Origin of the sequence: Kitasatospora sp. NPDC058243, assembly GCF_042882025.1 — a bacterium.
In the GTDB taxonomy this organism is placed as follows: Bacteria; Actinomycetota; Actinomycetes; order Streptomycetales; family Streptomycetaceae; genus Kitasatospora.
The window spans coordinates 71,706-129,376 of sequence record NZ_JBHVWW010000001.1; the positions used below are offsets into that span (position 1 = coordinate 71,706).

Sequence of the window (57,671 nt, forward strand, 5' to 3'; positions counted from 1 at the left end):
GGACTGGCCCGGGTGAAGGAAGGCCGCAAGCCCGAGCCGACCGCCTCGGTGATCGACACCCAGAGTGTGAAGACCTCCACCAATGTGCCCGTGACCAGCCAGGGAACCGACGCCGCGAAGAAGATCGTCGGTCGGAAGCGGGGGATCCTCACTGACACGATCGGCCTGATCCTCGCCGTGGTCGTCACCGCCGCGAGCCTGTCCGAGAACGCCGTGGGAATACAGCTCCTTGATCAGGCCAAGAAGACCTATCCGAGCATCTCCAAGAGTTGGGTCGACACCGGCTTCAAGAACGCCATGGTCGAGCATGGAGCCGGCCTCGGAATCGACGTCGAAGTCGTCCACCGGAAGTCCGACATCCCTGGATTCCATGTTGTGAAAAGGCGGTGGATGGTCGAACGGAGTCTCGGGTGGATCATGCTGCGGCGCCGCCTCGCCCGCGGCTACGAGACCCTCCCGGCCAGCTCCGAGGCCATGATCCACGTCGCCTCGATCGACAACCTCACCAAGCGCATAGCGGACGAAAGCACACCAACCTGGTGAGGAACCTATTAGGGTATAAGGGGCAATTAGCCCACACTAAACGCCCTCTGAGCGACGTTCGCTGGTCCGGAGGTCCGCGCCGGGTGTTGCCTTTCGGCCTTCGACTCAGCCTTCGACTGCACCATATGCCTGTAGGCAGCCTCCCTGCGGCACACGTTTGTCACGGGTACTCCTGGTGCTGTGACCGAGAACGCGCTTGCCGGTCCGTGGTTCGGACGCACGGATGCACCGATGCACGGATGCGCGCGGGGCGAGCGCTCACGCCGGCGAGGCCGTGATGTGCTGGTCCCACGTGTCCACGTGCGAGCCGGTCCAGTAGCCGACGAGGTCCGCGTAGCGCGGTGAGGCGGCGAGCAGTTGCGGATGGGTGCCGCTCAGCGTCCGGTCGCCGTCCATCAGCAGGATACGGTCGGCGCGCAGGGCCGAGCTCATCCGGTGCGCGATGACGACCACGGTGCCGCCGCGCCGCGCGAAGGCCAGCTCCGCCCGCGTCTCCGCACCCGGGTCGAGGTGGCAGGTCGCCTCGTCGAGCAGCACCACGCGGGCGTCCGAGACGTAGGCCCGGACCAGCGCCAGCAGCTGCCGCTCGCCGGCCGACAGAACAGCCCCGCCCACGCCGAGCCGGGTGTCCAGGCCGCCGAGCCGGCCGATCAGGCGGTCGGCACCGACGGCGGTCGCGGCCCGGGCGAGCTCGCTGTCCGCGGCCTCGGGGCGCAGGTAGCAGAGATTCTCCCGGAGCGTCCCGGTGAAGATGTACGCCTCCTGGGGGATCAGCACGACGTGGCGGCGCAGCCAGTCCTCGCCGAGCCGGTCCATGGGGAAGCCGCCGATCCGGATCTGCCCGGCGCCGGGCGTCGCCAACCCGGCGAGCAGGTCGGCCAGGGTCGACTTGCCGATGCCGCTGGGGCCCACCACGACCAGCACGGTGCCGGCGGGCACGGCGAGCGTGAGGTCGCGGATGACCGGCTCGGCGTGCGGGCCGTAACCGAAGGTCAGGCAGTCGATGACCAGGTCGGCGCCGGCCGAGGAGGCCTCGGCCGGGCCGGCGTCGGCGGACGGGTGGGCAGGGTGGCGCGCGGCCGGTTCGGACGGGACATCGGCTTCGCCCAACCGCTGTAGCACCGTGTGGAGTTGAATTCCCCAGGAGCCGATGACATCGACCATCGAGCGCAGCGTGGGCTCGATGGTGGTCAGCAGGTAGCCGACTGCGCCGACCAGCGCGCCGACCGTCAGCCCGTGTCCGGCCAGCAGCCACGGGCTCATCACGAACACGGCCAGCACCGGCAGCTTTCCGCCCGCCGAGACGAGCAGCGCACTGACCGCGCCGGTCCGCGCGACGGCCCGCGATGCCGCTTCCCACTCGCCGATCAGGACGTCCAGCCGCTCCCGAGCCCGACCGCGCGCGCCGGCGGCCACCAGGTCACGCAGGCCCGCCAGGGTCTGACCGGCCTCGGCGGCCAGTCGCTCGTCCGCGATCAGCAAGGCCCGTCGACGCCGGCTCAGGGCACGCAGCAGCGGCATGTACGCCGCCAGCGTGAGGACCACCGACACCCCGGCGATGGCCGCCACCGGCAGAGCGAGGGCCGCCAACCCCACCAGGGCCATCACCAGTGACACGCCGACCTGCCGGACCGAGCGCAGCAGTGCGGAGACCAGCGCCCGTACGGTCTCCACCTGTCCGGTGAGCCGGGCCACGCTCGCCCCGTCGGAGCGGGCCGTGCCGGCGACCCCGCGCCGGAGCGTGGCGGAGACCACCGAACTCACCAGTGCGTCCCGCAAGGGCTCGACCAGCACCCCCAGCCTGGGCAGGAGTTGGCGGGTCACAGCAGCCCGGAGCACCATGGCGACGCCCAGCACTGCCAGCCAGGCCAGGCCCACCAGCGGGCGCCCGGCCAGGAATCCCCGGTCCAGGGCCCGCGCTATCAGGAGCCCGGACAGCAGGGCCGGCAACGCCTCCAGCACGGACAGCGCCAGCACCGCGGCGACGACGCCGCCGCGGCTGCGCAGATGGCGCCCCAGCATCCGCCAGCCGGGGCGCGTGGTCACGGGATCGGACACGTCTCCTCCTCCACACTCTCCGAAGCGGCGGCGAACTGCGCCTGGTACTCCTGGTCGTTCCACAGCTCCGCATGCGTTGCCACGGCTCTGATCCGGCCATCCGCCAGCCAGGCGACCAGATCCGCACGGGCCGCCGTGGAAGCGCGGTGCGCGACCATGATCCTGGTCCGCCCGGTGAAGGCGCTGTGCAACGCCTGCGTCACCCTCGCCTCGGTCACCGTGTCCAGGCTGGACGTCGCGTCGTCGAGCACGACCACCCGGCTGTCCTGGGCGAACGCCCTCGCCAGTCCGAGCCGTTGTACCTCGCCGCCGGACAGCGGAGCACCCGCCAGGCGGGTGTCGTATCCGTCGGGAAGCCGTCGGATGAAGTCATCGGCGCCGGCGGCCCGCGCAGCGGCCTCGATCACGGACTGCGTCGCCTCCGGACGAGCGAGCGCGATCGTGGCGCGGATGGTGTCGTCGAACAGCGCAGGCCGTTCGAAGGCGTACGCCACGCGGCGGGAGAGTTCATCCGCCGTGAACTCCGTCACGGGTACGCCATCGAGCAGCACCGTGCCCTGGTCCGGATCGTGGAGCCGCCCGACCAGCGCGGCGAGGCTGCTCTTTCCCCCGCCTGACGCCCCGACCACGGCCAGCGCCGTGCCGGCCGGGATCTCCAGGTCGATTCCGTCGAGCACCACCCGGTCCCCGGCGAGCAGGCGGACCCCGCGGAAGGAGACCGCACATCCGGCGGTGGATCCGTCCGGTCCCCGCTCCCCCGCCGGGGTCACTGGCTGGCCCACGGCCTCGGCGACCCGGCGGCCCGCCGCGACCGAGTGGGCCAACTCACCCACGGCGTCGATCTGTTGGAGTAGTCCGAGCGCGATCGCGACGTACCCCGTGACGGCGACGAGCTCCCCCGGGGAGATCCGCCCGGCGACCACCCCGTATCCGCTCACGGCGAGGACCAGGATCTCGATCACCGGCAGCAACAGCCCCATCTGCCAAGCGGTGGCGCGTTGCAGATGCCACGTCAGCAGGCCGGTCCTCGACAGCTCGGGCAGCGGCTCCAGCACACGTGTCGTCTCCGCTGCCACGGTGCCGCTCGCCCGGATCGTCCGGACGCCGCCCAAGGCCTCGATCAACCGGTCCGCGATCTGTCCCTGCAACTCCTGATAGCGCATGAGCGCCGACGAACTCCGGCGGAAGAACAGCCGCAGGACGACGTACACCGGCGGCAGGCCGAGCAGGAAGGTCACCGCGGGTCGCCAGTCGATCAGCCACAGGGACACCACGCCCACGATCGACGTGGCCACCGACATGACCGTGTCGAGCACGGTGAGACCGGCGTGCCCCGACTCGGCGCAGCTCCCGACCAGCCGGCCCGTGACATCCCCCGCACCGTACCGGCGCTGCCCGGCGAGTCCCGCGCCCAGCACCCGGTGGACGAGGCCGCGGCGCAACCAGCCGGTGGCCGCCGCCCCACTCGTTCCCCCGGCCACCACATGCACCACCGCGACCCCCGTCGCCACCGCGAACGCCGCCGCCAGGGCCGAGACCGGCCCGGTCAGCGGACGGTGGGCCAGGGCGTCGTCGAGTGCCCGGGCCAGCAGGGCGGGGGTCGCCAGCGTCACCGCCGCATCCGTGATCGACGCCAGTACGGCGAGGGCGAACCAGCCCCGGGCCTCCAGGGCTGCCGCCGCCAGCAGGCGGGGGACCGATCTTGTCGACGTCGTCATCCTCTCCTCCAGGAGGGCAATCGGGACTGGTGGCCGGGGCCCATCAGGGCCCCGGCCACACATCGGTCACTGGCCGGTGTAGGTACAGGTCCAGCTACAGGTGTTCTGGCAAGGACGCAGGCCAACGGCCTCCTCCTCCCCGTCCAGCGCCTGCAGCGCATCGACATCAACGGTCATCGTGTTCACCCCCTTTCGGGCAGAAAGCTCAGCATCCGACCGACCCGAGATCACTGGCCGGTGTAGGTACAGGTCCAGCTACAGGTGTTCTGGCAAGGACGCAGACCAGCGGCCTCCTCCTCCCCGTCCAGCGCCTGCAGCGCATCGACGTCAACGGTCATCGTGTTCACCCCCCTTCTTGAAGGTCGTCGCAGGTGACACCGGCCGTACCGGCGTCGCACGGCCCGAATGGCCGTGAGTCTCTGGTCCCGCGGTCCCGAGCGGTCCTCACGCGTTCCCGGGGCGCTGGGAGAGGAACTCCACCAGCTGCTCCCGCAGGTGCGCGCCCGCACGGTCCTCCAGCGGGGAGTGTCCGCCGCCGGGTACTTCGGCGTAGCGGAAGTGGGTGCCCTCGCTGCGGCCGGTGTCGAGCAGCCGTTGCCGCAGTTGCCGGGACTGGTCGACCGGGATCGTCCGGTCGTCCGTGCCGTGGACGATCATCAGTGGGGTGCGGATCCGGTCGGCGAGGGTCCACAGGTCGCGGGGGCCCAGTTCGTCCTCGATCTCGGTCCGGCCGCCGAGCCGGTCGATGAGCGCACGGACCGCGGGCGACGCCTGAGCGTGCAGCCGGGCGGCGGACAGAAAGGGGGCGACGACGGCGCAGCGGGACCACAGCTGCGGGTCCGCGGCAGCCGCCAGCAAGGCGAGATGGGCGCCGTAGCTGACCCCGTACAGCATGGGTGGTGGCGCCGGTCCGGGCCGCCCTGTGGCGAGGGCTCTGACCAGGCCGCGGATGTCGGCGAGGTCGGGTCCGCCCCAGGCGCCGTGCAGGGCCTGGGCGTGCGCGGCCCCGTAGCCGGTGCTGCCGCGCTGGTTCGGGGCGACGATGGCGATGCCGGCGGTGGCGAGCCGGTGCAGCACGGGCTCGTATCCGAGGTCCCAGGCTGCCTCGGGCCCGCCGTGCAGGGCGACCAGTACGGCGTCGGCGCTGCGCCAGTCGCCTTGGCAGACGGCCTCGAACTGCCCTGCGGGGCCGGAGAACCGCTCGACTCGCGAGCGTCCCGCCGCCTGGCTTCCGGCTGGGGCCCACTCCGTCGTGGCCTCGGGCGGGAGCACCGCGATCTCGGCCGGGCGGTCCGCCGTGGAAACGGGCACCAGCAGGCCGCTGCGCCCCCAGCCGGCCGCCTGCTGGACCGCCCCCGCTGCCAGCGGCACCTCCGTGATCCGGTCCTGGCGCAGGTCGTGGACCAGCAGCCGGGCCCGGGCTCCGCGGAGCACTCGCAGGGCCACCCGCTCACCGACCGGGTCGAAGGCCAGTGGCAGGACGGCGCCGTCGATGGTGTTGAGCCGCTCGGGAACGCGCAGTCCGGCCGGCTCGGCCAGGGATCTCCACGCCAGCCGGCGTCCCTGTGGCGTGTCGGTCGCCATCAGCAGCAGACCGGAGGACGGGCTTGCCAGCAGGAGGGCGTCGCCTTCCCGGCCGGGCGCGCAGGGCAGGTCGTGGTGGCTGCCGTCGGTGAGATCGACGAGTACGGTCCGGGGGCGGCTCTCGTGTCGTAGGGCCACGCCGAGCAGCCGTCCGCCGTGGTCCAACCCGCAGATGCGGCCGACCGTGCCGGGCAGGGCCGCGACCGGCTCCAACCGCAACGGACTGTCGAGCACCCGGTACAGCACCGACCGGCCCGGGCTGTCGGAGCGGACCGCCAGCGCCAGGGTGCCCGGTTCGGCGGAGGCGACCAGACGCAGCGCGCGGCACTCGACGGTGAGGTGCTCACCGGCCCGCCCCGTCTGCGGGTCGGCCAGGACGAGTTCGTGCCGGCCGGCCGCACCGCGCAGCAGCAGGAGTCTCCCGTCCTCGGTCGGCAGCGGCTGGGTCCGCAGGGACTCCTCCAGCGCGAGCGTCCGGCGCCGGGGCGACGGCCCGTCGAACGACCAGTGCTCGGGCACCAGGCCGCCCTGCGCGCCTGTCGTCAGGCAGGCGGCATGCTCGGCCGTCGCGGAGAAGGCGAAACTCGTCCGGGTGGCCGGCAGTGCGGGCGCCACGGGCAACTCGGGCGCGCGGCTCGGAGCCGGGGTCCAGGTCACCATGCGCCGGCCTCGATCCCGACCGGCTCGTCCGTCGGCACGGAGAGTGCGAGGGAGTCGGGCAGCCAGAGCCGGGTGCCGCCGTGCCGTAGCCGGACCAGTGCGGCCAGCATGCCGGCGGTCCCACCGCTGTAACCGGCCGTCACCTCGGTGTTCGACTCGTCGGGCAGGAGCAGGAGACCATCGCGCAGCGTGTGGCGCGCGTGGGCACAGGCGACGAGTTCCGCCGCCCGCTGCCGGTAGCCCGGGTTGTCCAGGGCGGCGGCCAGGTCCAGCAGGAACTCCGCGTTGCCCGCCAGTCCGTGGCAGGCCGCCGGAGAGAGCTGCCACCTCCTGCGGTACACCTCTTCTGCGGCCTGTTCGGCCAGGTTCCGGTAGCGCTGGTCGGCAGTGGCGGTCCAGAGCCTCACCAGGAAGGTCCCCACTCCCGAGGATCCGCTGCACCAGTAGGGCAGCCGGAAGGGGGCGTTCTCGTCGTGGTCGCCCTCGGGCCACCAGGCCGCACCGTCGCCGGTCCGCGCTGCCGCCACCAGGGTGTCACCGGCACTTTGCGCGAGTGCCAGGAAGTCGTCCCGTCCGGTGGCCTGGCCGGCCAGCAGGAGAAAGGTGCCGATTCCGGCGACGCCATGGGCGAATCCCAGGTGCTTGGCTCCCGCCATCGCGGAGTCGAAGTCCTTCGGAACAGGCCAGAGCGTTCCGGACCGGCCCGGTTCGGCGGCGGCCAGCAGCCCCTCGGCGGCCTCGACCGCCCGGGCCCGGAAGTCCGGCTCGCCGGTGGCCTGCCAGAAGTGCAGCTGTGTCAGACCCGCACCGGCCGCGCCGTGGCAGACGTCGGGGTTCGGCCAGCGCACCGGCACCGCCCGGGCCAGGCGTGCCGCGGTGTCGGCCAGTTTGTCGTCGTCCAGCAGCCGGGCTGCGTCCAGCAGTGCCCAGGCGGTGCCGGAGCGGCCGAAGTACAGGCCGGGGAGCTGCGGTTCGTCCAGCCGCAGACGGCCCGCCATCCAGTCGGCCGCCTCGGCGACCCCGGACCTGAGCCGGGGGTCCGTCCGCGCGACGTCGGCCGCGGTGAGCACCGCCAGGACCCCGGCGGCGCCGTGCTGCACGTTGAGCGGGTCGTTGAGGGCGGCGAACCCGTCGGCGGGCCACAGCCGCGGCTGCCCGGCCGGGGTCATGGTGTCCAGCAGGTGGGTCAGCCCGTCGGCCAGCACCCGCTCCTCGACATCCGCCGCAAGGACCGGGCGTGCCGCTTCCCCGGGAAGCTCCGGCCGGCCGGACCGCAGTTCGGCCAGGAGCTCGCGCAGCCGCTCCAGGCTCCACCGCTGATCGACGGACTCCGCCGTCAGCCCGAGGATCGCGGGGACGAACGGCCGCGCGGCCGGGTTGTCGGCAAGGGTCCGGGACACCAGAAGGGCCAGCCGCTCGCCGTTCGTGCGGGTCGTCGGGCGGTCCGCGGCGAGCACCGTCTCGGCGCCACTCGCCAGGTGGAACAGGACCGCGCCGAGACTGAACAGGTCCGAGGTGAAGTCCGGCGCCGGGCCGCTGCGTTCCGCAGCCACCACCTCGGGCGCGGCATACCCCGGGGTGTAGGCGCGCTGGACTTGGTCGCCCGGTCGAACGACCATCTCCAGGTCGATCAGCCGCAGCGCCCCGTCCCGGGTGAGCATGAGGTTGTTCGGGTTCAGGTCCCGCAGCACATGGCCGGCGGCGTGCACACGCTCGACGATCGTCACCAGCTGCTCGACCAGGTCCAGCAGGACGGCGCCGACCGGCGCGGGATTCGCCACTACCCAGTCCCGCAGGTTCTCTCCGTCCACGCGTTCCTGGACGAGGTAGAGATTGCCCCCCTGGGTGAACACGCCGAACGCCTGCGGGCACACGCCCAGGGGTGCCAGCACCGCGTGCATCCGCGCCTCGTGCTGCAACAGGTCGCCGGCGTCCGTGCCGGCGACGGTCGACCCGACGTGGCGTCGGGCCTCCTTGATGACGACCTGCCGATCGGTCTCCCGCTCCGTGCCGTAGTACACCCCGCCCTTGTAGGTGTGCCGGATGGCCGAGCGCACCACGTAGCGGCCGTCGAGAAGGACGGCGGCCGGCCGGCTCGCCGCCTGCGGCTGCGAACCGGCCTGCGGCTGCGAACCGGGCTCCGGCGGCTGCTGCGGCAACGGCGACCGCGCCCAGGCCGGTGGCTTGAACCGCGCCAGGCGGAGGTCCCTGACCAGAGCGCCGTCGGGGGTGCGCAGCAGGGACTCGACGGTGCCGTCGTTGCCGAGCTGCGTCGTGCCGGTGAAGACGCCGTAGCGGTAGTGCACCAGGCTGCCGGGGCGGTACGGCCGGTCGGAGAGGATGCCGGGGCCGGGCAGCCCGCGGGTGGCGTGGTGGAGCTCCTCGGCGAGTGCGCGGAAGTGCTCGTCGTCATCCGGATAGACGGTGATGAACTTGCCACCGCCACCCCGGTCGTAGCTCGCGGAGACCAGTTCGGTCACCCGGTCGAGGGTGCCGGCGAACTTGAACGAGGCCCGCCCGGCGACCAGGACCTCTGCTGCCTTGAGGAGGACGATGGGCGCGGACAGCGGAGTCGCCGAGAGGTGAAGCTTCCACCCCTGCGCCGGGATGGTGCGGCCTTCCGGAGTGACATGGCACCAGAACTCCCGCGAACCGACCGTCCAGCCGCGCGCATCCCGCCGGTGCAGGACCGACGCCACGAGGCCCGGGAGCAGGTCGGAGTCCTCGTCGCGGACCGCGCTCGGCGTCGCGCTCGTACCTGTCATCAGCGGGCCTCCTACGGCGGTGGGGAGCGGCGGTGCGGAGCGGCGGCGGACCGCTCTGCTCCGTTTGCATCACCGATCCTTCCGGCGATCCGCCGGCCCGGCATCGGGGCGGCCCACGTAGGTTCCGGCCGGCGACCGGGCGAATCCGGCCTGCGGGCACGTAGGTTCCCGGACCGGGCCGTTCATCGCCCGGTACCCGCAGGCCGGTCACAGGGTCAGGCACGGGGTCAGGCACGGGGGGAGACCTCGATGGCCAACCGGCAGAGCGCCGCACGGTCGGGACTGCCGGTCTTGCTGATCAGCGTGGCCATGTGCTTCTCCACCGTGCGCGGCGAGATGGACAGCCGCCGGGCGATGTCCTGGTTGCCGGGCCGCTCCACGAGCAGTGCGAGGATCTCGTACTCGCGAGCGGTGAGGCCCTGCGCGCGCAGCTGGGCCGGGATCCGGTCCCACCCGCTGCGGCGCTGGGCGACCGTCGCGCCGCTGCGACGCAACAGGGCCCGACAGGCGCTCGCCACCGAGGGGACGTCGTGGTCGTGGAAGTACTCCTCGGAGCTGCGCAGCCATGCCACCGGCTCGCCCCAGCCGTCGGCGATCGCCGCCTCGGCGACCAGCCGCAGTCCGAGGTGATGGGCCATCGGGAACAGCCCAGCACTCTGCTCGGCCCTACGGACGGCCAGGGCTGCCTCCTCGGCCCGCCCCTCCCGGCCCAGCAGGACCGCGTGGGCCAGCAGCAGGAACTGCCGGTTCCAGACCAGCCCCGCCGCCGGGGCGGCGGCCACGGCTTCGTACTCGGCCCGGCCTGCGGTGCCCGCGAGAACGTCCAGCAGGGGGCCCAGCCCGTACCGCCCGGAGAGGTAGAAGACGTTCGGGTGCCGCTCCTCCCATGCCGCCGCGGCGGCGAGTTCGGTGACCGCCTGGATCCGGTCCTCCTCCAACAGCGCGCAGATCGTGCGACAGAGGCCGAGCATCACCGGGGTCAGGAAGGACTCACCACCGCCGGACTGCCGGAAGGCCAGCAGCTCGTGCTCCATCTCGCGGCGGCGTCCCCCGTGCGCGGCGAGCGTCGCCGAGGTGAGCAGCAGGTAGCGGTGGGTCCCGAGGTCGCTCATCCGCGCGCTGGCGTCCAGGCAGCGGTCGATGGTCTCGCGCGCCTTCGCGCCGTTCCCGGTGAGCACCGCGTTCATCGCGAGCAGTGCCTCCACGCGCTGGGTCAGCATGATGGCGCCCAGCCCTCGCGCGGCGTCCCGCGCCTGTTCGAGCGTGCGGGTGTCACCGGTCCGCATGAAGCTGTTGGCGCCGAGCCGCAGCGCGGCCTCGATGCGCCAGGCCGGCAGGCTGTGGGTCTCGGCGACGGCCAGCATCCGCTTCAGGCACTCGTCCGCGTCGTCGAAGCCCCGCTCCCGGGCCAGCAGCGCGAGCAACTGCCAGGCCTGGCAGGCGACCACCGGAAGCCCCTCGCGCTGCGCCACCGCCGCCGCCTCCAGGGCCGACCGCTCGGCGTCGACCATCCGCTCGCCCTGGCCCGGGAGCAGGGCGAGGTGCCCCTCGACCACGGCCAGCGCGGCGGTCTGTTCGGGACCGGCGCAGCTGTCGAGGAGCGCCCTGGCCGCCGCCACGTGCGCGACGGTGTCGGCGCTCCGTTCCGCGATCACGGCGGCCCAGGCGAGCCGGGTGTGCAGCGCTATCCTGCGGTCGGTGCCGAGAGACCCCGCCCCGACGGACGGCAGGGTGTCCGCCGAGGCGAAGGCGCGGTCGAGTTGACCGGCTTCGGCGAGGGCGGACAGCAGCGCCTCCGTGATGTCGGTCCGGTCCGCCTGGTCGGCGAGGTCGTGAGCGCGCTCCAGCAACCGGACCGCGGACCCCGACGTACCGTCGGCCAGCGCCCGTCGGCCCGCCTCCGCGTACGCCAGCGCCGCTGCGGCCTCGTCCCCGGCGGCGAGACGGAGCCCCGCGACCACCTGGCACCGGCCGTCGGTCAGCTCGGGATCGGCCTCCAGCAGCGACGTGGCGGCCTGGCGGGCGATGGCCGCGCGCTCCGCCCGGGGGAGGTTCGCCAGCAGCGCCTCGGCGGTGAGCGCGTGCCGGAACGCGTACTGGTCCGTACCGGCCCAGTCGGGGACGATCAGGCCTGCCTCGACGCCGGACCTGAGATGGGCGAAGAGGGTCTGTTCGTCGTGCCCGGTGATGAGCCGGAGCGTGCCGATCGAGAAGCGGGCGCCCAGGGTGGCCCCGACCAGCAGGAGTTCCCGCAGCGCGGGGTCCAGCAGATCGATCCGGTGCCCGTAGCTCTGGACGACGCTCTGCGGAACGGTCGCGGAGAGGTCGCGGACCACGCGCCAGCCGCCGTCCTCCAGGCGGAGCGCCCCGGAGCCGACCATGTCCTTCAGCAGTTCCTCGATCAGGTACGGGTTCCCGTCGCCGCCCTCGGCCAACCGGTCGGCCACGGCCACCGGTACCTCGTCGACGGGAACGGCGAGGCAACCGCCGGCGATCGCGCGGACGTCCGGCGCGGCCAATGGGCGCAGTGGGAGAAGGGAAGCCGTCCGGCGCCGTTCGGCCGCGCGGGCCAGGTCGAAGGCGGCCCCGGGTTCGGGGCGCAGCGTGGCCAGCAGCAGCACCGGCAGTCCGGCGATGTTGTCGACGAGGTACTCGACGACGGCGATCGTCTCGGTGTCCGCGTCGTGCAGGTCCTCCAGCGCCAGCACCATGCCCGTCCCCCGCCCGAGGACGGCGAGCAGGCGCAGCAGCGCCTCGGCGAGTTCGACCACGCTCTCGGGGTAGCCGGGGACGGCGGTGTGCCGCCATTCCGGAACGACCCGGGCCAGGGCCGGACGGTAGGGTTCGAGCTCCGCGTCCTCGGGCGGCCCGCTGGTCCGGAAACGGGACGACAGCGCCTCGACGAGCGGGCGGAAGGGCGTTCCCGCGCTCGTCGGGCTGCCCCGGCCGCGCAGGACCGGCAGGCCCAGGTCGGCGGCCTGGCCGCAGCAGTCGCCGAGCAGCCGGGACTTGCCGATCCCGGCATCTCCCAGCAGGAACACGGCACGACCCTCCCCCTCTCGGAGCGCCGTCAAGGCGCCGCTGAGCTGGGACAGTTCGGCTTTCCGGCCGATGGTGACCGACGAGGTTGTACGCATACCGCGCAGGTTACTGGAGGGTTGTGACGGTCCGGCAGGAGTGGATCAAGGGGGGTTTCTCACACCCGGCAGCCGGTACGGCCCTGTCGGAGGCACCGGCTGCCGGTCGGCGGATGCCGACTACCGGCTCACCTCGGGGCCGCCGGTGAAGGTCATCGTCGGGAACTGGTGGGAGAACCGCACGCCGTCGTGCGCGGCGAGCAGAGCGGTGCGACGGGCGAGCCCGCCGGCCGCCTGGAGCCTGATCTCACCGGCGGGGTGATCCACGGCTTCGCCCTGCCGCATGCCGGGCTGCTTCCACTGGCGGACCAGATCGGGGGTGTTCATGGTGTTCGGCCGTTCCTTTCCTGAGGCCACGGCGTCCACGATGACGACCGGGGCGTGATCGGCGGCTGCAGCAGCAGCGCCGAAGCTGTTCGTTCGGGGGCGGCGAGCCGCAGCAGACCGTGTCCGATACCGGCGAGCCCGGTCAGCAGGCCGGGTGTGCTGAGCCCTCCAGGAGTGCCGCAGCGCGGTCCGCTCCGGTCGAGCGTCTCCAGCAGCGCGCCCGCGCGCCGGTTGTGCACGGTGTGCTCAACGGAGTGCTCAGCCGTACCGGTGAGCAGTTCGAGGGCGCCGAGTTCGCCGTGGCAGAGACTGTGGTTGGGCAGTGGGTCACCAAGCGCGAGCACCCTGACCGCGCTGTCGACGATCTCCGTCGGCCCGGCTGCGCTGTCGGAGGCCGCCAACGCGATGCCCGGCAGGCCCGTGCACCAGGAGTGGTCCAGGTCCTGTCCGACTGCCGCCCGCAGGGCGGCCAGCCCCGCCTGCTCGTACCTGGCACCGCCGCCTACCGCCGCGAACCTGAGCAGAGCCCAGCCGATGCCCGCCGATCCGGTACCGAAGCCGGGGGCGGCGGGGAGGGGACGATCGGCGAGGCGGGCCGCGCACAGCTGCGCACCCTGCCAGGCTTCGGCGGAGCCGGTGGCCTCGTGCACCGAGAGCAGGGCCACCAGGCCGCCGGCGGTGCCGTCGAAGACACCGGACGCGTCCTCGGCCCGGGCCGCAGCGGTGGTGAGGTCCACCGCCGGTCCGATCCAGCCACGGATCTCGGCGTCGTCCACAATGGTGGACACCTGGGTGAGGCCGTAGGCGATACCGCCCAGACCGGCGAAGGCCCCGGACCCGACGACACCGAGCTCCTCCGGGTGCTCCGCAAGCCGCTCCAGCAGGCGGGGCAGCGGCCGCAGAGCACGGCGGGCCACCTCCGCGTAGCGCGCCTCGCCGGTGAGGCCGGCGAGTTGCGCCAGGAAGAGCGCCACCCCCGGGTAACCGGCGCCCAGGTCGGCACCGGACGGTCCGAGGCGCCAGTACCGGTCCGCGAGGAGTTCGAGCCCGAGCCAGTTGACGCGCGTCCCGCTCTGCTTCGCCCTGTCCACCAGCTGGTCGCCGATGCCCCGGGCGGCGGCAAGCAGCCGTGCCGGATCCAGGGCAGATCCGCGGGCGGGCCGGGGAGGAAGCCGGGGCGGGGCGCCGACGCCGTGGGCGGAGGCGGTGGACCTGCCGGCCATCGCCGCCCGGACTATCCACTCCTGCTCGTCGCGGTCCGTGCGGCCCATCGCCCGGATCTTGTCCGACACCCGGTCCAGGCCCGGCCGGTCGAGTACGCCGGGCAGCCGGCGGCCCGTGCCGCTCCAAAGGTCCGACGAACCCGGCCGCGTGGTGAACAACGGGATGTCGCCGTCCCACAGTTCGGCGATCTCCTCATCGAGCAGCCCGGGCCAACCGGAGGCTTCGAGCGCGTCCGTCCCCAAGAGGCTCAGGATCTCGTCCCGGTCCACCGCGTCCCGCAGGACATCGGGATGGGTCGACTCATCGAGCAGCGTCGCGTAGACGAGGCTGGCCCGGGCCACCACACGCACCTCGTCCCCCGCGAACCCTCGCAACAGGCCCTGTGGTCCCACGAGTTCGTCCCGGCCGGCCTCGATCGCGCGGTATCCGGCGCGGAAGCCGGCGACGAGGGCCTCGGTGTACCCGGCCGGGTCCACTTCGGCTCCGTCGAGCAGGGGGCGGTTCCCGGCGCCGGTGATCTCTCCGGCCCGGCGGACCAGTCTCATCTCGTCCGTACCTCCGGCCGCCCAGTCCACCCCCTCCACCGGTGAGCGGCGCCCCGCGTCGCCGCCCAGGCCCGAGACGTCGACCGCCGTCTCGTCGCCGAGCAGCAGACGCGGCAGCAGGCCGCTGCGGTACACCGAGGACTCCAGCGCGCGAGCCGCCGGATCCTCCTGCGGGTCGGCCGGGACGCACGGATGGAAGAGGGTCTCGACGTCGACCAGGACGGGTTCGTCCCCGCAGGCGATCAGGTTCTCGAAGTGCAGGTCGGTGCCGTCCAGTGCGTACAGCAGCGCCAGCCATGCCCCCTGCCGGAGGTAGAACCGCTCCAGCTGCCGCTCCGCCGTGCAGGAGCCGGGCGCGACGAACTCCACCCAGCCGTACCCGTCACGCTCCAGCAGAGCGAGGACCCGCAGCCCCGGTGTACCGGGCCGCGCGTTGAACCAGCCGACCAGCTCGTTGAAGTGTCCGTGCACGCGCAGCGATCTCGGCTTGTACACGACCCGGGTGCCGTCGGCGAACCGCAGCACCGCGACGCTGCGCCCACGGCGGTGCCCGTCGCCCGTGGTCCGTTCGACCGCGACCAACCGCCCGGGGTCGGCGCCGGCCAGCAGGGTGGCGACGACGGCGGCCCGGTCGGCGGCGAACCGGTCGAGCAGTTCCGCCAACGCCGAACCGCCGTGGCGGCAGGCCTGCGCCAGGAGGCGGGCGAGCACCGGGTACTCGCCCAGCAGTGCGGACAGCCCATCCTGACGTCCGACCAGAAGAAGGAAGTTCCGGAAGCGATCCGATGGTGCCGCGCCATCGAGGCGGCCCGTCACCCTCGCGACGTTGAGCTCCAGCACGAGGGTGCGGGCGGCCAGTCGGGCCAGCGCACCGGCGAGCTGTCGGACGAAGTCCGCCCGGATGGCCCGGAGGTCGGCCACGGCGTCCGGCAGGACGGTTGGGAGTCGCGCTCCGGCCAGCTCGGCGAAGGGCGCCAGCACGGCCGCGAAGCCGGTGATGCCCGGCAGCTCCCCAGTCGCCACGCGCGGCGCCGACGCGGCGCGCGCGAGGGCCGATTCGGCGAACTCGGCCCACTCCGGCCGCTGGCCGCAGGGCATTTCGGCCGCGGGTACGCCCCGCAGCCACCAGGCGCCGTCCGTGGTCTCCGCTGCTCCGACGTCCTTGTCGATCACGATTCTGAGCCTCCCAGCCAATGGCAGGCCCACACAAGCCAATTCCGTTGTGTCCACCGGACCATCAGGATCGAGCCCCTGCTCCCGTGTCCGCCGCCCCTGTTCCTGCCTCATCTGCTGACTCCGAGCGGCCGGGATCGGCTGCCGCCCCGAGGGGCCGCGGGAATGGTACGTTCGCCCCATGACACTATCTGGAAGATATAGCGAGGATCCAGGCGCCGCCGACATCGGACTGCCGAAGCTCACGCCCACGGGATGGACGGTGCTCGGCTTCCTGTCGCTCAGCTCCCGCAACGGCTACCAGCTACGACAGGCCGTGCAGCGCTCCGTCGGGCACTTCTGGGGCGTGAGCTACGGCCAGCTCTACCCGCAGCTGAAGCACCTGGAGGCGAGCGGCCTGATCGCCGCGGACGAGCCGGCCGCCGAGCGGGGCAGGCAGACCGTCTGGCAGCTGACCGAGCAGGGCGCGACAGCCCTGGACGGCTGGCTCAGCCTCCCGGCCCAGCCTGCGCAGCGGCGCGACGAGGGCATGGTCAAGCTGTTGTTCAGCGACCACGCCGGTCCACGGGCGATGTTGCGGCTGATCGAGCAGCGCCGCGACGAGGCACACGCCCGCCGCGATCAGGCCACGGCGACCGTGCCCGGCGCCCAATGGCCCGAGCAGACCGAGCGCAGCGCCGACACCGTCCCGGCCACCTGGCTGGTCCGTGCCCACACGATCGCCCTGGCCGACGCGGAACTCGCCTGGTGCGACCAGGCCCAGGCCCTGATCGCCGAACAACTCGGCGCCTCCAGCGAGTCCGACGATGTCCGCTGACCGCGACCTGCCCGGGCGGCGACCACGCGACGTGACCGTGATCCGGATGCTGCTGCTCCTCACGGGCGTCGCCACCGTGCTCAACGGCCTACTGGAACAGAACCCGGCCTACCCGGCCACCACCCGGGGCTTCGGCATGCTGCTGGCCGTCTTCGGCCTCGGCTGCTGGTGGACGGTCTGGCGGCTGCGCCGGCCCGGAACACGGCTGTTCGGCCAGTTACTGGTGCTGCTCGGGCTGCTCGCGGCGATCCGGGCCTACCAGGCCCTCCGGTTCGACAGCGCACTGCCGGCAGCCGGACTCGTCCTGCCACTGCTGGTCTACGGGCGGCTGCGCAAACCTGCGGTCCGCCGCTGGCTGGAGCAGGGCACCGCGGACGGGCCCGCGACACAGCGCACAGCGGCCGGTCGGGCACCGCTGCTGCGCCGATGGGTGGGGGCGTTGGGAGTGCTGGGCGTCACCGTCGCCGCACTGGGCGTGCTGACCGGTGCGGGCGCCGCCGTCGCGCTGATGCCCTGCGCCTTCCCCACGCCCGCGGTGGGCGGATTGCAGCAGGACCAGACCACCGCGGCCACGAACGCCGACCCGACCGGGCGGGTCGCCGCGACCGACGGGGTGCCGCTCGCCTACCACGCGTACCTCCCCGCCAACCCGGTCGCGAGCCTGGTGTTCTACCACGGCTCGGGCGCCAACAGCGCGGCCGGATACCTCCCGCTCGGCCGCGAACTCGCCGACGACCACCACATCGCGACGTACCTGGTGGACATTCGGGGCCACGGCGCCTCCGGCGGCCCGCGCGGTGACGCGCCGACACCGGAACAGGTCTGGCAGGACACCCGGACCATGGTCGACTTCGTGCACCGGCAGCAGCCGAAACTGCCGCTCTTCGTCGGTGGCCACTCGGCCGGCGCCGGCCTGGTACTCAACAGCCTCGACCGGATCGACGACCAGGTAGCCGGCTATGTCCTCCTCGCCCCGGACTTCGGCCTGCACTCCGACACCGAACAGGTGAGCGGCGCCTCGAACTTCGCCACCGTCTGCCAGCGCGCCTTCGTGGTCAACGCGGTCAGCAACCACGTGCTCGACGGACACACCCCGGCACTCGGGTTCGCGTACACGTCCCAGGAGGTCCAGTCAGCGAAGCTGGTCCCGCGCTACACGGTGAACATGGCACTGGCGCAGAACGCCGACAACAGCGCCGCCGTGCTGCGCGGCCTGACCAAGCCGCTCGGCGTGTGGATCGGGGCCCAGGACGAGGTGTTCAACCCGGCCCGGGTGATCGCCTACGCGGCACAAGCCGGCCACCCGGCCAACGACACCTTCCAGACCGTGGCACATGACAACCACCTCGGCATCCTGACGGACGGCGCCGCATCGATCGGCCCGTGGATCGACCATCAGGCCGGCCTCCGCCAACGGTGACCTCTCGACGGCGGGTCAGGGCTCCGGCGGGCCGGCAACAGAGGAACGCTGCCTCGCCACCCGAGAGCTGCGATGACCCGCCGTCAGCCGTCGTGTCGGCCACCGGGTATCTCAGGACAACCCACGGCCTCGGGCCCCGACACCGTCCGAACAGCAGCGCCCCACCACCCGGTTCGCCGCTTGGCCACCGCCGGGCGCTCGGACCGGATCGGCTGCGACGGGACGTCCCGGAAACCTCGAATTCGCACACCTCATCGATCCCGGACGGGCAGAGTGGGAACCCGATCCGCCGAACAGCCGACCTGGAGGCTCCCGTGCTCAACCTCTCCCGCGAGGAACTACCGGAACGGCACCAGGAGTTGCTGGACGTCCTGGTGACACGGCATGACCTGGCCACCGAGCGCCGCCGTAACACCTCGTTCGTACTCCTCGACCACGACGGACGTCGCTTCGCCGTCTGCGAGTACGGAGCGCACTGGTACGAGGAAGGCGTGCCGGTGCACCTGGCAGTCGACCTGACCACGGGCAGCCATGTGTCGATCACCGCCTACCGCGCCTCCGCCATGTGGCCGGGAACGTTCTGGTCGTTCTTCGAACCCGGCCGCGTCCCCTCCGACGACCCGGTGCGGGCCTGGCTGGCGACCCCGGCGGCCGCCCCCGGGCCGCGCCCGAGCGTCGCCGTGGCGTGGCCGGACCAACTCGAACGGTTCTGCGCTGCGGAGCTGGTCCGCACCGACCAACCCGAGCTGCTCGCACAGGCCGAGCTGGTCGCGGACCCGGAACTTCCCGAGGACCAGACCACACTGGTACGACGGCACTCGGCGGCGGCACTGCCGTACGCCGTGCTGTTCCGCCACGAGGACGCGCTGAGCGTCGTCAACAAGCTGATCGGCAGCGGCCGGGGCTGTCCGCTCCCCGAACTCTGAGCCAGCGTTTATCGTCGCAGGTCGAGTGACCTGCGACGATAAACGCCAAGCTCAGAGCGGGTGCGTCACCCAGGGTCTACCAGTCGGTGCCGATGTTGGTGCGGTTACCGAAGGTGTTCTGGCCGGTGCCGGGGTAGAAGTACATGTCGCCGGTGGATCCTTGAGGGGCCTGGACGGCGGCGACGTCCGACTTCCCGTCGGCGTTGAAGTCGCCGCCGATGAGGTCGCGCATGATGTTCCAGCCGGTACCGGCATTGACCGGCGCTGCGAAGGAACCGGCACCATTACCCGGATAGACGTACAGATTCCCGTCAGCGGTGCCGACCGCGGCGATATCCGACTTCCCGTCACCGTTGAAGTCACCGCTGGCGAACTTACCCACGGTGTTCCAGCCGGTGCCGGCGTTGATCGGGGCTGCGAAAGAGCCGGCGCCATTGCCCGGATAGACGTACAGATTCCCGTCAGCGACGCCGACCGCGGCGATATCCGACTTCCCGTCACCGTTGAAGTCACCGCCGATGAGGTGGTCCAGGTTGTTCCAGCCGGTGCCCGCCAACCACGGCGTTCCGAACGCACCGGCGCCATTGCCCGGATAGACGTACAGATTCCCGTTGGCGGTGTTCACCGCGGCGAGATCGATCTTCCCATCGCCGTTGAAGTCACCCGGTGTCACATTGCTCACCGTGTTCCAACCGGTACCGATCAGGCTCCGCTCACCGAACGTACCGACACCGGTACCCGGGTACAGGTACATCTTCCCCGTCGCCGCGTCCACCGCCGCCAGATCGGTCTTCCCGTCACCATTGAAGTCAGCCGACGCAAAACCCGTCATCCCCACCGGAGTCGCCGGCGGAGGCGTGGTGTTGTCCTCAACGACCTTGTTGAGGCGGAGGGCCACGTAGCTGCTTGCCGGGTAGCTGGAGATGTTTCCGGTGTAGACGTTCCCGTTCCCATAGGTCACGTCGGTCCTCGGGTTCGACTGGTGGATGTAGGTGAAGTCCCCGGTCGCCTGGTTGTTCCACCTCACGAAGAGCACGACGTGGTCGCTGATGTTGTCCAGCGCGTCGCCGGGGCGAAGTTCGCTCTTGTTGATGCGCGTGCTCAGCGATCGGCTGTCGAGGGTGTTGGTGGTCGGCGAGCCGAGCCCGGTGGCCGACAGGTGCCAAGCCATCGAGATGAACCCTGAGCAGTCGGTGCGGTAGGTGTGGCCGTCGCCGTCCCCGTACGTCGCGCCCTGGTTGTACTGGACGTTCTGGTCGTCCCAGTACTGGGCGCGCTGCAGGATCTCGGATCGGTTGACGGGGCCTCCGAGGGAGGAGCCGGCCTGGGCGGGCGGCGCGGTCAGGCCCACGGCGGCCATGGCGGCGATTAACGGAACGAGAACGGACGCGCGGCGGAATCGGCTGTTCTTGGGCATGGCTGTCTACCTCGATCTGGTAAATGGTGTGTGTCGACTACTGAGTTGGGGGGCGGGCTACCAGCCGGTGCCGATGCTGGTGCGGTTGCCGAAGGTGTTCTGGCCGGTGCCGGGATAGAAGTACATGTCACCGGTGGATCCTTGCGGAGCCTGGACGGCGGCGATGTCGGCCTTGCCGTCGGCGTTGAAGTCGCCGCCGATGAGGTCGCGCATGATGTTCCAGCCGGTGCCGGCGTTGATCGGCGCCGCGAAGGAACCGGCACCGTTGCCCGGATAGACGTACAGATTCCCGTCAGCAGTACCGACCGCGGCGATATCCGACTTCCCGTCACCGTTGAAGTCACCGCTCGCGAATTTACCCACAGTGTTCCAGCCGGTACCGGCGTTGATCGGCGCTGCAAAGGAACCGGCACCGTTACCCGGATAGACGTACAGATTCCCGTCAGCAGTACCGACCGCGGCGATATCCGACTTCCCGTCACCGTTGAAGTCACCGCCGATGAGATGGTCCAGGTTGTTCCAGCCGGTGCCCGCCAACCACGGCGTGCCGAACGCGCCGGCGCCATTGCCCGGATAGACGTACAGATTCCCGTTGGCGGTGTTCACCGCGGCGAGATCGACCTTCCCATCGCCGTTGAAGTCACCCGGCGTCACATTGCTGACCGTGTCCCAACCGGTACCGATCAGACTCCGCTCACCGAACGTACCGACACCGGTACCCGGGTACAGGTACATCTTCCCCGTCGCCGCATCCACCGCCGCCAGATCGGTCTTCCCGTCACCATTGAAGTCAGCCGACGCAAAACCCGTCATCCCCACCGGAATAGCGGGGCTCTGACCGATGGCGTTGACGATCTTCTGCGCGTCGGCCGCCTGCCCCTGGTAGAGGCTGGGATAGGCCGACTGCTGGACACCTTGGCAGACCTCGCCGATCGACTTGCTCTGCCACGTGTTGTTCGGATACGTCGAGAGCATCGCGCTGATGAACTTGCGGGTCGTCGTCGCCGGGTCGAGCCGCTGCGCGGTGGTGCCCCACGAGGCCCGCTGCTGGAACAGGCCGACACTGTCGTGGTCCTCCATGTTCGGGTTGTTCCGCAGGGTGGATTCCACGATCGCCGTGGTGATCGCGATGACCTCGGCCTGCTGCGGTAAGCCGTTGGCCCGCACGGTGTTGACGATGGCCCGGGCGCAGGACATCCGGTACGCGTTCATCGCGTTCCGCAGGCTGCCGGTGAGCTGTTGGTTCAGTTGGACGGCGGCGGTGGTGTCGGCGGAGGTGACCGTGCCACAGGACACATCGGGCAGCGCCGCGTGCGCGGGGCTCGTCACAACCATCGTCCCGCCGGCCAGGACCCCACTCACCGCGAGAAGTTGCAGGGCGTTGCGCACAGTCCTCTTCATGGTGAAACGTTTCCTTCGTTCGCAGGTCGGATGTGTCGTGGCCAGAGATCTGGGCCACGACAGGTCTCAAGGGCAGTGAGGGAATTCGCCTTCGACCGTGCGCCGGACAGGGCATGGACAAGCCCGGCGCGCAACACGTGAGAGCAGAGTGAGAACGCCCCGGATCGACGACCGCCCCGGTTCGGCGACCGCCCCGGTTCGGCGACCGCCCCGGCCGCGCGGCGCCATCGCGGCGACGGGCGCGGCGCCCGGGCCGGTGACGTGCGGGTGGGCCCGAAGTGGGCTGCTACCGCCGGCCCATGGTGTCGGTGCACACCAGGGGCGGCGCCGGAAGCGGGGTGGCGGTGACGAGCGGGGTGACGAGGGCGGCGACCGCGGCGGCCTTCGCGATGCGGGTGCGGATCATGGCAGGGCTCCTTCGGGACACACGCGCAACAGGGAGTGGTCCGGATCCGGAGCGTCCCGCGGTGACGCTGTCCCGGTTCCTTTCGGCTGCTTGTCGCTGCCGTTGGGTACGATCCTGCCCGCCGACCAGTGGCCCAACTAGGGCTCTGTGCTGGCCTGAACCGGACTTGGCCCAAGCCGTCCACCGTGGTCGGATGCGGACGCCCATCGCCGCGGGCCGACGCATGCGGCTGCAGGGCGATCGATGTTCCGGAATGCGGTCGGTGACGGTTCGGACTGTGGCCTTGAACGAGCGATCGGCAGAATCAGCAGGCTATCTGACTGATCATCATCGCCCGGCGGATGCTCGCGGCCAAGGCCCGGTGAAGGCGTGCCAGGCCCGCGACGCGATATGCCAGTGGGGCTGTCCACGACGCCGGGCCCGGTCACCGCGACGGCGAGCACCGTGCCAGCCCGGCTGTGCGAGGCGGGGCCGGCCGAGGTGAAGGTCGAGTTGGATCGGGCAGCTGGTCGACCGGGCCCGCGTCACCGGCGCTGGAAGGCTCCGGCAGCAGATGACGCAGTAGCTCCTGGAGCCCGCCCTTGAGGGCGAGATGACGGACCACCCCGGCTACGAGAAGCACGACCATGCGGGGGCTGGCAGCGGGAAGTCACGCAACGCGGTCCGGTCGAAGACCGTGCTGACCGAGGTCGGCCCGACCGTGGCCGGGGGCCGACGCTTCGGGACCGTTCAGCGGGCGTCGGTCTCGTCGATCAGGTACTGGAGTTCGTCGAAGATCTGGAGCACGACGACGACCAGGACATGGTCGGCGACCATGAATTCCACCACGACGCCGGGCGCGGCGTAAGCCTTGCGCAGGTGCTCGTCGGGGCCGATCGGTGCCGTCGCCGTCTTGTGGTACGGGTCGCGGGCGAGAACACCCAGTGCACGCTCCAGCAGATCGCGACGTTCGGCGGGCAGGGCGTCGATCGTCGTCCTCGCCTCGACGGTGTACTGCACGCGGTACGTCATACCCGACACGATAGCCGGGACGGCGTCCGAACGGGGAACTGCCCAAGGAGAGGCCGGTGGCCAAGCTGCTGACCGCCCAGCTCTTCCAGGACCGCCCGACGGTTCGGCGCGGCAGGCCGAAGGGCTCGGGCGGGAGGGCGGTTTCTGGTGCTCCGGGTCCCGCCCGAGCCGTTCGGGGTCAACGGCCGGCGGTCTCCGGCTCCAGCACGAAGACGGGGATCACCCGGTCCGTCTTCGTCTGGTACTCGGCGTAGTCCGGCCAGACCTCGACCGCGCGGGCCCACCACAGCTCCCGCTCCGCGCCCTCGACCTCGCGCGCCGTCATGTCCTGGCGCACGGCGCCGTCCTGGAGCTCGACCCGCGGGTGGGCGACCAGGTTGTGGTACCAGGTGGGGTTCTTGGGCGCGCCGCCCTGCGAGGCCACCAGGGCGTACGTCCCCTCGTGTTCCACCCTCATCAGCGGGTTCTTGCGGATCTTGCCGCTCTTGGCCCCCAGGCTGGTGAGGACGACCACCGGCACGCCCCGCAGCGTCGTGCCCTCGGTGCCCCCGGAGCTCTCGTACAACGCGACCTGGTCGCTGACCCACTTCTCCGGGCTCGGCTGGTATTCGCCGCTAAGAGGCATGCTGTTCCCGTCCCACTCGATGAGGACCACCGACGGCCGACCTTGTGTCATCCGCCCCGAGGCCCTCGCTCCGTTCGGCCGCCTCCATGATTCACCACGAGGCCGCCGCCCGATAGGAGGCGACGCAACGGCGGGGCGCGACGGCGGGGCGTGCCGCCGCGGACCGGACCAACGGCGATCGACGGTCAACGGTGCGGCTGCGGCGGCCGGTTCGGGGCACGATCGTGAACTGCCCGGCAGTGGGGGTCCGGACCAGGCCGGACCCTCAGCGGATTTCGGGTCAGGGGCAGGTGACGTTGAAGGTGGCCTCGTGGGTGGCGGCCACGTTGCTGCCCCAGTTGCCGAGGACGTCCTTCATCTGGACGCCGTAGTAGGACCACAGCTTCCAGGTGCCGTTCTGGCAGGGGTAGGTGCTGCCGTTGCTCGCGGCACTGTTCTTGCCGGAGGCACCGGGGAAGAGCGCGTCCTTGGTCTTGGTGCCGTCCGGGAAGGTGATCTCGTAGGAGCTGGGCTCCCAGATGCGGCAGCCGTTCGGCGGGTCCGCCCAGCCGATGATCTTCCACCAGCCGCACTCGGTCCACAGCGTCGGGTAGATCCCCCCGTCCCCGCTGTCGTAGAGGCACAGCCAGCTCTTCATCCGGCGGTCCTCGTTGCCGTTGTAGTCGACCCATTCGCCGCAGTGCGGCTCGGCGACCGTACGCGTGGACGGGGCGGCCTGGCGTGGTGCGGGGGCGGCGGGGGCGGCGGCGGCAGTCGTGGCGGTGAGGGCGAGCGCACCGAGGGCGGCGAGGGCGGCAGTGCCCGCACGCACCCGTCGGGCGGGTCGGGGATGCGAAGTGATCATGGAGGCATGATGTCGCCGTCCGGGCCCTCCGATGCCGGCGGCCGCGGAGGTTTCACCCGAACGAGGTGGGGTGGGACGGGTTTTCGAGGTGCCGCCTTGACCGTTCAGGTGCCGTCATCCGCCGCCGTCGTCGTCGAGGAGGGCCAGGCGGGCGATGACGTCGTCGGCCAGCTTCGCGAGCAGGCGGCCCAGGTCCTCGCGGTCCTGGTCCGGCCAGTGCGCTATCGCGTCCGTGAACCAGCCGATCATGGACGTCGCGTAGGCGTTCGCCGCCCTCGTTCCTTCAGTGGTCGCCTCGATGAGGCTGGCACGCCGGTCGTGCGGGTCGCCGACGCGGTGGACGAGGCCGCGCCGCTCCAGCGCCTGGACCTGTCGCGTGACGTGCGGGCCGACCACCTGCATCCGTTCGGCGATCTCCCCGATGCGCAGCGGCCGGTCCGCCATGTGCAGGGTCATGAGCGCGCTCAGCGCGGGGCGCTCCAGGGCGAGTCCCGCTGCGTCGGCCGCCCGTTCGGCCAGGCGTCCGCGGGTCATGGCGTTGCTCAGCTGGGCCAGCCGGGGCAGGGCCGCCCAGACGGCTGCCGCCTGCTCGTCCGCGCCGGGGTCGTCCGGCGAGTCCGCGGTCATCGGACCACCACCTCCACTTGAATACCTAACTTAGGTATCTATATCCTGGGGCTGCGCCCGCTCTCCGCGGGTGCACTGTGCCGTCCATAAAGATACCTAAGGTACGCATCTTCGGTGTGACCGCCAGGAGGCGACCGCCGGGCTGCGCCGCCAGGAGGAGAGCACACCGTGAACAACCACTCCGCGAACCGCAAGGTCCTCATCTCGGGCGCGAGCATCGCCGGCCCCGCCCTCGCCTACTGGCTCGACCGCTACGGCTTCGACGTCACCGTCGTCGAACGGGCGTCAGCCGTACGGGGCGGCGGGTACGCCATCGACATCCGCGGCGCCGCCCGCGAGGTCGTCGACCGCATGGGGCTGCTCCCGCAACTGCGCGCAGCCCACGTGGACACGCGCAAGCTCTCGTTCGTGGACGCGGACGGGGCGCTCATCGGCTCCGTCGCCCCCGAGGCCGTCACCGGAGGCGCCACAGGCCTGGACCTGGAAGTACGGCGCGGCGACCTGGCGGGCGCCCTCTACGCCCCGCTCCGCGACCGGGTCGAGTTCCTCTTCGGCGACTCCATCGCCACCCTGGACGACCGGGCGGACGGCGTCGACGTCACCTTCGACAGCGGCGCCCACCGCACCTTCGACCTGGTGATCGGCACCGACGGGCTGCACTCCAACACCCGCGGGCTGGTCTTCGGCCCCGAGGACGCGTTCCACCGCTACCTCGGCCACGTCTTCGCCGGTTTCACCCTCGCGAACGACCTGGGCCTCGCCCACGAAGGGATCATCTGGAACACGCCAGGCCGCGCGGCCGTCCTCTACGCCCACGAACCCGCCGACCACATACACGGGTTCCTCCTCCTCAAGCGGGAGGACGCCCCCGTCGACGCCATCCGGGACCCACAGGCGCAGCGCGAACTCATCGCCGCCGCCTTCCCCGAGCGCAGCTGGCACCTCCCGCGCCTGGTGGACGCGCTGCGCGAGGCCGACGACCTGTTCTTCGACGTCGTCAGCCAGATCCACATGCCCACCTGGTCCCGTGGCCGCGTCGCCCTCGCCGGTGACGCGGCCCACGCGACCTCGTTCCTGTCCGGCCAGGGCTCCAGCGTCTCGCTCGTCGGCGCCTACCTCCTGGCCGGAGAACTGGCCTCCCACGCCGACCACGCGGCCGCCTTCGCGGCCTACGAGCGCAAGGCGCGCCCCTTCGTCGAGCGGAACCAGGCGCTGGCCGCCTCCGGCGGCACCAGCCTCATCCCCGGCACCCAGGACATGCTCGACACCCGCAACGCGGCCCTGCGCAACCCCACCACCTCGGCGGGCGCCGGGGGACGCGCCGCCCACAGCGACGTGATCCTGCCGGACTACGACCACGCCGGATGACGGCGTGCCCGCGTGCCGGGCTCAGCGAGTCGGACGGTTCCGCGCTGCCCAGCGGCCACACCTGCTGAGGGATGCGACAGGTTGCTGGTCCCGGCTTCGCGCACGTAGTGGTGGTCCAACGCGGTGCTGACGCGGCGCTAGAGAGTCACCCCTTGCAGGGACAGCACGATGCCCGCGCCGATGCCGCCCATCCCCAGAGCGACGGCCGCACTCCACCACCCGCCCTGGCCCCACCGGAACGGGCGGTCCAGTGCCAGGCGTCCGGGGCCGATGGCGGAGACCGCGATCGCGATCAGCGCCAGGCACAGCGGGTACTCCATGCCGCCCTTGTCGGCCCACAGGCCTCTGCCCGAGGTGACGGACATCGCGTTGATCATCACCCCGATCACGGCGGCGGCGGCCAGCGGGGTGAACAGCCCGAGGGCGAGGCCCAGGCCGCCGCACAGCTCGGAGGCTCCTCCCAGCGTGGCGAAGAGGACGCCGGGCCGGTAGCCCAGGGCCTCGAAGCCCTTACTGGTGGCATGCAGACCGGCGCCACCGAACAGGCCGAAGAGTTTCTGGGCACCGTGGCCGGCCAGCAGCAGGCCGGCCAGCCGGAGCACCAGCAGGCCGACGTCGGCGGCGGACACCGGCGGCGGATGCGTGGAGGTCGGAGCGGCACTGCGGACGGAGGTCCGCAGCCGCTCGGCGGTCAGTTTCATGGCGAAGGTCTCCTCCCGCGCGCCGCAACCGCCGCGAGCAGGATCGCCTCTCCCGAGACGAGGCGTCGACGCGCAGATCAGATCGGCCGGGCGCGACTCGCGCCGCCGTCGACCAAGTCCAGGAACAGCCGGACCGACACCGCCTCGCCGGAGGCATCCGCGTGTCTCACCGATAACCCTCCGAGAAGGGAAGCCGTGATCCAGCACTCTCCGTATCCACTCTACGCGGCAGCAACCGGCGGCAGGATTCCTCGTAGCGGCCGATACGGGGCTCAGCGGAGATCGGCGGAGCTCAGTGGAGCACAGCGACTGCCGCGCGGAGTTCGTCGAACGCGGCGCGCGTGTGGGGCGCCAGCCCGCCGGGGTCCTCGTCGTGGCTGGGGTCGGTCCACCGGGCGTAGCCGAGCCTGAACGCGAGGACGCCGAGTTCGGCGGCCACCTGCGCCACGGGTTCCGCGACGTTCCGTCGCTTCAGCGCGTCGACCATCGCCGTGGCCATGCCGATGCACTTCAGCACGTTGCGCGCCTGCAACTCCGCGTTCGCCTCGATCGCCGCGTGCAGCAGCGGGCTGAGCTCCCGGTTGAACGACGTCATCTCGCCCGATGCGCGCTCGAGTCCGGCCGCGACGGCCGTCATCGGCGTCGCGTCCGCGGGGGCGCCGTCGATGCCCTCGGCCAGCAGACGGCTGAGCGCCGTCTGTCCCATGGTGAGGATCTCGCGCTTGTCGGTGAAGTGGCGGAAGAAGGTGCTCCGCGTGAGCCCTGCCCGCTCGGTGATCTGAGCGACGGTCGTTTCGTCGTAGCCCTGCTCGGCGAACAGGCCTAGCGCAGCCACGACCAGGCGCTGTCGGGCATCGGGTTTCCATCGCGGCATGTTGCCAGTCTAGATGACGGGACAAGTGTCGCATCGCGTCGTACAGTGATGGGACAACAGTCGCATCACTCCTCGGAGCTCACCATGCGCGTCTTCATCACCGGCGGCACAGGCCTGATCGGCTCTGCCGTCGTCGCCGAACTGCTCGCCGCAGGCCACCTGGTCACCGCCCTCGCCCGATCCGACGCCTCCGCGGCCGGCGCGAAAACCGCCGGCGCCGACGTGCTCCGCGGCGGGCTCGCCGACCTCGACGTGCTGCGGACCGGCGCGGAACAGGCGGACGGCGTCATCCACCTCGCCTTCAGCAACGACTTCAGCTCGCCCGACGCACTCGCGCGAGGGATCGCCGAGGAGAGCGCCGCACTCACGGCCCTCGGCGACACCCTCGTCGGCACGAACAGGCCTCTCGTCACCGCGTCCGGCACGCCCCTCGTGGCGGGACGCGCCTCGACCGAGGAGGACCCGCTGCCGCTGGACGGCCCCGTCAGCGGACGCAGCCTGTCGGTGAACCGCACACTCGCACTCGCCTCACGCGGCGTGCGCAGCTCGGCGGTACGGCTGCCGCGCACGGTCCACAACCAGGGCCAGGGCGGGTTCGCCGGGCTGCTCACCAACATCGCCCGCGACACCGGCGCCGTCGGCTACCCCGGAGACGGCGCGCAGCGCTGGCCCGCCGTCCACGCGCTCGACGCCGCCGCCCTGTTCCGGCTCGCCCTGGAGAAGGCCCCGGCCGGATCCGCGTGGCACGCCGTCGCCGACGAAGGCGACGCGGTACGCGACATCGCCGCGGTCATCGGACGGCGGCTCGGCCTTCCGGTCGAGCCGGTGCCGCAGGAGAGTTTCGGCCCCCTCGGCCCGGTCTTCGCGGCCGACCAACCCGCCTCCAGCACTCACACCCGCGCCGCCCTCGGCTGGAAGCCGACGCGCCCGGGCCTGCTCGCGGACCTGGAGAACATCGAAGCCTGAGCCGCCTGCTCGCCTGCCGGACGGACCGGCAGCCGCCAGGGAACCCGGCCCCGCTCGCCCGCCGAGCGGGGCCGGGGCCTGCGGCGAACGGTGCTCTGCGACAGGCGGCGCTCAGCCGCGCAGCTCGGGCCAGCCGTCGGCGTTCGAGCAGGACTCGTAGTCGTAGCGGGTGAGGCGGTCCCACTCCGCCCCGGTCACCTGCTCGAACGCCTCCTCGTGCACGTAGAGCAGCGGTTCGCACTGTCGCGCGGTGAACGGAGCGAACCGTTCGGGATCGTGGAACATGCTCTCGTACACGTCGCGGCCCGCAGCCACGACCGCGGCTCGCGCGTACAGGAAGTGGTCGCTCGACTGAGGGAACGGCGAGCCGTCGGGCAACACCGCCCCGGTGATCGGCAGCGTCCCGAACTGCTCCTGGTCCAGGCGGTGCAGCGCCTCGGCGAGACGCTCGCCGAAGCCGATGATCTGGCCCAGCGGCTCGCATGCGAGAACTTCGACCAGACAGGCGCAGGCGGTTTCGAGGTGCTCGCACGTCTCGATACCGGCCCCGCCCCCGAGGACCTCGATCAGCTGCCAGAACCGCTCCCACGTCATCACCGGCAGGTCGAGGCCGAGGTTGCCGTCGACGTCACTTCCCGCGGACGGTCCGGCGCTGCCCGCCTCACCTCCGCCCTGCCCGTCCGCGTCCTCGAACGGCTCGTCATTCCACCGGAACCAGGCCCTGTCGCCCTGGATGTGCAGCAGGAACTCGGCGACCGGGCCCGAGGGCGAGAGCATCGACACGGTGCTCGTGATCTCGTCGCACGCGTCGTCGAAGGCCTCCCAGTCCTCCGCCTCGGACAACGCGAGCGAACGGGCGAAGAGCGGCTGGACGGCGGGGAACGCCGTTCCCGGCACGAAGCGCCCGTGGAGCCAGGGGAAGTCCGTCTCCTCGACCACGATCTCGCCCACCAGCTCTTCCCCGCGCACCAGACGCCAGACCCCGCCCTCAAAACCCATCGCACACAGCCCTTGCCACCCGTTGCCGTCCTCTTCTGCCCGGCAGCATGCCAGCTGGCACTGACAGGCGACGGGGCGAGGCACATCCCCCCGTGGCGTAGGTCGGTGACGGCCGGGTCAGGCGAGTACGCCGACCGTCACGCGGGGCGGGCGACCGCTGAGATCTGGCCGACCAGGACGGCGAAGGGCATGTCGAGGGCGGCGTAGAGGTCGCCGGCCTCGGGGGCGGCGTTGTCGGCCAGGGCCTCGACCATGAGGGTGGCGTAGTCGGAGACGGTGACGCCCGCCTGCTGCATGCGCAGCAGTCCCGCCTCGCGCTTGGCCTGGCTGAAGGTGCCGGAGGCGTCCACGGCGACGTACGCGTGGTGCCCGGCGGCCGTCGCGGCGATCGCGGGCAGCGCCGCGCACACTTCCAGGGACACTCCGGCGAAGATCAGCTTCTGCCGCCCGGTGGCTTCGATGGCTTCGCGGACCCGGCCGTCGTGCCAGGCGTTGACCGTGCTGCGGTCGATGATCCGCTGTCCGGCCGGCAGGGCCTGGACCAGTTCCGGGGTGGTCGGCCCCCACATGCTGTCGGCCGCGGTGGTGGTGACGACCAGCGGGATGCCGAGCACGGTCGCCGCGCGTGCCAGCGCCACCACGTTGTGCTTCAGCTCGCCGAGCGGGATGTCCCGGACGCCGGACAGCAGGCCCACCTGGTGGTCGACCAGGACCACGGCGGCGTTCTCCCGGGTGACCGGCTCCAGGAACTTGCTGTGCTCACTCATCGTGCGCTCCTTCGGGTTGAACCACGGCTCCGTTGGCGGCCAGTAGTCACTAATCTTGATAGTCAAGATTAGTGACTACTTTGACGCTATACCCCTGCCCCCCGGGGCGCAAGCACTGGTCAGGGCGGGGCGCCGGAACGCCTGGGGTGCCGCCCGAGCCCACCGGGCGGGCGACTAAAGTTGCTGGTCACAGGGCGGAACGCGGGGCGGGCCCAAAGACGGCGGAAGCGGGAGAGGCGTTGAGCGGACACCAGGCGGCGGAACCGGACCTCGGCGTGCTCGCCGCCCGGGTGCTCTTCTCCGTCCAGCGCGAGCTGTTCACCGTGCTCGCCGAACAGGGTTTCGACGACATCCAGCCCCGCGCCGGCGCCGTGCTCGCCTACCTGCGTACCGACGGCATCCGCGCCAGCGAACTCGCCCGCGCCTCCGGACAGCACAAGCAGGTCATCGGGACCCTCGTCGACGACCTCGAACGCCTGGGTTACGTCGAACGCAGACCCGACCCCGCGGACCGCCGCGCCAAACTGATCCACCCCACCGAACGAGGCCTGCTCCAGATGGCGGCGGCCGCCGCCATCATGCGCTCGATCGAGGAGCGCCACGCGAAGGCCCTGGGCGCGCGGGAGTACGCCGCCTTCAAGACCGCCCTCCACCGTGTGGCCGATCTCCAACGCGGGACCCAGCGCGAGACCCGGCGCGAAACCTAGGCAGTGCCGCACCCTGCCGGTCGGCGCGACCTGACGCCTCCAAGGCCACGAACATCCGCGCCAGGAAAGGGATTCACGGAGCAGCCTGTCAGGACGTGAGGACGGAGATCCCGTCTCCGAGCAGCTTCAACCCGAGCACGAAGAACAGGACCGCCATCACGGCGACGTTGTGCTGGGCTGCCCAGTTCTTCCAGTTACCGAGCGTGATCTGGGCTCGCTCTCCCCCGAGCAGGAAGACTCCCAGTGGGGCCAACAGGCCGAGGGTGGCGATCACGACGAAGATCGCCAGTGAGGCGATCTGCTGCCCCACCGGCAGTCCGGCCGAGCCGATCGCGGCGCCCGCGGCGAGGGTCAATGGGGCGTTCTTGGCGTTGAGCGCGGACAGGGCCAGTCCGAGTGCGAGGACCTTGACCGGCGTGAGGCGGTCGATCGCGCTCATCCACTTCGGCAGCTGGGCCTGCGACGGATCCTTCGGGCGCCGGTGCCATTGCCGGGCGCCGAAGAGGACGAGGAACAGGCCCAGGGCGAGCTTGAGGACTCCCACCCAGGTGGCCGGGTGATTGTGGGCAGAGGCGCCTGCGGGGGAAGCGATCGCCAGCATCACCGCGCCCAGCGCCGAGAGTCCCAGGATCCAGCCGACGGTGAAGAGGACTCCGTTGAGGCGTCCCCGAGGCGTGGCGAGGATGAGGATGATGGCGATGATCGGGAGCGGGCTGATCGCGACGCCGGCGGCGAGACCCAGGATGTCACCGAGAACTTTGCCCATGATTGCCTCCAGAGGGGAGTCAGAGCGCGTGACGACGACGAACCCGGCAGGCCCGTCTTCCATGATCCTCCGCTCCGACGACGCTGTCCTCGTGAGCTTCTCGGAACTCCGAGGGCCTCGGCCTGTCCGTTGCCCGGTGGTGCCCCCACCGCGCTCGGGTCAGGATGAAGAGGTGAGGGCGATGGCGCCTCATGTTCGGGCGGTTGGCGTCCCTCGCACCGACCACGGCAGGAGGCCGTCACGATGACCGCGACGACAGGCGCGACCCAGTCGGCTCACCCCGAGCGCCCGGGCAGGTCGGATGGGGTCTGCAGTGAGTTCACCGTCTTCACCAGGATCAAGCCGGGCCATGCGGATGCGCTGCGTAAGGATCTCGCGACGCTCGCCGACGCGGCGCACGACGAGAGCGCCCATGCGGCGGTGCGCCAGATCGGCACCCTGCACGACGCACGGCACGTGATCTTCGACGACGACACCCGGTTCATGTTCGCCAGCGTTTTCGACGGCTCCTGGGACACCTACATCGACGACTTCGCCCAGACGGTGGTCGGGTCCCGCTTCGACAAGATCTTCTCGCACAGCGAAGGGTTCCCCGGCGTCGCCGATCCGGGAGTGAAGGACTGGTTCGTCGCCCACCAGGAGCCCGCGAGGGTCTTCGTCAGCGCCTACCCCGACCTCACCGTCCAACAGATCTACAAGGACCACCGCGTGGACGACGCGTTCCAGGAGGTGCTGGACACCCCCCAGTTCCGGGCCGCGCTGGACAACCCGGCCAACGCGGAGCTGGTGGCCACGCCGGCCTTCCAGAAGCTGCTGGAGGAAGCCTCGGCCTAGCACCCGGACACGGCCAACCGTCGGAGCCCGCCCACCACCGGCGGACCGACTCGGCCGGTGCGAGCCGGCCGTCGCAGGGCTGTCCAGGCAGCGACAGACGCAGAGACAAGAGACAGATGTGGAGAGGCACAAGCAACCATGAACACAGCGGACAGCGGCAGCGCGGCGGGCGTGCGCGTCGAGATCGACGACGTCCAGAGCGGGGCCCTGCGTCCGCGGCCCGTGCCCTACGAGGGACGGTTCGTCTTCCTGCGCGTGGATGACCGCCACGCCGGGCGCGCCCTGCTGCGCCGACTGCTCCCGTTGGCCTCGGGCGGTCTGCCCGGCGTGGACCCGAGCCGGGATGCCTGGGTGACCGTGGCGTTCACCCACCAGGGGCTGCGGGCCCTGGGGGTGCCCCAGGAGTCGCTGGACAGCTTTCCGCGGGCGTTCCGTGAGGGCATGGCCGCTCGGGCGGAGCTGATCGGCGACGTGGGCGAGAGTGCACCGGCCCGCTGGGAGGCCCCGTTCGGAACCGGTGAGGTCCACATCGCGTTGAGCGCCCTCTCCTCCGATGCGGCGCAGCTGGAGAGGGAGCTGGGGCGGGCCCGTGTCGCCTACGAGGACACGCCCGGTGTCCGGGTGATCTGGCAGCAGGAGGTCCACCAGCTCCCGACCGGGCGTACCACCTTCGGGTTCCGTGACGGCATCAGCCATCCGAACATCGAGGGCGTCGGGCTGCCCGGCTCCAACCCGCAGGAAGCCCCGATCAAGGCCGGCGAGTTCATCCTCGGCTACCCCGACGAGACCGGAAGCCTGCCGCCCGTGCCCAGCCCCGACGTGCTGGGACGCAACGGGACCTACGTGGCCGTTCGCAAGATCCACACCAACGTGGCGGCCTGGCGCCGGTACCTGCGTGCGAACAGCTCCAGCGCCGAGGAGGAGGCACTGCTGGCGGCGAAGATGGTCGGGCGCTGGCCGAGCGGGGCGCCGTTGACGCTGGCGCCGGAGCACGATGATCCGGAGCTGGCGGCCGATCCGCGCCGCGTCAACGACTTCCTGTACCGGGAGAACGACGATCGCGGCTTCCGGTGCCCGGCCGGTGCGCACATCCGACGCACCAACCCCCGCGATTCCACCATCATCGGCGACGCACGGATGCACCGGCTCATCCGTCGCGGCACCACCTACGGCCCGCCGCTGCCGGAGGGCGTGCTGGAGGACGACGGCGCCGAGCGGGGCCTGGTCGGCGTGTTCATGGGGGCCCATCTGGAACGGCAGTTCGAGTTCATCAAGGCCGAATGGGTCAACGACGGCAACTTCATCGGCTACCCCGGCGAGAAGGACCCGGTGGCCGGACACCACGGCGGAACCGGCAGCGTCACCATCCCGGAGAAGCCGGTCCGGCGCCGCCTGAAGAACCTGCCCAGCTTCGTGGTCACCCGCGGCGGCGAGTACTGCTTCCTGCCGGGTCTGCGTGCCCTGCGCTGGCTCGCCGAGCTGGAGGACTGAGGGCGGTTCCCACCCCCTGAGGTCCGATCACGCTCTCCGAGGAGAGGTCGGAGTCATGACAGCACAGTTCGTCCGCTACACGCCCGACGTCGAAGACGACGACCCGCACTTCGACCGCGACGTGCAGACGGTGATCGAGAAGACCGAGAGCTACATCGCCGAGTCGGTCGAGGCCGGTGGCACCGGACGGGCCCTGCGCGACGCCCACGCCAAGGGCTACGGGCTGGTCCGAGGGGAAGTGGAGATCCTGGCCGGGCTGCCCCCCGAGTACGCCCAGGGAATCTACGCGACTGCGGGAACCCACGATGCGCTGATCCGCTTCTCCAACGGCTCGCCCCACGCCGGCGCCGACGCGCGACTGGGTGCCGCCACCGGACTGGCGCTGAAGATGTTCGACGTCCCCGGCCCGACCCTGCTGGAGGACGAACCGGACACGGGCACGTTCGACTACGCCAACATCAACGGACCGGTCTTCTTCTGCAACACGGTCGAGCACTACCTGTTCATCCAGGAACTGTTCCTGAACGCGCCGGCGTACTTCTCCCAGGGCCGACCCGGCGCGCATCGGTTCTTCACCGAGTTCGTGACCGGGAAAGGAACCCTGGACCAGGAGGACTGGGCCTGGGACGAGTTCCTGGCCTTCCTGCGCCTGTCGAAGACGCCTCCGGCGAACCTGCTGCTGTCCAGCTACTGGACGATGGGCGCGGTCCGGCACGGGGACTACATCGCCAAGGTGCGCATCACCCCCGACCCGTCCTTCGCCGCGGCGGTGGTGCGGCGCACCATCGACCCGGCCTCGGGGGCGGAGTTCTTCCGACCGGCCCTGCAAGCCGAGTTGCAGGAGCGGCCCTACGCCTTCGACATCCAGGTCCAGCTCTGCACCGACCTGGAGCGCATGCCGGTGGAGGACACCACCGTGGAGTGGCCCGAGCAGCTCTCGCCGTCCGTCACCGTGGCGAAGCTGCGGCTGCCGCAGCAGGACATCTCCGGCCCCGAGAACCTGGAGAAGATGGACTCGCTGTCCTTCACGCCCTGGCGGGTCACCGCCGAGCACGCGCCCCTGGGCAACATCATGCGGGCCCGCAAGGAGGTCTACCGGCGGTCCTCCATCGCGCGCCACAAGCTCAACCGGCAGCCGCGCACGGAACCCCGCAGCGCCGACGACGTACTCGGCGCCTGACCTGGCCCACCACCGCGACGGTGCGCCAACCGGGGCGGCCGGCCCTGACAGCCCGCTGCCGCCGGCGTGCCAGGGCCCGGCCGGTCACTTCAGGGTGACGATCTTGCGCATGCCCAGGCCGGCGTTCGGGACGCCCGTCCGCTCGTCGGGAATCATGCAGAGCAGGACGTACCGTCCGGGCTGCAGGCCGTGGGCCTGCACGGAGGCGGTGCGGTCGCCGGACATGGCGCCGAGGCCGGTGGCCGGCCCGGTGAACGGGGACCGGGCCGGCAGGCCGCCCAGCGCGACGTCCCTCAGGTACTCCCCGATCTGCTCGTCGGTGGTGTCCGCACCGATCGGCCGCAGCTGCATCTCGTGGATCTGCTCGGACTCGTCGTGCACCAGGTAGGCCAGGTGCGCGTGGTCGACGTCCTCGGTCTGGAAACGCGGGCCCTCGGCCGTGTCCTTCTCGATCACGATGCCGTCGTCGAAGCGGACCTGGTTGTCGTTCTGGCCGTTCGTACCGACCAGGTTCAGTTTCCTGGAGACCGGGTGGGCCGGGTCCGCCCGGAACGCGGTGAGGTCCAGCAGGTAGACCGGCCCGGGGCTGACCTCCTCGGTGAACTGCTCGTGCACCTGCGAGGTGACCAGCGCCCCGCCCAGCAGGTCCGCCTCGCCGTTCACCGCCCGGATCCCGGCGCCCGCGGTGGCCGGCGACGGGCTGACCGCGTCGGCGAGGTCCCGGAGGACCTGGTCGATGGTCACTCCCTCGTGCGGACGCAGCAGCTGCAGCTGCCGGCCGTTCGGGTCGTCCGTCTTGACCCGGAAGCTGACCAGGCCGCCCTTCGCGGTGTCCGGTGCCTGCAGGCCGGAGGCTCCGATGCTCACCTCGACGGGGTGCTCCTCCGGCGAGGCGGCGCCGGCCGTACCACTCGCACCGACGCTCGTCGCCAGGGCGAGGGCCGAGACGGTCACCGTCCGTACCACGCGCGCGAACACGTGCTCCACCATGAAGAATCCTTTCTGTGGGTGGCCTCCGGCGCGGAACATCCCCCACCGCGTGCGGCAGACCACGCCCCGCACCGGAAGGCGACCGGTTCGGACCATCGGGCAGCGGGGCCCGGTCACCGATGGCAACGGTGCCGGCGGGCGCGAAGGGACGCCCGGAGGCCTGGCCGGCCTCGGTTCGGCGGGCGCCGGGCGGATCGTTGCGGTCCTGTTGCGCGGGCAGTGGCGCAGCTCATAGGCGTTGCGGGTGGTTCGTGATCGCATCGGCTGATGCATCAGTTCGAGAACGCCGGGAATCACCTGACGGCCCGCCGGCCCGCTGCCGCTGTCGTGGTGGTCGCGGCCTGCGCGGCCCTGCTCGTGGGCTGCGGAGAGCGGGCGACCGGGGTTTCGGCGGCCTCCGGCGGTGCCGGGCCGTGCGGGGCGCCGTTGCCGTCGGCGTCCCGCAATGGGCAGGCGTCGCCCGGGCTCGCGCAGGGCGGGGTGCGGATCACGGCCGCCAGTGCGGCCTGCGCGGAGTACGAGGTGACCAATCCGGGGGACGAGACCTCTGATGTCACAGCGGTGTTCAGCCGCCTCTCGGCGGCCGGAGGTGCGCTGGACAACGTGACGCAGGTCGTCACCTCGCTCGCTCCGGGGGCCACCGCGAAGGGGCGGATCGAGCTGGACGGGCACGGGCAGGCGCGGCCGGGCGCCGGACCGCTGGTGAAGATCGTCCAGGTCCGCAGTGTGCCCAGCGCCGAGGCCTCGCAGCCGGGCGGCCCCTGCCCGGCCTCGGGCCTGCGGCTGTACGCGGACGACGGCGACGCCGCGATGGGCCTGCGCGTGGTCGGCCTGCACCTGCGCAACTGCGGGACGTCCGCGGTGTCCGTCAACGGCTACCCGAAGCTGCAACTGCTCGACGTGGAGCACCGGCCGGTCGACGGGGTGCGTTTCCTGTCCGGCGGTGCCGGGATCGCCGGCGGCACCGGCGCGGACGACCCGCCGCAGGAGGTCGTGCTGCGCCCGGGAGAGGGCGCCCGGTCCACGCTGGTGTGGCGCAACACCGTGGAGGCGGGCAGCCCGGTGAACGCCCCTTACGTGCGGGTCCGGGCCACCCCTGACGCGGCCCCGGTGATGGTCGTCCCGGAGATCGACCTGGGTACCACGGGGCGGCTCGGCGTCGGCGCCTGGACCAGGGAGGACAGCCGGCCGTGAGCGGGGCGCCGGCGGTCCTCCCCGGTGTGCTCTCGTGCTGGGAGAATTTTCCACGGAAAATTCTGGTCCCCGACCGCCCCGCCCGGGGGCGGTCCGTCCGGTCGGTCAGCCTGGCCGGTCCGTCAGGTGCCGGGCCAGGTCGTTCACCAGGGCGTCGAGCCAGGAGCGCACGGTGTCCGGGTCGAACAGGTCGGCGTCGTACTCGGCCAGGCCCGCGTAGCCGTCCGTGTCCGGGGTGAGGACCAGCAGGAGGTCGGAGCGGGCCGAGGGGCCCGGCACGTCCTCGACCTCGGCGGTCAGGCCGGGGAGGTCGAGGACGGCGGGCGGGGTGCTCTGCACGGTGAGCAGGACCTGCGGGTACGCGTCCGGCAGCCGGACGCCGCGTTCGCGCAGCGGTTCGACCAGCAGGCCGAAGGGGACGGTGGCGTGGTCGAGGGCGGTGGCGATCGCCGTCGCGGCCGTGTCGACCGATTCCCCGAACCCGCCCGGGGAGCGGGTGGGCAGCCGGATCGGGAGGCCGAAGGTGAGCAGGCCGACGACCCGTTCGTCGGCCGGCCGGGTGCGGTTGGCGTGGGAGAGCACCACCAGGGTCTGCGCCGCCCCGCTCAGCTCGCCCAGCAGCCGCGCGTAGGCGGCGAGCAGGACGGCCGAGGCGGTGGTGGAGCGGGCGGCGGCGTAGCGGCCCACCGCCTCGGCCAGTGCCGCGGGGAGGCGGAAGGCGGCCGTGGCACCCCGCCCGGAGCGCTGCTCGGGGCGGGGCCGGGCGGTGGGCAGCTCCGCCGCCGACGCGACGCCGTCCAGGGTCTTGGCCCAGTGGTCGGCGGCCACGGCGACGGCGGCCCGGGTGACCACGGTCCGCTCCCAGCAGGCGTGGTCGGTCATCCGGCCCGGGTCCTCCGGCAGCCGCCCGTCCGGGCCGTACAACGTGCCCAGGTCGGCCAGCAGGGTGGCCAACGACCAGCCGTCGACCGCAATGTGATGGAGCGTCAGCAGCAGCACCCACGCGTCGTCGGCGGGCCGCAGCAGCCGGGCGCGCAGCAGCGGGGCCGTGGCCAGGTCGAAGGGGCGGTCGCTCTCGGCCCGGGCGGCCTCGGCGAGCGCCGCGTCCCGCGCCCCGGGCGTGAGCGTGCGCAGGTCGGTGACCGGGAGCTGCACCGGGGCGTTGGGCAGCACCTGTTGGAGCAGGCCCAGGTCGGTGTCCCGGTAGCTGGTGCGCAGGCTCTCGTGGCGCCCGGTCAGCGCCGTCAGCGCGGCGGCCAGCCGCTCGGGCTCCAGCGGCCCGCGCAGGGCGATCCGCTGGGTGATGTTCCACACCGCCGGGTCCGCCACCCGGCCGTGCGCCCGGTGCATCCGGCGCTGCGCCACCCCGGCGGGTGCGGCGGCGAGGGCCGTGCCGGAGCCGGTCAGGGTGGCCAGCAGCCGTTCCCGGTGGGCCCGGACGAGCCCGGTGGCCTCTTCGTCGAGCGCGCCGGGCGGGGCCAAGTAGCCGAGCCGGTCGCCGGTGGTGCGCAGGACGATCTCGCGCTCGTCGAGCAGCCGGACGAGCCGGTGCCAGCCATCGTCGACAGGGGTCACAGCGTGCCCTCCTCGTAGGCCGGGGCCTGGCGGTCCTCGGTCTGCGGCTGCTGGGCGGCCATCGCGCGGATGGTCGGGCGGCGGAAGAAGTCCAGGACGCCGGTCCGGATCCCGGTGGCCTCGCGGACCCGGTTCAGCAGCCGGGTGGCGGCCAGCGAGTGCCCGCCGAGGTCGAAGAAGGAGGTCTCCACGCCAGCGGGGCGGCCGAGTTCCTCCTCCCACAGCCGTTGCACGGTGCGTTCCAGTTCGGTGGCCGGGGCGACGGCGGCCCGGCCCGCGCCCAGCGGCAGCGGCTCCGGCAGAGCGGCGGCGTCGAGCTTGCCGTGCGCGGTGAAGGGCAGCGCGGCCACCGCGGCCCACAGCCCCGGCACCATGTGCTCGGGCAGCAGGTCGGCCAGGTGGTCGCGGACCCTGGGCAGTTCGGCGGCGGCGCACTGCACGTACCCGGCCAGCATGGTGCCCGTCCCGGTGCGGCGGGCCGTCACGGCCGCGCCGCGCACGCCCGGGACGGAGCGCAGCACGGTCTCGACCTCGCCCGGCTCGATCCGGTAGCCGCGTACCTTGACCTGGCGGTCGGCGCGGCCGAGGTACTCCAGGGTGCCGTCCGGCCGCCAGCGGCCGAGGTCGCCGGTGCGGTAGCGGCGGCCGTCCGGGGTGTCGGTGAAGGCGGCGGCGCTCTCCTGCTCCCGGCCGGGGTAGCCGAGCCCGACCTGGACGCCGAGCGCGTGGATCTCGCCGACCGCGCCGGGCGGGACGGGGCGCCCGGCGGCGTCCAGCAGCAGGATGCGGGTGCCCGGCACCGGGCGGCCGATCGGCGCGTGGTCCGGTCCGTCCGGGGCGACCTCGCCGGCCGTGACGGCGTGGGTCTCGGTGGGGCCGTAGTGGTTGATCAGCCGGCAGCCGGGGTTGCGGGCGAGGAAGGCCCGCAGCCCGGGGGTGAGCAGCAACTGCTCGCCGCCCGTGATCAGTTCGCGCAGGTGGGGCACCGGTTCGTCGCCGAGGGCGTCGACCAGCGCGGCCAGCGGGGTGTACGGCAGGTGCAGCCGCTCGGCCCGGGTGGCGCGGACCACGGCGGCCAGCGCCGTCACGTCGTAGCGGGTCTCCTCCTCGATCAGCAGCAGGGTGCCGCCGCCGGCCAGCGTGGTCAGCACCTCCTGGACGCTGACGTCGAACCCGCAGGAGGCGTACTGCAGGGTGCGGGCGGCCGGGTGCTCGGCGACGTTCCAGGCCAGCAGCGCGGACAGGCCGAGGGTGTGCATCAGCACGCCCTTGGGGCGGCCGGTGGAGCCGGAGGTGTACAGCAGGTACGCGGGGGCCTGCGCGGAGGGGGTGGGCAGCGGCGGCAGTTCCGCGGCGGCCACAGCGTCGGCCTCGGCATCGGTGTCCGTCAGGACCGTCGGCAGGGACAGGCCCATCAGGTCCGTGTCCGAGGCGGTGAGCAGCACGGCCGGCGCACTGTCCGCGGCGATCAGCCGGCAGCGCTCCGGGCCCTGCAGCGGGTCGATCGGCACGTGGACGGCGCCGAGGCGCAGCACGGCCAGCAGCGCGGCCACCTGGTCCAGCGAGCGCGGCAGCAGCACGCCCACCCTGTTGCCCTCCCGCACCCCGGCGGCCAGCAGCCGGCCGGCCAGTTCGCCGGCCCGGGCGTGCAGCGTCCGGTAGTCGGTCCCGGTGCCGTCGGCGGCGACCACCGCGAGGGCGTCGGGACGGGCGGCCGCGACGGCGGCCACCGCCGCCAGCGGGTGTGCGGGCGCCCGCTGCGCCTCGGGCCCGCATTCCAGGGCGGGGTCGGCAGGGGCGGCCGTCAGCTCGGCGAGCGGGCGGGCCGGGTCGGCGACGGCGGCGGTGAGCAGGCGTTCGAAGGCGTCGAACAGCCGGTCCACCGTGGCCCGGTCGAACAGGGCCTCGGCGTACTCGACGTGGCAGCGGATGCCGTCCGGCAGGTTGGTGAGGAAGAGCGACAGGTCGAAGGCGGAGCGGTCCACCACGTGGTCCAGCGGGCGGGCCGTCACCCCGGGCAGGTCGAGTTCGAAGACGGCGTGGTTCTCGAACTCGACGAGGACCTGGAAGATCGGGTTGCGGCTGGTGTCCCGCTGCGGGTTCAGCTCCTGGACCAGGACCTCGAAGGGCAGCTGCTGGTGCTCGTAGGCGTCCAGCGCGCTGGAGCGGACCCGGTCCAGCGCCTCGGCGAAGTCCGGCTCCCCGGACAGGTCCAGCCGCAGCGCCAGCGTGTTGACGAAGAAGCCGACCAGGTCCTCGGTGCCCTCGGTCCGGTTGGCCACCGGGGTGCCCAGCACGACTTCGTCCTGGCCGCCGTAGCGCTGCAGCACCCCGGCGAAGGCGGTGAGCAGCACCATGAACAGGGTCGAGCGGCGGCTGCGGGCCAAGTCCCGCAGGCCGTCGGAGAGTTCGGCGGGCAGTTGACGGACGTGGGAGCGGCCCCGGCCGTCCGGCACCGCCGGGCGCGGCCGGTCGGTCGGCAGGGCCAGCACCGGCAGGTCGCCGCCGAGCACCTTGCGCCAGTACGCGAGGCTCTCGTCGTACGCCCCGGCGGCCACCGCGGCCCGCTCCCGGACGGCTTCGGCGGCCGGGGTGGTGGTGAGCACCGGCAGCCGGGCGGGGCGCTGCTCGCGGGCGGCCCGGTACAGCTCGCCCAGTTCCCGGGTGATCACCACGGTGGACAGGGTGTCGATCACGATGTGGTGCATCGACAGCACCAGGACCTGCCGGTCGGGCCCCGTCTCCAGCAGCCGGGCCCGGAACAGCGGGCCCTCGGTCAGGTCGAAGCGGCGGGTGCCCTCGGCGGCGACCAGCGCGGCCACCGCCTCGTGCTCGGGCCCGTCGGCCGCGACCCGCTCCAGCAGCGGGCCCTCGGGCACCGGGAGCACCTGCTGGAACGGTTCGCCGTCCTGCTCGCGGAAGGCGGTGCGCAGCCCGACGTGCCGTTCGACCAGCGCGCGCAGCGCGGTGTCGAGTGCGGCCGGGTCGAGCGGGCCGTCCAGCTCGATGGCCTTGACCTCGTTGTACTGCCCGGTGTCGGGCAGCATCCGGTGCAGGAACCACATCCGCTGCTGCGCGTAGGACAGCGGGGCGCCGCGCTGGACGGAGCGGCGCAGGGCGTCGATGTGCGGCATGCCGGAGGCCACCTGGTCGGGGGCGAGCCCGAAGTCCACGAAGCAGGCGATCTCGTCCGCGCCGGCCGCCCGCAGCTCGGCCAGCACCGACTGCACGCTCTCCGGGGTGCCGATCAGCGCGCGGGAGGCGCAGTACCGCTCGTAGGCGCGCTCCAGCACGAACTCCAGGTCCTCCTCGCGGGTGTTCTCGAAGTCCAGGGTCAGGCCGAGGCTGTTGGCCATCTGCCCGAACAGCGAGAGCGAGGAGCGCAGGTAGTGGCAGAACGGGCGGTACGCCTGCTCGCGGGCGGTGGCGAGGTCGGCGCCCAGGTAGGTGTGGACGAGCACGACCACCCGGCCGGCCTCCGGGTCGAGGCCGTGCTCGGCCCGGGTGCGCCGGTAGAGCGCGACGTTCTCGGCGAGCTGGGCGACGTCCTGGGTCATCAGGTTGGTGATGATGCCCAGGTCGTGCCGGGCGGCCTCGCGGAAGCTGTCCGGGTTGCCGACGATCGCGGTGAACATGGGCGGCTGCTCCTGGAGCGGGCGCGGGTGCAGGGTCACCTCGATCGGCTCCCCCTTGCCGTTGCGGCCCCGGTAGGGCTCGCCGCGCCACAGCGCCCGGACGGTGTCGATCTGCCGGTGCATCAGCTCCTTGTGGCCGCCGTAGTTCTCGGGGAAGAACAGGAAGTCGTTGGGGTGCCAGCCGCTGGCGCAGCCCAGGCCGACCCGGCCGCCGGACAGGTTGTCGACCACCGACCACTCCTCGGCCACCCGGACGGGGTGGTGCAGCGGCAGGACCGCGCAGCCCGCGTTGAGCCGGATCCGGGTGGTCTCCCGGGCCAGTGCGGCGGCCAGGACCGAGGGGTTGGGGAAGATCCCGCCGAAGGAGTGGAAGTGGCGCTCCGGCAGCCAGACGGCGTGGAAGTCGTGCCGGTCGGCGAAGCGGGCGCTCTCCAGGACGATGCGGTACTTCTCGTCCTCCGGGGAGTCCAGGGGGTAGTCGCCGAAGAAGTAGAGGCTGAAGTCGACCGGGCGCTGCGGGTCGCTGACCGGGTGGTAGGGCGTCCCGGCGGGCTCGGTGTGGCCGGCGCCGGTGATGCTGGTGGTGCCGGTGCTCGTACGGTCGTCCGCCGCGGGCGCCGGGAGTGCGGCCGCCGGGCGCGGGGCCGGGAGCCGTACCCCGGGCGAGGCCGGGAAGAAGCCGCCGCGCCGCAGGTCGCGCAGAGAGTCGCGGACCGCGTCGGCCACGAACTCCAGGTCGCCGTCGGTGTGCGCGGTGGAGAGGAAGAAGTTGCGCCACTCCCACACGTAGACCCCGCGGGTCAGCAGCTGCGGGAAGAGCAGTTCCATGTCCGCCCGCGGCTCGAACCGGAACAGCGAGCCGAAGTGGGCCAGCCGCAGCGGGAACTCCTCCTCCTCGAAGAACCCGTTGAGGGTCGCGGCCAACTCGTCGGTACGGGCGTTCAGCCGCTCCTGCAAGCCGGGGCCGGACGCCTTGAGGTGGCGCAGCACGGCGCCCGCGGCGGTCATCGCCAGCGGGTGCTGGATGTAGGTGCCGCCGAAGAAGGTGGTGTCCTTGGGCGGGTAGCTGTCGTCCCCGTAGTCCCAGTGGCCGCCGTCGATCCCGTCCAGGATGTCGGCGCGCCCGGCGATCGCGCCGATCGGGTAGCCGCCGCCGAGCACCTTGCCGTAGGTGGAGACGTCCGGGGTCACGCCCCAGAAGCCCTCGGCGCCGCGCAGGTGCGGGCGGAAGCCGGTGAGCATCTGGTCGAAGACGAGCACGATGCCGCGGCGGGCGGTCAGTTCGCGCAGCGCGCGGACGAACTCGACCGGCTGGCGCCCCGGGTGGCGGCTCTGGACGGGTTCGACCAGCACGGCGGCGATCCGGTCGCCGAGTTCCTCGATCACCTGGAGGCTCTCCGGATCGCCGTACCGCAGCACCACGAGGTCGGCGACCGCGCTGCCGGGGATGCCGATCGACACCGGGACGGTCTCCCGGTCGGCGCCGCGGCCCACGGTCCGGCCCAGGGTGTGGTCGAAGTGGCCGTGGTAGGAGCCCTCGAACATGACGATCTTGTCCCGGCCGGTGTACGCGCGGGCCAGCCGGATCGCCCCGGCGTTCGCCTCGGTGCCGGAGTTGGCGAACGCGACCCGCTCGGTGCCGGTCAGTTCGGCCAGCAGTTCGGCGGCCTCGCCGGTCTCCGGGCCGCGCGGGCCCAGCCGCAGTCCGCCGGCCAGGTGCTCGCGGACGGCGTCGGAGACGAACTCCGGGTCGTGGCCGAACAGCAGGACGCCGAAGCCCATGGTGATGTCGACGTACGTGTTGCCGTCGAGGTCCTCCAGGCGGGAGCCCCGGGCCCGGCGGGCGGCGAGCGGGTAGAGCATCTCCTTGGTCGCGGAGCGGAAGCCGACCACGGCGCGGCTGTCCGCGAGGGTGCGCCGGTGGCGGCGGGTGACCGCCTTGGAGGCGGCGGTCCGGGCGGTGAAGCGGGCGACCAGCTCGTCCACGTGGGCGCGCTGCTGCTCGGTCAGGCCTCCGGAGGCCATGCCGGACTCCCGGGAGACGGTCACCCGGGGGCCGTGTACCTGCGGGGCGGGCGGGGTGGCCGGCGCGGGGGCGGGTGCGGCGGCGACCGGGGTGACGGCGGCTGGGGTGACGGCGGGTGCGGCGGCCGGTGGCAGGGCTACGGGGGCGGCAGCCCCGGGGAGCGCGGGCGGCGCCACCCCGGTCCCGGCCAGCAGGCCGAGCTGGTCGCGCATCAGGTCGGAGAACTGACCGAGCAAGGCGAGCTGGCGCTCGATCAGGCCGGTGCCGTCGGCCACCGGGGCGAGCGCGGACGGCGACGCGGGCACGGACGGGACGGGCGGAGCGGGCGGGACGGGCGGGACGGGCGGAGCGAGGTGGACGGGCGGCGCGATCGCCTGGGGCGAGGGTGCGGGAGCCGGTATCGGTGCCGCTTCCGGGGCGGAAGCAGGGGCGGCGGCAGGGACCGGTGCCGGAGCCGCCGCCGGCTCGGGTGCGGCGGCCGGCAGCAGCGCGTCCCGGACGGCGGGCTCCAGCCGGCCGGCGATCAGCCCGGCCAGCCGGGCCGGGGTGTCCGCCGCCTCGAACAGTTCGCGCATCGAGACCCGTACCCGGAAGGTCCGCTCCAGGTCCCGGATCATGTTGATCATCGAGAGCGAGTCGGCGCCGAGGTCGAAGAAGGGCTCGTCGGCTCCGACCGACCCCTCGTCGTGGCCGAGCTGGCGGGCCGTCTGCTCCAGCACCTGGCGCAGCACGGCCTCCTCGGCCAGTTGCTCGGGGCTCGCTGCGGGCGCCGATACGGGCGTCACTGCGACGGGCGCCGGGCCGGGCGCCGACGCGGCCTCGGGTACGGCCGACGGCGGAACGGGCTGCTGGGGCGGCGGTGCCTGGTGCATGGCGGAGTCCTCGGTGGTCGGCCGGTCGGGGGCGGTGAACCAGTGGCGGCGGCGCTGGAAGACGGTGGTCGGCAGGGGCACGCGGCGGGCCGGGCCGTCCGGCCAGTCGCGGGCGGCGGCGAAGCGCGCCCAGTCGAGCGGGACGCCGTGGGACCACAACGCGGCGGCCGCGACGCCGAACTGCCGCTCCGGCGGTGCGCCGCGCCGGGCGCCGGCCACGAAGTCGCGGTGCGGCAGCTCCCGGCGGCCCATACCGGTGAGCGTCGGGTGCGGGCCGAGCTCAAGGAAGAGCTCGTGGCCCTGCCCGTCCAGGGCGGCCAGGACCAGGTCGAAGCGCGCGGTCTCCCGGGTCTGCCGGACGAAGTAGTCGGGCGTGGGCACGGTGCCGGGGGCCAGCACCTCGCCGCCCAGGTTGCTCACCAGCGGTACGGTCAGCGGCCGCAGGCGCAGCCGGGCGAGCTGCTCACGGAACGGGTCGAGCACCGGGTCGAGCAGCCGGGAGTGGAAGGCCCGGTCGGTGGCGAGCCGTTCGGTGGTCACGCCGTCGGCGGCCAGCACGGCCTCGGCTGCCGCGATCTCGCGCGGCGCTCCGGCCAGCACGCACTGGCCGGCGCCGTTGACCACGGCCAGCTCCACCCCGGGCAGCCAGTCGCCGAGTGCGGCGAGCCGCTGCGGGCCGGCCATCACCGCCGTCATGGCGCCGGGCTCGGTCGCCCGGTGCATCAGCCGTCCGCGCACCGCGGTGAGGAACATCCCGTCGGCGAGGTCGAGCGCGCCCGCCGCGTGGAAGGCCGCGTACTCGCCGGCGCTGTGCCCGGCGACCGCGGCCGGACGGAGCCCGAGCTCCTGCCAGAGCCGCAGGTAGGCCGCTTGCAGGGCGAACAGCGCGGGCTGCGCCGCCTCGGTGGTCCAGGCGTCGTCGGCGCCCTCGGGCACCACGTCGAGCAGCAGCGGCAGCAGCGGCTCGCCCCAGGCGTCGCGGTGCAGCCGGTCGCACTCGTCCAGCACGGCCCGGAAGACCGGGAAGGCGCGGTGGAGTTCGGCGGCCATGCCCCGGTACTGGGCGCCCTGGCCGGTGAAGAGCAGCACCGGCTGCACGTCGCCGCGCCGGGCCTCGCGGTGGACGGGCACGGCACCGGAGGTACGGCCCGCAACGGGCACGGCGCCGGAGGTACGGCCCGCAACCGGTACGGCGCCGGAGGCGCGGCCCGCCAAGTGGGCCTCCAGGCCCCGGCGCAGCTCGTCGGGGTCGGCGCCGGTGACGGCGAGGCGGTGGCGCAGCGCGCGGCGGCCGCCGCCGAGAGTGAGCGGCAGGTCGCCGGGGGCGGGGGCGGGCCCGGTGGCCAGCCGGTCGCGTAGCAGGCCGGCCAGGGCGGTCAGGCCCTGCTCGGTGCGGGCGGACAGCGGCAGCACGGTCGGGGCGGGGCGCGGGTCGGCGATGCCGGTTGCGGCCGCCGGCGCCTCCTCCAGCACCAGGTGGGCGTTGGTGCCGCCGACGCCCAGCGCGCTGACCCCGGCCCGGCGCGGGGTGGGGCCGGCCGGCCAGTCCCGGCGCTCGGCGGAGAGCCGGAACGGGCTTCCGTCCAGTTCCAGCGCAGGGTTGGGGCGGCTGAAGTTGACCAGCGGCGGGATCGTGCCGTGCCGCAGCACCAGCAGGGCCTTGATCAGCCCCGCCATTCCCGCGCAGGTGTCCAGGTGGCCGATGTTGGGCTTCACCGAGCCGAGCGAGCAGAAGTCGGCGGCCTCGGTGCGGGCGCGGAACGCCTGGGCCAGCGCCCGGAACTCGATCGGGTCGCCGAGCGGAGTACCGGTGCCGTGCGCCTCGATGTAGCCGACGCTCTCGGCCGGCACCCCGGCCAGGTCCAGGGCCCGGCCGACCACGGCCGCCTGCCCGTCCACGCTGGGCGCGGTGTAGCCGACCTTGAGCCCGCCGTCGTTGTTGACGGCCGAGCCGAGGATCACGCCGTGCACGGTGTCGCCGTCCGCCAGCGCCCGGTCCAGGCGCTTGAGCAGGACGGCCGCGACGCCGTTGCCGCCGACCGTGCCGCCGGCCGCCGCGTCGAAGGCCCGGCAGGCACCGTCCGGGGAGAGGATCGACCCCTCCTCGTAGCGGTATCCGGCGGCCTGCGGGGTGTGCAGGGCGGCGGCCCCGGCCAGCGCCAGGTCGCAGTCGCCCGCCAGCAGCGACTGCACCGCGAGGTGGACCGCGACCAGCGAGGTGGAGCAGGCGGTCTGCACGCCGATCGCCGGCCCGGTCAGGCCCAGCCGGTAGGCGACCCTGGTGGCGGCGAAGTCGGCCTGGTTGCCGATCGCGGTCTGCAGCGCGGCCACCGGCTCGGCCGGGTCGGCGGTGGCGGCCAGGGTGTGCTGGTAGTAGTTGCGCAGCGCGTACAGGGTCATGCCGGTGCCGGCGAAGACCCCGACCCGGCGGCGCGGGTCCGGGGCGTCGTAGCCGCCGTCCTCCAGGGCCTGCCGGCAGATCTCCAGCAGCAGGCGCTGCTGGGGGTCCATCAGCGCCGCCTCGGTGCCGCTGATGCCGAAAGCCTCGGCGTCGAAGCGGTCGGTGTCGGGCAGCGCGCCGGTCACCGGGACGAAGTCGGGGTGGCGGTACTCCGCCGGGCGCAGGCCGGCCGCCGCCAGCTCGTCCTCGGTGAAGCGGGTGGTGCTGCGGACGCCGTCGACGATGTTGCGCCAGTACTGGTCGGGGGTGTCGGCGCCGGGGAAGCGCAGGGCCAGACCGACGATGGCCACCCGGCGGTCGCCGTCGTCGGGGCCGCCGTCCCGGCCGCCGGGCGCGGCGGTGGCGGCCGTGGCTGCGGTGGACGCGGTGGGCACTTCGGTCAGGTGCGCGATCAGGGCGTCCACGGTGGGGTGCCGGAACAGCTCGGTGGGTGCCGGGGGCACCGGCAGGACGGCACCGAGCGCGCCGTGCACCCGCATCAACTGGAGCGATCCGATGCCGAGTTCGGCGAGCGGGCGGCCGGGGTCGAGCGGGGTGTCGAGGACGGCCTCGAAGGCGTCCAGGACGGCCCGGCGCAGCTCGGCGGTGGCAGGGGTGGCAGGGGTGGGGGCGGCGTGGGCAGGACTGCCAGGGCCAGGCGGTACGGCTGTGGCCGGTGCGGTGGCCCGCTCGTCGGCCGGCCGTGCGGCGGGCGCTTCGCGGACCGGTCGCGGTGCGGTGGCCAGCAGGCGGCGGCGAGCGGCGGGGGCGCTCGGGTCGGGCCCGGCGTACCAGCGGCCCGGGGCGGCGGCCAGCAACAGCGAGGCCAGTCGGCGGCCGTGCGCGGCGCTCAGCACGGCGATGCCCCGGTCGGCGGCGGCCTGCTCGTGGTCGGTGGCGCGGTTCATGCCGACCCCGCTCCACAGGCCCCAGGAGATCGTCCAGGCCGGGGCCCCGGTCTCCCGGTGCAGCCGGTCGACGGCGCTCTCCAGGTAGCGGTTGGCGGCGGCGTACGCCGTGGAGCCGACGGCCTCCTGGAAGCCGACCATCGAGGAGAAGCCGACGAACTGGGCGCCGGGCCGCTTCCGGACCAGCTCGACGAGGTGGTCCGTGCCGGTCGTCTTGGCGCGCACCGCCTCGCGCCAGCCGTCGGGGCCGGTGTCGGCGAGCAGCGCGAGCCGGTAGCTGCCGGCCAGGTGGAGCACGCCGTCCAACGGCGCCTGCCAGTCCCGTTCGGCCTCGGCGACCACCGCCGCCAGCTGCTCGGGGTCCGTCACGTCGGCGCGGCGGTAGTCGACCCGGCCGCCGTAGGAGGACAGCCGGTGCAGCGCGGCGCGGCGCTCGGCCGCCTCGGCGGTCGGCGCGTCCAGGTCGGTGCGGCCGATCACGAGCAGCCGGGAGCCGTGGTCGCGGAGCAGGCCGGGCAGCAGCTCGGCGGCGATCCCGCCGAGGCCGCCGGTGACCAGGTAGCGGGCGCCGGGGGTGAGCAGTGAGCAGCCCTCGGGCCGGCCCTCGGTTGCGGTCCCGGCGTCGGGCCCGCTTACGGTCTCGGCCGGTCCCAGCCGGGGCACCCACGGGCGGCCCTCGCGCCAGGCGCACTCCGGCTCCGGCCGGGGCTCGGCCAGCAGGGCGAGCAGCGCGGCGGCCTGCTCGGCGGCCGGTGCGCCCGCCGGCAGGTCGATGTGCCGGGCGGCCGGCACCAGTTGCTCGGCCCGGGCTCCGGCGGTCAGCGCGGCCTTCAACTCCGAGCTCGGGTCCGGGAGTTCACCGGGCAGCACGGCATGCAGCCCGGCGCTGACGGTGACCAGCTCGCCGATCGGCGGCCGGCCGGCCAGGGCCCGCAGCAGGGCGAGCAGCGCTTCGTCCCGCGCCGCCGCGTCCGAGGGCCGCGGCGCGTCCTCGGGCCGCGCGCCCCACAGGTGCACCACCCGCGCGGGGCGCTCCTCGCCGAGCGCCCGCAGCCACTCCCCCGGGTCGGTGGTCGGCGGCCGGTCCACCACCACGGCCTGCGGCAGGGCGGCGCGCAGCGCCTCGGCGAGGGTGCCGGGGCCGGCGGGGCCTAGCAGCAGGGTCGGCCCCTGCGGAGCCCCGTCGACCGGGACCGTTCCGGCCGCCGGGGCCTCCGGCACCGGGCGGGGTTCCCAGGCGAGTCGGCGCACGCAGTCCGGCAGGGTCCGGGAGTTGGCCTCCGCCAGGTCCAGGGCGACGAGGTGCTCGTCGAGTTCGCCGTCGAGCAGCCGTCGGCGCAGCGCGGTGCGCTGGATCTTGCCGCTGGTGGTGCGCGGGAACTCCGACGGCGGCACCGGCAGCACCAGGGCGGGGGCGGGCTGCCTGCGGGCAGCCAGCAGTCGCCGGACCTCGGCGGCCACGGGCGGTGCGGGGGCGTCCTGGTCGTTCGGCACGTAGACGACCACCAGTTGCTCGGTGCCGGTGCGGTCGTCCGGGACCCCGAAGGCGGCGACGTGCCCGGAGCGCACCCCCGCCACCGAGGCCACCACGTCCTCCAGCTCGTGGCAGAAGTAGTGCACCCCGTTGACGATGATGATCTCCTTGCGACGGCCGGTGAGCACCACCTCCCCGTCGGCCAGGAAGGCCAGGTCTCCGGTGTCGAACCAGCCGTCGCCGACGAAGGACTCCCGGTCGGCGGCCGGGTTGTTCAGGTAACCGGGGGTCACCCGGCCGGAGTTGACCTGGAGCCGGCCGACCCAGTGCTCGGGCAGGGCCCGGCCGTCCTCGCCCGCCACCCGCATCCGGGTGCCGGGCGCGGGACGCCCCATGCTGAGGAAGCCGGTGCCGCGCTCGTGCGAGGCCGGGTCGGCGGGCTCCAGCCGGCCGCTCAGCGAGTCGGTGCGCACCAGGCGGCGGGCGCCGTCCTCGTGGTAGCGCTTGTAGGTGATCACGGTGCAGGTCTCGGCCATGCCCCAGCCGAGCAGGACGTGGTCCGCGCGAACGCCGAACGGCCCGGTGGCGGCCAGGAATTCGTCCAGCACCGCCTCGGTGCACTGCTCCCCGGCGTTGATCAGCGACTTGAGCGCGGAGAGGTCCCAGTGCCGGCCGGGACCGGCGGCCCGGACCGCCTCGGCGACCAGCCGGAAGCCGAAGTTGGGCGACCAGGAGTGCGCGCCCCGGTAGCGCTCCAGCGTGTCCAGCCAGACCAGCGGGTCGGCGAGCACCAGTTCGGTGGGCACCTGCACCTGGTCGGCGGCCAGCGCCACGTCCCGCAGGTGGAACATCAGCAGCCCGGCGACGTGGTCCAGCGGCAGCCAGTTGACGGTGACGTCCTCGGGCGAGCTGCCCTGGGAGGTGGCGCCGGCCACGTACTCCAGGATGCCGCGGTGGGTGATCTGCACCGCCTTGGACCGGCCGGTGCTGCCGGAGGACAGCTGGAGGATCGCGACGTCGCCGGGGTCCGGGGCGTGCTCGGCGCCTGGCGCGCCGATGGTGCCGGTGTCGGGCACGCCGATGGTGTCGGGCACGGCGCCGGTGTCGGTGGCGGCACCGGTATCGGCGGGCCGGTGGTCGACCGCGATGACCCGCAGGCCGGGCGCCGGGTAGAGCTCCCCGAGCCGCGCCAGGCCCGCCACCGCCGGGCCGCAGGCGAGCACCGGCGGCTCCTCCAGGGTCTGCCAGGCGTGCCAGAGCTTCTCCAGTACGGGGTTGCGCTCGTCGTAGGCCGGCGGGCGGGCCACCGTGACCGGCTGTACACCGCCCAGCAGGCAGGCCCACAGGGTGGGGAAGTAGCGCTCCGGGTCGGGGACTTGGAGGATCACCCGGTCGCCCGCCCGCAGTCCGGCGGAGGTCAGCAGGGCGAGGGTCTCCCGGGCCTGCTCCAGCAGTCGGCGGTAGGTGAGCCGGGTCGCCCCGCCGTCGGCCCGGACCAGGTGCAGGCCGCGCCCGGGGTGCCGCTCGGCGGCGCGCAGCAGCGCCTCGGGCAGCGTCCGGGGCGCGTCCGGCGCCGGGTCGGGCAGCGGGGCGCCGACCGCCTCCGCCCCGGTGCCCCCGGGGGCGGCCGTCGGGCCGTCCGGGGCGGGGCCCGCCGCCGTCCCGGCGTCGCCGAACGGCCGCCAGTGCGTGGCGAGTTCGCGCAGGTGGCGCAGGGCGGGCCCGGGCTCGGCGGGCGGCCGGGCGGCGGCGACCGCCAGTGCGGCGCGGTCGGGCTCCCCCTCCGGGGTGCGGACGATGCCGTCCAGGAGGTGCACCTCGGCACTCGGGTCGGCGTCCAGCAGGGCCGCGGCGGCCCGGCGGCGCAGCGCGGCGGTGTCGGTGTCGGCAGCGGGCACCAGGTAGGCCAGCAGCCCGCGGCGGCCGTCGGCGCGCTCGACCGGCAGCAGCGCGCAGTCGGCGACCTCGGGACGCAGCAGCAGCCGGGCCTCCAGGGCACGCAGCCGGGCGCGGTCGGGACCGGTGGAGCTCATCAGGTACGGCACCTTTCGGATCGGTGCCGGGGCGCGCGGGTACGGACCGCCCCGGGGTACGGAGGGTGAGCGGATCGGGCTGGTGCCTGCGGCGCGGTGGCGCCGGCGGATCCGGTGGCGCGGTGCTTGTGTCGGGGTGACTGCGGCGGGGTGGAGGGTTCAGCGTTTGCGGGACCGGGCGACCACGACCAGGAAGCCGAGCGCCAGCACGATCGGGACGGCGTGCGAGACGCCGACCACGGTCAGCGGGCTGAGCAGCGCCAGCAGCGATCCGCTCAGCAGCATCCCGGTGCCCATTCCGACGTTCTCGGCGGAGGCCAGCAACCCGAAGGCCTGGCCGCGCCGTTCGTCGGCGAGGGCCTGGATCCGGGTGGTGTACGAGATCTCGGTGAAGCCGTCGCCGAGCCCGGCACCGATCGCCGCCAGCAGGAACAGCGGGGTCGGCAGCCCGGTGAAGACCAGGATGAAACAGCCGGACATCAGACAGGTGCCCAGGGCGAAGGCGCGCTCGCCCGGTTCGATGCCCCGGCGCAGCAGGAGCCGGGAGACCAGTTGCTGGGCGCCGAGGTTGCCGACCGCCCAGGTGGCCCAGAACATGCCCAGCAGCGCGGCCGGGTTGCCGGGAGAGTGCTGGTTGGCGAAGACCGGCAGGCTGATGTTGTGCGCGGCCGAGCCGAAGGCGTCCAGCAGCCGGATCGCCGCCATCGCGCCGACCACCGGGGCGGCCCGCAGGACGATCAGCGCCTGCCACCGGCTCCCGCGCCGCTTCGTCCCTGCGGCGTCAGCGGGATCAGCCGAATCCGTGGCAGGCTGCTCGGCGGGCTCGGCCCGGGTGCGCAGCGGCAGCCGGAACACCACCACCGCGAACACCAGGAAGCTGGACGCGTCGATGAGCAGCGCCGCGCGGAACCCGGCCCAGGCCACCACCACGCCGGCGGAGGCGAAGCCGAGCACCATGGCGGCCGAACGGCAGCTGGCCATCAGGCTGTTGGCACGAGCCCTGCGCTCGGAGCCGACCATCTCCGGGATGCTGGTCCGCAGCGCGACGGCGCACACCGCGGCCGCGCCGCCGAAGACCAGCGCGAGCGAGTAGAGCACCGGGATACGTGCCGGGACCGGCGCGAAGGCCACCACGACCAGGGCCAGCGCCTGGGCCAGCGCGCAGCCCGTCATCAGCCGCCGCCGGTCGGTCCGGGCCACCAGGCGCCCGGAGACCAGCCCGCCGACGAGGCCGCCGGCCAGTCGGATGATCAGGTACCCGGCCGTGCCGAGCGCGTTCCCGGCCGCCTCGTAGGCGAACAGGCTGAGCGCCACCAGGTCGAGCTGGCTCCCGTACGTGGACAGGGCGTCGCCCAGTGCCAGCCGGTAGAACACCCGGGGCAGCTTGTCGGTGGTCTGGTGCGGTACTTGCTGTGCAGTGTCCGGCACCGGTCCCCCAGGCACGCCGTGTCGGTCGGTTCAGTGTGACATTGCACTGCAATCTAAGGGCGACCCCGCAGCAGATCAAGACCTTGATCGCCTGCTTGTCCGAAAGATCGCAAGTTCGGCCGACCCGGAACCATCTTTCCAGCCAGACTGGCGAGTTGGCGCCGGTACGCCCTACCGCCCGACGGCCGGGCGGGGGGTGCCGGGCGGGAGACCCGCCGGTGGACGACGGAGGACAGGGAGGCGAGCCGGGCCCGGACCGCCCGAGGCGCGACCCTGCGCCGGGAGGCACCGGCCGCGGCTCCCGCCGATACTGGCTGGGGCGCCCGGGCCACGTACGGCCTGCGGGACGCAGCATGGACCACGGTCGCGGCGTCCGGCTCGACCGCCCCTTCCGGCAGGCGGTCGAAACGGTCGCCGCCGCCCTCGACCCACTGCGGGCCTGACCGGCCCGGACCCGACCGCTGGGAGGTCACCGTGAACGGTCCCGTCACCGTGAACGGTCCCGTCGCCGTGGACGGTCCCGTCGTCGCGGGCTTCGACGGTTCGCCGGAGAGCCTCGCCGCCACCGCGTGGGCCGCCCGGGAGGCGCTGCGCCGCGGGCTCGCCCTCGAACTCCTCCAGGCCTGGCCCTGGCCCAAGCGGGACTCGGTCGGCACCAACGAGGTGTACAACCGCAGCCGGGACGCCCTGGCCGCCCGCGAGGCGGAGCTGCGCGCCGCGCACGCCGGCCTCCAGGTCTCCTCCCGCCAGGTCCCCGACGACCCGGCCAAGGCACTGGAGACCGCCGGCCGGACCTCCGCCGTACTCGTGCTCGGCTCCCGGGGGCTGGGGCCCGTGCGCGGCTTCCTGGTCGGCTCGGTGAGCCAGGAGGTGCTGCGCCGGGCCACCTGCCCGGTGGTGCTGGTCCGGGCCGGTGAGGGCGAGCAGGGCGCCGCCACCGACCCCGTCCTGGTGGGCGTCGACCTCGTACATCCGCCGGACGACGTCCTGGCGTTCGCCTTCGAGGCGGCCGCCCACCGCTCGGCCCCCCTGCGGATCGTCCACGTCTGGGCGCCACCGGCCGGCAGCGAGTACATGGCGTTCGACGCCATCGGAGGGCTGGAGAAGGAGCTGTCCGCCTCCGAGCGGAAGCAGTTCGCCGACGTCCTGGCCCTCTGGCTGGCCCGCTACCCCCAGGTGACCGTGACGTCCGAACTCGTCCGGGGCAACGCCGCCATCGTCCTGGTGGAAGCGTCGGAGACGGCACGGCTGGTCGTCCTCGGCCGCCACGTCCGGCGGATGCCTCTCGGCGCGCACCTCGGCCCGGTGGCACACGCCGCGATCCACCACGTCCGCTGCCCGGTCGCCGTCGTCCCGGACGCCTGACCAGCCGCAGCAGCCGCAGCAGCCGCCCCAGGGCCTCATCCGTCCAGGTGAGCGGGACCGCCGTCGAGGCGGCCCTCACGCCGGTCACAGCCCGCCGGCACCGTCGATGACGAGGAGCACCCCGATCACGGCAAGGACCACAGCGGTGACGGTGCTGTTATGGGTCTCCAGCCAGGTCCTGGCCCTGCCCAGCGGAGTGAGGACACGCTCCCCCCGCGCGATGTGGAGCAGCACGGGAAGCACGACGGTGGAGACGGCGAGCGCGGTGAACACCGCCACGGCGATGACCGTACGGGGCGGACCCAGTTCGGCGGAGCCGATGGTCAGCCCTGCCGCCGCGGACAGCAGGATGGTCTTCGGGTTGGCCCCCGACAGCAGGAGACCCAGCCGCAGGGCCTTGGCCGGCGTGGCATCCGTGAGGCTCCGCATCCAGGCCGGGGTCCCTTTCTTGCCGCCGGAGAGCCACTGCCGCCCGGCGAGCAGGACGAGGACCGCACCGAGGACGACTTTGGTCCAGGACGCCCAGGTGGGGGTCTCCTCGCGGGTCTCGATGACGGCCGCGAGTGCCGTGAACGCGGACGCCGCCACGAGGATTCCGGCCGCCCACCCGGCCAGGAAGGCTCCGGCCGTGGCCCTGGGCCGGGGAGTGAACAGCAGGAGGAGCGCCGGCACGATCGGCAACGGCGACAACGCGATGGCCAGGGCCAGCGGCGCCACCTCGCTCAGCACGACGTTCACGGACCACCTTCCTCCCGCCGCTGCACAGGGCCCGGGCGGCCTGGTCGACCTCAATTCTCCCGCCGGACGGGCTCCGCCGCCCGCAGTCCCGGGCGGGAACGGTCACCTGGCCGCACCCCGGGGCCGGCCCCGGCCGACGGATCCGCACGGAGCCGCGCGGAGCGGGCGGTCAGGCCGCCGGCCAGTTGCGCAGCAGTGCGTCGAGGGCGTCGAGGATGCGCGCCCAGGTGTCCTCGGTGCCGCGCGGGGTGTGCTGGAAGCTCCCGGCCCGTTCCAGGGCCACGTAGCCGTGGAAGGTGCTGCCGAGCAGCCGGACGGCGTCGGTCTCGTCGGGTTCCGCGAGGTCGTAGCCGCGCAGGATCGCGCGCGTCATCTGGGAGTGCCGGACGCCGGCGCTGGCGCGCGCGGTCTCGGGGTCGAGTTCGAGCTGCGCGGCGGCGTAGCGACCGGGGTGTTCGCGGGCGTAGTCGCGGTAGGCGTTGGCGAAGGCGGCCAGGGCGTCTTTGCCGGCGCGTCCGGCCAGGGCGGCGGCGACCCGGTCGGCGAGTTCCTCGAGTGCGAGCAGGGCGATCCTGGTCTTGAGGTCCTGGGAGTTCTTGACGTGCGAGTAGAGGCTCGCGTCCTTGACGCCGAAGTGTCGTGCCAGCGCCGAGACCGTGACCTTGTCGAAGCCGACCTCGTCGGCCAGTTCCGCTCCCGCCCGGGTGAGTCGTTCCGCGTTCAGTCCTACGCGCGCCATGGCCTTCCCTCCGATCGACTGAGGCCATTATACATTTGCCTAATAGTCCTAGGTAATTTACGTTGGCTCCTATGAAGCCGTTGACCGAGCAAGAGATCCGCGCCGCCTTCGTGAACTGCACCAAGGGCGAGGCGAAGCGACTGCACATCCCCCGCGACCTGGCCGAACAGCCCTGGGACGACCTGGACTTCCTCGGGTGGCGCGACCCGCAGGCGCCCGATCGCGCCTACCTCGCCGCCGAGTCGGACGGCCGCGTGGTGGCGGTCGCGCTGCGCTCCTCCGGCGCCGCCTCCTGGCAGGCCCGCCGCAGCATCTGTTCGCTGTGCGTGACCACCCACACCGGAGGCGTCTCGCTGCTGGTCGCGCCCCTGGC

Annotated in this window: 39 protein-coding genes (2 of these 39 cut by a window edge); 13 read left to right on the top strand and 26 right to left on the bottom strand. The window is 73.0% G+C overall.

Annotated features, from left to right (window positions below; translation table 11 throughout):
- On the top strand, nucleotides 1-543 hold the 3' portion of the coding sequence (locus tag ACFVX9_RS00325; RefSeq protein ID WP_387979544.1) for an IS5 family transposase. 285 nt of this gene lie to the left of the window's left edge; only the last 543 of its 828 coding nucleotides appear in the window; its start codon lies off the left edge, out of view; it ends in the stop codon at nucleotides 541-543.
- 258 nt (nucleotides 544-801) lie between these two features.
- Here ACFVX9_RS00325 and ACFVX9_RS00330 read toward each other — a convergent pair whose 3' ends face one another.
- The 9 genes from ACFVX9_RS00330 to ACFVX9_RS00370 all read right to left on the bottom strand — a co-directional run bounded on the left by ACFVX9_RS00330 (nucleotide 802) and on the right by ACFVX9_RS00370 (nucleotide 15,734).
- A complete protein-coding gene (locus ACFVX9_RS00330; RefSeq protein ID WP_387979547.1) occupies nucleotides 802-2,601 on the bottom strand; it encodes an ABC transporter ATP-binding protein in 1,800 nt (599 codons plus the stop codon).
- Nucleotides 2,586-4,319, bottom strand: a complete 1,734-nt coding sequence (locus ACFVX9_RS00335) for an ABC transporter ATP-binding protein (RefSeq protein ID WP_387979550.1) — start codon at nucleotides 4,317-4,319, stop codon at nucleotides 2,586-2,588. Before ACFVX9_RS00335 ends, ACFVX9_RS00330 begins: the two co-directional genes overlap by 16 nt.
- A gap of 66 nt (nucleotides 4,320-4,385) precedes the next feature.
- Complete coding sequence (locus ACFVX9_RS00340; RefSeq protein ID WP_380377178.1) at nucleotides 4,386-4,496, bottom strand: ALQxL family class IV lanthipeptide; 111 nt, start codon at nucleotides 4,494-4,496, stop codon at nucleotides 4,386-4,388.
- A gap of 50 nt (nucleotides 4,497-4,546) precedes the next feature.
- Nucleotides 4,547-4,657, bottom strand: a complete 111-nt coding sequence (locus ACFVX9_RS00345) for an ALQxL family class IV lanthipeptide (RefSeq protein WP_363586623.1) — start codon at nucleotides 4,655-4,657, stop codon at nucleotides 4,547-4,549.
- Between the two features lie 106 nt (nucleotides 4,658-4,763).
- Nucleotides 4,764-6,563 (bottom strand): alpha/beta hydrolase family protein, encoded by a 1,800-nt coding sequence (locus ACFVX9_RS00350; RefSeq protein WP_387979555.1) that lies wholly within the window; start codon nucleotides 6,561-6,563, stop codon nucleotides 4,764-4,766.
- Complete coding sequence (gene lanL / locus ACFVX9_RS00355) at nucleotides 6,557-9,328, bottom strand: class IV lanthionine synthetase LanL (protein WP_387979558.1); 2,772 nt, start codon at nucleotides 9,326-9,328, stop codon at nucleotides 6,557-6,559. The genes ACFVX9_RS00350 and lanL overlap by 7 nt, the downstream gene beginning before the upstream one ends.
- 227 nt (nucleotides 9,329-9,555) lie before the next feature.
- Nucleotides 9,556-12,465 (bottom strand): helix-turn-helix transcriptional regulator, encoded by a 2,910-nt coding sequence (locus ACFVX9_RS00360; protein WP_387979561.1) that lies wholly within the window; start codon nucleotides 12,463-12,465, stop codon nucleotides 9,556-9,558.
- Between the two features lie 120 nt (nucleotides 12,466-12,585).
- Nucleotides 12,586-12,792, bottom strand: a complete 207-nt coding sequence (locus tag ACFVX9_RS00365) for a hypothetical protein (protein ID WP_387979564.1) — start codon at nucleotides 12,790-12,792, stop codon at nucleotides 12,586-12,588.
- The gene (locus ACFVX9_RS00370) at nucleotides 12,789-15,734 is read right to left on the bottom strand and encodes a type 2 lanthipeptide synthetase LanM family protein (protein WP_387979566.1); all 2,946 of its coding nucleotides are present in this window, start codon (nucleotides 15,732-15,734) and stop codon (nucleotides 12,789-12,791) included. Before ACFVX9_RS00370 ends, ACFVX9_RS00365 begins: the two co-directional genes overlap by 4 nt.
- 181 nt (nucleotides 15,735-15,915) lie before the next feature.
- Between ACFVX9_RS00370 and ACFVX9_RS00375 the strand changes: the two genes are divergently transcribed.
- From ACFVX9_RS00375 to ACFVX9_RS00385, 3 genes are all read left to right on the top strand, one after another.
- Nucleotides 15,916-16,551: a PadR family transcriptional regulator gene (locus ACFVX9_RS00375; protein ID WP_380377133.1), complete on the top strand. Its 636-nt coding sequence runs from the start codon at nucleotides 15,916-15,918 to the stop codon at nucleotides 16,549-16,551.
- Entirely contained in the window at nucleotides 16,541-17,971 is a 1,431-nt protein-coding gene (locus ACFVX9_RS00380) for an alpha/beta hydrolase (protein WP_387979570.1), read from the top strand. The genes ACFVX9_RS00375 and ACFVX9_RS00380 overlap by 11 nt, the downstream gene beginning before the upstream one ends.
- 314 nt (nucleotides 17,972-18,285) lie before the next feature.
- Nucleotides 18,286-18,897 (top strand): hypothetical protein, encoded by a 612-nt coding sequence (locus ACFVX9_RS00385; RefSeq protein WP_387979573.1) that lies wholly within the window; start codon nucleotides 18,286-18,288, stop codon nucleotides 18,895-18,897.
- 76 nt (nucleotides 18,898-18,973) lie between these two features.
- On the opposite strand, the gene ACFVX9_RS00390 is transcribed toward ACFVX9_RS00385, so the two are convergent.
- From ACFVX9_RS00390 to ACFVX9_RS00415, 6 genes are all read right to left on the bottom strand, one after another.
- A complete protein-coding gene (locus ACFVX9_RS00390) occupies nucleotides 18,974-20,314 on the bottom strand; it encodes an FG-GAP-like repeat-containing protein (protein WP_387979575.1) in 1,341 nt (446 codons plus the stop codon).
- Nucleotides 20,315-20,371: 57 nt separating this feature from the next.
- The gene (locus tag ACFVX9_RS00395; RefSeq protein ID WP_387979577.1) at nucleotides 20,372-21,715 is read right to left on the bottom strand and encodes an FG-GAP repeat domain-containing protein; all 1,344 of its coding nucleotides are present in this window, start codon (nucleotides 21,713-21,715) and stop codon (nucleotides 20,372-20,374) included.
- Between the two features lie 1,135 nt (nucleotides 21,716-22,850).
- The gene (locus ACFVX9_RS00400; RefSeq protein WP_331743240.1) at nucleotides 22,851-23,132 is read right to left on the bottom strand and encodes a hypothetical protein; all 282 of its coding nucleotides are present in this window, start codon (nucleotides 23,130-23,132) and stop codon (nucleotides 22,851-22,853) included.
- A 178-nt stretch (nucleotides 23,133-23,310) separates the two neighbouring features.
- A complete protein-coding gene (locus tag ACFVX9_RS00405) occupies nucleotides 23,311-23,757 on the bottom strand; it encodes a nitroreductase family deazaflavin-dependent oxidoreductase (protein ID WP_380377147.1) in 447 nt (148 codons plus the stop codon).
- A 280-nt stretch (nucleotides 23,758-24,037) separates the two neighbouring features.
- The gene (locus tag ACFVX9_RS00410; protein WP_387979579.1) at nucleotides 24,038-24,601 is read right to left on the bottom strand and encodes a hypothetical protein; all 564 of its coding nucleotides are present in this window, start codon (nucleotides 24,599-24,601) and stop codon (nucleotides 24,038-24,040) included.
- A gap of 114 nt (nucleotides 24,602-24,715) precedes the next feature.
- Nucleotides 24,716-25,228 carry a MarR family winged helix-turn-helix transcriptional regulator gene (locus ACFVX9_RS00415; RefSeq protein WP_387979581.1) on the bottom strand — a complete coding sequence of 171 codons (513 nt, stop codon included), beginning with the start codon at nucleotides 25,226-25,228 and terminating at the stop codon, nucleotides 24,716-24,718.
- Nucleotides 25,229-25,396: 168 nt separating this feature from the next.
- On the opposite strand from ACFVX9_RS00415, the gene ACFVX9_RS00420 reads away from it, so the two are divergent.
- Nucleotides 25,397-26,596 (top strand): FAD-dependent monooxygenase, encoded by a 1,200-nt coding sequence (locus tag ACFVX9_RS00420; RefSeq protein WP_387979583.1) that lies wholly within the window; start codon nucleotides 25,397-25,399, stop codon nucleotides 26,594-26,596.
- A 137-nt stretch (nucleotides 26,597-26,733) separates the two neighbouring features.
- Here ACFVX9_RS00420 and ACFVX9_RS00425 read toward each other — a convergent pair whose 3' ends face one another.
- Nucleotides 26,734-27,297 carry a DoxX family protein gene (locus tag ACFVX9_RS00425; RefSeq protein WP_380334145.1) on the bottom strand — a complete coding sequence of 188 codons (564 nt, stop codon included), beginning with the start codon at nucleotides 27,295-27,297 and terminating at the stop codon, nucleotides 26,734-26,736.
- Nucleotides 27,298-27,589: 292 nt separating this feature from the next.
- Nucleotides 27,590-28,171, bottom strand: a complete 582-nt coding sequence (locus tag ACFVX9_RS00430) for a TetR/AcrR family transcriptional regulator (protein WP_380377158.1) — start codon at nucleotides 28,169-28,171, stop codon at nucleotides 27,590-27,592.
- An 84-nt stretch (nucleotides 28,172-28,255) separates the two neighbouring features.
- On the opposite strand from ACFVX9_RS00430, the gene ACFVX9_RS00435 reads away from it, so the two are divergent.
- Nucleotides 28,256-29,137, top strand: a complete 882-nt coding sequence (locus ACFVX9_RS00435) for an SDR family oxidoreductase (protein ID WP_387979586.1) — start codon at nucleotides 28,256-28,258, stop codon at nucleotides 29,135-29,137.
- A 111-nt stretch (nucleotides 29,138-29,248) separates the two neighbouring features.
- Here ACFVX9_RS00435 and ACFVX9_RS00440 read toward each other — a convergent pair whose 3' ends face one another.
- Both ACFVX9_RS00440 and ACFVX9_RS00445 read right to left on the bottom strand, forming a co-directional pair.
- Nucleotides 29,249-30,136 (bottom strand): DUF4240 domain-containing protein, encoded by an 888-nt coding sequence (locus tag ACFVX9_RS00440; RefSeq protein WP_387979588.1) that lies wholly within the window; start codon nucleotides 30,134-30,136, stop codon nucleotides 29,249-29,251.
- A gap of 137 nt (nucleotides 30,137-30,273) precedes the next feature.
- Complete coding sequence (locus ACFVX9_RS00445) at nucleotides 30,274-30,903, bottom strand: isochorismatase family protein (protein ID WP_387979590.1); 630 nt, start codon at nucleotides 30,901-30,903, stop codon at nucleotides 30,274-30,276.
- A 239-nt stretch (nucleotides 30,904-31,142) separates the two neighbouring features.
- Between ACFVX9_RS00445 and ACFVX9_RS00450 the strand changes: the two genes are divergently transcribed.
- Complete coding sequence (locus ACFVX9_RS00450; RefSeq protein WP_387979592.1) at nucleotides 31,143-31,610, top strand: MarR family winged helix-turn-helix transcriptional regulator; 468 nt, start codon at nucleotides 31,143-31,145, stop codon at nucleotides 31,608-31,610.
- A gap of 88 nt (nucleotides 31,611-31,698) precedes the next feature.
- Here the strand turns inward: ACFVX9_RS00450 and ACFVX9_RS00455 are convergent, their stop codons facing one another.
- On the bottom strand, nucleotides 31,699-32,439 hold the full coding sequence (locus tag ACFVX9_RS00455; RefSeq protein ID WP_387979594.1) for a GAP family protein: 741 nt from the start codon (nucleotides 32,437-32,439) through the stop codon (nucleotides 31,699-31,701).
- Nucleotides 32,440-32,619: 180 nt separating this feature from the next.
- On the opposite strand from ACFVX9_RS00455, the gene ACFVX9_RS00460 reads away from it, so the two are divergent.
- The 3 genes from ACFVX9_RS00460 (at nucleotide 32,620) to ACFVX9_RS00470 (ending at nucleotide 35,881) form a co-directional block, all read left to right on the top strand.
- On the top strand, nucleotides 32,620-33,210 hold the full coding sequence (locus ACFVX9_RS00460; RefSeq protein ID WP_380478685.1) for a hypothetical protein: 591 nt from the start codon (nucleotides 32,620-32,622) through the stop codon (nucleotides 33,208-33,210).
- A gap of 138 nt (nucleotides 33,211-33,348) precedes the next feature.
- Complete coding sequence (locus tag ACFVX9_RS00465) at nucleotides 33,349-34,701, top strand: Dyp-type peroxidase (RefSeq protein ID WP_387979596.1); 1,353 nt, start codon at nucleotides 33,349-33,351, stop codon at nucleotides 34,699-34,701.
- Nucleotides 34,702-34,756: 55 nt separating this feature from the next.
- Nucleotides 34,757-35,881, top strand: a complete 1,125-nt coding sequence (locus ACFVX9_RS00470) for a catalase family protein (RefSeq protein ID WP_380375750.1) — start codon at nucleotides 34,757-34,759, stop codon at nucleotides 35,879-35,881.
- Nucleotides 35,882-35,965: 84 nt separating this feature from the next.
- Here ACFVX9_RS00470 and ACFVX9_RS00475 read toward each other — a convergent pair whose 3' ends face one another.
- Nucleotides 35,966-36,871, bottom strand: a complete 906-nt coding sequence (locus ACFVX9_RS00475) for a hypothetical protein (protein WP_387979598.1) — start codon at nucleotides 36,869-36,871, stop codon at nucleotides 35,966-35,968.
- Nucleotides 36,872-37,138: 267 nt separating this feature from the next.
- Between ACFVX9_RS00475 and ACFVX9_RS00480 the strand changes: the two genes are divergently transcribed.
- Nucleotides 37,139-38,065, top strand: coding sequence for a DUF4232 domain-containing protein (locus ACFVX9_RS00480; protein WP_387979600.1), 927 nt, complete (start codon nucleotides 37,139-37,141; stop codon nucleotides 38,063-38,065).
- Nucleotides 38,066-38,170: 105 nt separating this feature from the next.
- Here the strand turns inward: ACFVX9_RS00480 and ACFVX9_RS00485 are convergent, their stop codons facing one another.
- The 3 genes from ACFVX9_RS00485 to ACFVX9_RS00495 all read right to left on the bottom strand — a co-directional run bounded on the left by ACFVX9_RS00485 (nucleotide 38,171) and on the right by ACFVX9_RS00495 (nucleotide 54,456).
- A complete protein-coding gene (locus tag ACFVX9_RS00485) occupies nucleotides 38,171-39,640 on the bottom strand; it encodes a condensation domain-containing protein (protein ID WP_387979602.1) in 1,470 nt (489 codons plus the stop codon).
- Nucleotides 39,637-53,028, bottom strand: coding sequence for a MupA/Atu3671 family FMN-dependent luciferase-like monooxygenase (locus ACFVX9_RS00490; RefSeq protein ID WP_387979604.1), 13,392 nt, complete (start codon nucleotides 53,026-53,028; stop codon nucleotides 39,637-39,639). Before ACFVX9_RS00490 ends, ACFVX9_RS00485 begins: the two co-directional genes overlap by 4 nt.
- A gap of 159 nt (nucleotides 53,029-53,187) precedes the next feature.
- Entirely contained in the window at nucleotides 53,188-54,456 is a 1,269-nt protein-coding gene (locus ACFVX9_RS00495) for an MFS transporter (RefSeq protein WP_380375756.1), read from the bottom strand.
- A gap of 474 nt (nucleotides 54,457-54,930) precedes the next feature.
- Here ACFVX9_RS00495 and ACFVX9_RS00500 point away from each other — a divergent pair, with 474 nt between their 5' ends.
- Nucleotides 54,931-55,821, top strand: coding sequence for a universal stress protein (locus ACFVX9_RS00500; RefSeq protein WP_387979607.1), 891 nt, complete (start codon nucleotides 54,931-54,933; stop codon nucleotides 55,819-55,821).
- A gap of 84 nt (nucleotides 55,822-55,905) precedes the next feature.
- Here ACFVX9_RS00500 and ACFVX9_RS00505 read toward each other — a convergent pair whose 3' ends face one another.
- Nucleotides 55,906-56,559, bottom strand: coding sequence for a GAP family protein (locus ACFVX9_RS00505; protein WP_387979609.1), 654 nt, complete (start codon nucleotides 56,557-56,559; stop codon nucleotides 55,906-55,908).
- Nucleotides 56,560-56,728: 169 nt separating this feature from the next.
- Nucleotides 56,729-57,298: a TetR/AcrR family transcriptional regulator gene (locus ACFVX9_RS00510; RefSeq protein WP_063351909.1), complete on the bottom strand. Its 570-nt coding sequence runs from the start codon at nucleotides 57,296-57,298 to the stop codon at nucleotides 56,729-56,731.
- Nucleotides 57,299-57,369: 71 nt separating this feature from the next.
- On the opposite strand from ACFVX9_RS00510, the gene ACFVX9_RS00515 reads away from it, so the two are divergent.
- Nucleotides 57,370-57,671, top strand: the 5' portion of a protein-coding gene (locus ACFVX9_RS00515; protein ID WP_387979611.1) for an FBP domain-containing protein. It continues 184 nt past the right edge of the window; only the first 302 of its 486 coding nucleotides appear in the window; it begins with the start codon at nucleotides 57,370-57,372; its stop codon lies beyond the right edge, outside the window.

What these genes read in the sequence shown, in the direction of transcription:
- ACFVX9_RS00335 (WP_387979550.1), bottom strand. Translation starts at nt 4,319, where the DNA reads ATGACGACGTCGACAAGATCGGTCCCCCGCCTGCTGGCGGCGGCAGCC.
- ACFVX9_RS00340 (WP_380377178.1), bottom strand. Translation starts at nt 4,496, where the DNA reads ATGACCGTTGATGTCGATGCGCTGCAGGCGCTGGACGGGGAGGAGGAG.
- ACFVX9_RS00345 (WP_363586623.1), bottom strand. Translation starts at nt 4,657, where the DNA reads ATGACCGTTGACGTCGATGCGCTGCAGGCGCTGGACGGGGAGGAGGAG.
- ACFVX9_RS00350 (WP_387979555.1), bottom strand. Translation starts at nt 6,563, where the DNA reads ATGGTGACCTGGACCCCGGCTCCGAGCCGCGCGCCCGAGTTGCCCGTG.
- lanL (WP_387979558.1), bottom strand. Translation starts at nt 9,328, where the DNA reads ATGACAGGTACGAGCGCGACGCCGAGCGCGGTCCGCGACGAGGACTCC.
- ACFVX9_RS00360 (WP_387979561.1), bottom strand. Translation starts at nt 12,465, where the DNA reads ATGCGTACAACCTCGTCGGTCACCATCGGCCGGAAAGCCGAACTGTCC.
- ACFVX9_RS00365 (WP_387979564.1), bottom strand. Translation starts at nt 12,792, where the DNA reads ATGAACACCCCCGATCTGGTCCGCCAGTGGAAGCAGCCCGGCATGCGG.
- ACFVX9_RS00375 (WP_380377133.1), top strand. Translation starts at nt 15,916, where the DNA reads ATGACACTATCTGGAAGATATAGCGAGGATCCAGGCGCCGCCGACATC.
- ACFVX9_RS00380 (WP_387979570.1), top strand. Translation starts at nt 16,541, where the DNA reads ATGTCCGCTGACCGCGACCTGCCCGGGCGGCGACCACGCGACGTGACC.
- ACFVX9_RS00390 (WP_387979575.1), bottom strand. Translation starts at nt 20,314, where the DNA reads ATGCCCAAGAACAGCCGATTCCGCCGCGCGTCCGTTCTCGTTCCGTTA.
- ACFVX9_RS00395 (WP_387979577.1), bottom strand. Translation starts at nt 21,715, where the DNA reads ATGAAGAGGACTGTGCGCAACGCCCTGCAACTTCTCGCGGTGAGTGGG.
- ACFVX9_RS00400 (WP_331743240.1), bottom strand. Translation starts at nt 23,132, where the DNA reads ATGACGTACCGCGTGCAGTACACCGTCGAGGCGAGGACGACGATCGAC.
- ACFVX9_RS00405 (WP_380377147.1), bottom strand. Translation starts at nt 23,757, where the DNA reads ATGCCTCTTAGCGGCGAATACCAGCCGAGCCCGGAGAAGTGGGTCAGC.
- ACFVX9_RS00410 (WP_387979579.1), bottom strand. Translation starts at nt 24,601, where the DNA reads ATGATCACTTCGCATCCCCGACCCGCCCGACGGGTGCGTGCGGGCACT.
- ACFVX9_RS00415 (WP_387979581.1), bottom strand. Translation starts at nt 25,228, where the DNA reads ATGACCGCGGACTCGCCGGACGACCCCGGCGCGGACGAGCAGGCGGCA.
- ACFVX9_RS00425 (WP_380334145.1), bottom strand. Translation starts at nt 27,297, where the DNA reads ATGAAACTGACCGCCGAGCGGCTGCGGACCTCCGTCCGCAGTGCCGCT.
- ACFVX9_RS00430 (WP_380377158.1), bottom strand. Translation starts at nt 28,171, where the DNA reads ATGCCGCGATGGAAACCCGATGCCCGACAGCGCCTGGTCGTGGCTGCG.
- ACFVX9_RS00435 (WP_387979586.1), top strand. Translation starts at nt 28,256, where the DNA reads ATGCGCGTCTTCATCACCGGCGGCACAGGCCTGATCGGCTCTGCCGTC.
- ACFVX9_RS00440 (WP_387979588.1), bottom strand. Translation starts at nt 30,136, where the DNA reads ATGGGTTTTGAGGGCGGGGTCTGGCGTCTGGTGCGCGGGGAAGAGCTG.
- ACFVX9_RS00445 (WP_387979590.1), bottom strand. Translation starts at nt 30,903, where the DNA reads ATGAGTGAGCACAGCAAGTTCCTGGAGCCGGTCACCCGGGAGAACGCC.
- ACFVX9_RS00455 (WP_387979594.1), bottom strand. Translation starts at nt 32,439, where the DNA reads ATGGAAGACGGGCCTGCCGGGTTCGTCGTCGTCACGCGCTCTGACTCC.
- ACFVX9_RS00460 (WP_380478685.1), top strand. Translation starts at nt 32,620, where the DNA reads ATGACCGCGACGACAGGCGCGACCCAGTCGGCTCACCCCGAGCGCCCG.
- ACFVX9_RS00465 (WP_387979596.1), top strand. Translation starts at nt 33,349, where the DNA reads ATGAACACAGCGGACAGCGGCAGCGCGGCGGGCGTGCGCGTCGAGATC.
- ACFVX9_RS00470 (WP_380375750.1), top strand. Translation starts at nt 34,757, where the DNA reads ATGACAGCACAGTTCGTCCGCTACACGCCCGACGTCGAAGACGACGAC.
- ACFVX9_RS00475 (WP_387979598.1), bottom strand. Translation starts at nt 36,871, where the DNA reads ATGGTGGAGCACGTGTTCGCGCGCGTGGTACGGACGGTGACCGTCTCG.
- ACFVX9_RS00480 (WP_387979600.1), top strand. Translation starts at nt 37,139, where the DNA reads ATGCATCAGTTCGAGAACGCCGGGAATCACCTGACGGCCCGCCGGCCC.
- ACFVX9_RS00490 (WP_387979604.1), bottom strand. Translation starts at nt 53,028, where the DNA reads ATGAGCTCCACCGGTCCCGACCGCGCCCGGCTGCGTGCCCTGGAGGCC.
- ACFVX9_RS00510 (WP_063351909.1), bottom strand. Translation starts at nt 57,298, where the DNA reads ATGGCGCGCGTAGGACTGAACGCGGAACGACTCACCCGGGCGGGAGCG.